Consider the following 56653-nt stretch of genomic DNA (forward strand, 5'->3'; position numbering starts at 1 on the left):
GGAGAAGGCTGGCACCAGCGCGCCGGTGAACCCCATGCAGAAGTGCATGCGCTGCGTATGGCGGGTGACCGCGCCCGGGGAGCGACCGCCTATGTGACGCTGGAACCCTGCAGCCATCACGGCCGCACGCCGCCCTGTTGCGACGCGCTTATTGCCGCTGGCGTAACGCGGGTAGTCGCTGCCATGCAGGACCCCAATCCGCAGGTGGCTGGGCGGGGATTGCATCGTCTGCGCCAGGCGGGCATTGAGGTCAGCCACGGACTGATGATGCAGGAAGCGGAAGCCCTGAATCGCGGTTTTCTGAAACGCATGCGCACCGGCTTTCCCTGGATACAGTTAAAACTGGGCGCATCGCTGGACGGCCGCACAGCAATGGCAAACGGTGAAAGCCAGTGGATCACCTCGGCGGCTGCCCGGCGGGATGTACAGCGGTTGCGCGCCCAGAGCTCTGCCATCCTCAGCACGAGCGCAACGGTTCTGGCGGATGACCCTTCGTTAACGGTGCGCTGGTCAGAACTGGACAGCGACAGCCAGCGTTTGGTGGATGAAGCACAGCTGCGTCAGCCGGTCAGAGTGATCGTCGATAGCCAGAATCGCGTAACGCCTCAGCACAAACTTATTGAACAATTGGGCGAAACCTGGCTGATGCGTCAGCAGGCCGACGATCTGCGCTGGCCAGAAACGGTCACGCAAATTCCTGTTCCGCTGCGCGACAGCCAGCTGGATTTAGTGGCCCTGATGATGGTGCTGGGCCAGCGGCAAATTAACAGCGTCTGGGTAGAAGCGGGTGCCACGCTGGCGGGTGCGCTACTTCAGGCAGGCCTGGTTGATGAGCTGATTTTATATGTCGCCCCGAAATTACTCGGCAATGACGCGCGTGGTTTGTGCCAGCTGGCGGGCCTGACAGCGTTGGCCGATGCGCCGGTCTTTGCCTTTAGCGATATCCGTCAGGTCGGCAGCGATGTGCGCCTGACCCTGACACCGCAATAACAGAGGCGGAAAAGCGAGAGCACGCCGCCAAAGAGTATGTTAGAATCCGCCCCCCTGCGCGGGGCCAAACAAACCCCTGAAAGGATATGTATGAAAGTTATCGAAGCTGCCGTTGCAACGCCTGAGGCAAACATTGCCATCGTTATCGCGCGTTTTAACAACTTCATCAATGACAGCCTGTTAGACGGCGCAGTCGATGCCCTGAAGCGCATCGGCCAGGTCAGCGATGACAATATCACCGTTGTCTGGGTGCCTGGTGCTTATGAACTGCCGCTGGCAGCGCGTGCGCTGGCAAAAACCGGCAAATACGATGCCGTTATTGCTCTGGGTACCGTGATTCGTGGTGGCACTGCGCACTTCGAATATGTCGCAGGCGAAGCCAGCTCCGGTATTGCCAGCGTTGCCATGGACTGTGATATTCCTGTGGCATTTGGCGTACTGACGACCGAAAATATCGAGCAGGCCATTGAGCGTGCTGGAACCAAAGCGGGTAATAAAGGTGCCGAAGCGGCCCTGACCGCGCTTGAAATGATCAACGTATTGAAAGCCATTAAAGCCTGATTTTTGTAAGGGGAATTTTGTGAAACCTGCTGCTCGTCGTCGCGCCCGTGAGTGCGCTGTCCAGGCGCTTTACTCCTGGCAGTTGTCCAACAACGACATTGCCGATGTGGAATACCAGTTTCTGGCGGAACAAGACGTCAAAGACGTCGACATTACCTATTTCCGCGAACTGCTGACCGGTGTGGCGACCAACAGCGCGTACCTGGATGGCTTAATGAAGCCCTATCTGTCGCGTCAGCTTGAAGAGCTGGGGCAGGTGGAAAAAGCCATTCTGCGTATTTCGCTGTATGAATTGAGCAAGCGTTCTGATGTGCCCTACAAAGTGGCCATCAACGAAGGTATCGAACTGGCGAAAGTATTTGGTGCCGAAGACAGCCATAAATTTGTCAACGGCGTACTGGATAAAGCTGGTCCACAGATTAGACCCCAACGCAAATAATCAATAAGGCCGGCTTGCCGGCCTTTTTCATTAATGGTTAAGCGGAACGCAATTATGTCATGTGGTGAATTTGAACTCATCGCACGCTACTTCAACCGCAGAACGCGGAGCCGCCGTGATGTCGAACTCGGCATCGGCGACGATTGCGCGTTGCTTAGCGTGCCCGAAAAACAGACGCTGGCGGTCAGCACCGATACGCTGGTTTCAGGCGTCCACTTCCTGCCTTCCATCCATCCTGCCGATTTAGCCTATAAATCTCTGGCGGTTAACCTGAGCGATTTGGCTGCAATGGGGGCCGATCCTGCCTGGCTGACGCTGGCGATGACCTTGCCTGAGGTCAATGAAGCCTGGTTAAGCAGCTTTAGCGAAAGCCTGTTCGACCTGCTGGAATATTACGACATGCAACTGGTCGGTGGCGACACGACGCGCGGGCCGCTCAGCCTGACGCTGGGTATTCATGGTTTGATCCCGCACGGCAAAGCATTGAAACGATCGGGCGCTAAACCGGGCGACTGGATCTACGTGACCGGCACGCTGGGTGACAGTGCCGCCGGACTGGCGTTATTACAACATCACTGTCGCATTGACGATCCGGCGATACATGAAGCCCTGATCAAGCGCCATTTGCGCCCGATGCCGCGCATTCTGCAGGGGCAGTCGTTGCGTTCCCTGGCGTCATCGGCCATTGATTTATCCGACGGGCTGATCTCCGATTTGGGTCATGTGCTGAAAGCCAGCGGCTGTGGTGCCAGGATCAATCTTGATGCGCTGCCGCTGTCTTCTGCACTGCGTGAAAACTTTGATGCCGCACAGGTACTGCGCTGGGCGCTGAGCGGCGGAGAGGACTACGAACTGTGCTTTAGCGTACCGGAAGTCAATCGCGGCGCGCTGGACGTGGCACTGGGTCATCTTGGCGTGCCTTACACCTGTATCGGCCAGATGGCACCGGAGTCAGAAGGACTGTCCCTGCTGGACAACGGCAAACCGACAGAATTCCGCCATAAAGGATTCGACCATTTTGACCACAGATAAAACCCTCGCCAAAAGTCGCCTGCGCCTGCGCAATCCCTGGCATTTACTGGCGACCGGCTTCGGCAGCGGACTCAGCCCGTTTATGCCGGGTACGGTGGGATCGCTGGCTGCTATCCCGTTTTGGTGGCTCATGACCTTTCTCCCTCATGACCTGTACTCGCTGGTCGTGTTATTGGGCATTAGCGTGGGCGTTTACCTCTGCCATCGCACCGCCAAAGATATGGGCGTGCATGACCACGGTAGCATTGTCTGGGATGAGTTTATCGGGATGTGGATTACCCTGATGGCGATTCCGGTTAACAGCTGGCAATGGGTGGTCAGCGGCTTTGTCCTGTTCCGGGTGCTGGATATCTGGAAGCCCTGGCCGATTCGCTGGTTTGACCGCAACGTGCACGGCGGTATGGGCATCATGGTGGATGATATTATCGCAGGTATTATCGCGGCGGCGATGCTGTACGGTACAGGCGTTTATCTGGCGGGATAACCTTGCCGGGTGACGCAAAACAACATCGTCTTAACCTGCATATTGCTTTACAGCACAACGACCGTTCCCGTGCAATCGCGGGAACGGTCGTCACTATCAAATCAGTGCTCAGATTAGCGCATATTCAACAGACAATGCCGCTGCCCGGATAGCGCGCCTCCCTGAAAGTTCCTTACTGATAGCCCGTTGCCGGATGCGGTTGATAAGCCTCTTCCAGTTTGGCGATATCATCTGGCGTCAGCTCGACATTTACCGCGTTGACCAGATCGGCAAACTGCTCTGCACGGGAGGCACCGATAATCGGCGCGGTGACGGCAGGCTTGCTAAGCAACCAGGCCAGAGCCACCTGTGCACGCGTCGCGCCTTTATCTGCCGCAACCTGCGCCAGGCGCTCGGCTATCACGGCGTCGTTTTCCTCGGTTGAGGCATAGAGCGATTTGATGACCTCATCCGACACGGAGCGTGCGGTCGTTTCTCCCCACGGACGGGTAAGCTTGCCGCGCGCCAGCGGACTCCAGGGCAGAACCGCAATGTTTTCCCGCTGGCACAAGGGGTGCATTTCACGCTCTTCTTCACGCTGAATCAGATTGTACTGATCCTGCATGGTGACAAAGCGCGCCCAGCCCTCCTGGTCCTGCAATGCCAGGGCCTGAGCAAACTGGTTGGTATGCATTGAGGAGGCACCGATATAACGCGCCTTTCCTGATTTCACCACCTCGTTAAGCGCATCCAGCGTCTCTTCCAGCGGCGTGTCATAGTCCCAGCGGTGAATTTGCAGCAGATCGACATAGTCCATGCCGAGCCGTTGCAGGCTGTCGTCAATGGATTGCAGGATATTTTGACGGGATAAGCCCTGCGACAGATTGCTCATGGGAAAGAAAACTTTGGTGGCGACCACCACCTCATCACGCCGGGCGAAATCGTTAAGCGCCCGGCCTACAATTTCCTCGCTACTGCCATCCGAATAGCTGTTCGCGGTATCGAAAAAATTGATCCCGGCGTCGAGTGCCTGGCGGATGAGCGGACGGCTGCTCTCTTCAGGCAGTGTCCAGGCGTGCTTGCCACGATCGGGTTCGCCGAAGGTCATACAGCCCAGGCAAAGCCGTGAAACCCTTAAGTCGGTATTCGCTAATTGAATGGTTTTCATGATGACTCCTGCTATGTCTTTCCCAGGGGATCAAGCATAGCAGGAATACCGCTCTCCGCAGAGAGCGGGGCAGGGAACTATTGCGCCAGCCAGCGACTGATTTGCTGTTGAATACCGTCAACGTCCAGTTGGTAGACGTGACGCATCTCTTCCTGCGTGCCGGGTGGAATAAACTCATCAGGCAGGCCGATATTCAGCACCGGCACACCCAGGCGCTTAGCCATGACAAACTCATTCACGCCGCTACCGGCGCCGCCTTTAATCGCGCCTTCTTCCAGCGTAATCAAGGAGTCGTGACGGGCCGCCAGCTCAGTGATCAGTGCCGTATCCAGCGGTTTCACAAAGCGCATGTCAACCAGCGTGGCATTGAGCGCTTCCGCCACCTGGCTCGCTTCTGGCAACAGCGTACCAAAGTTGAGGATAGCCAGTTTTTCGCCCTGACGTTTTACCACGCCTTTACCCAGCGGCAGGCTTTGCAGCGGCATTAATGCCGCGCCGGTGCCGGTGCCGCGCGGATAGCGAACCGCAGCCGGGCCATCCTGATAGTGATAGCCGGTATACAGCATCTGGCGACATTCGTCCTCGTCGCTCGGCGTCATAATCACCATGTCCGGAACGCAGCGCAGGTAGGCGAGATCGAACGCGCCCTGGTGCGTTTGACCGTCAGCACCCACGATGCCACCACGATCGATGGCAAACAACACCGGCAGCTTCTGAATCGCCACATCGTGAATCACCTGATCGTAGGCGCGCTGCAGGAAGGTGGAATAGATAGCCACCACCGGTTTATAGCCGCCAATGGCCAGGCCCGCTGCAAAGGTCACCGCATGCTGTTCCGCAATAGCGACATCAAAATATTGATTGGGATACTTGCGAGAGAAACCCACCATGCCGGAACCTTCGCGCATGGCTGGCGTAATGGCCATCAGTTTGGCATCGTCAGCGGCCATCTCGCACAGCCAGTTACCGAAAATTTTGGAATAGCTCGGCAAACCTTCGGCGCTTTTTGGCAGCTCACCGCTGGCGATGTCAAATTTTGGCACCGCATGCCAGGCGATAGGGTCCTGCTCCGCCGGCGCATAACCTTTGCCCTTTTTGGTCATAATATGCAGGAACTGCGGGCCTTTCAGGCTGCGCATGTTGCTCAGCGTATTCACCAGCGTCAGGACATCATGCCCGTCAACCGGGCCGATATAGTTAAATCCCAGCTCTTCGAACAGCGTACCGGGCACGACCATGCCTTTCAGGTGTTCTTCGGTGCGCCGCACTAACTCTTTGATAGGCGGCAGGCCGGTCAGGACGCGCTTACCGCCCTCGCGCAAACGGGCATAGGTTTTGCCGGATAAAATCTGCGCCAGTCGGTTATTCAGGGCACCCACGTTTTCGGAAATCGACATTTCATTGTCATTCAGAATAACGAGCATATCGGACTTGATATCGCCCGCATGGTTCATCGCTTCAAACGCCATGCCGGCAGTGATTGCGCCATCACCGATAACGCAGGCGGTGCGGCGGCCTTTGCCTTCACGTTCGGCAGCCGCAGCCATCCCCAGTCCGGCACTGATGGAGGTGGAGGAGTGGCCCACGCTCAGCACGTCGTATTCACTCTCACCGCGCCAGGGAAACGGATGCACGCCGTTCTTTTGGCGAATAGAGCCAATGCGATCGCGACGACCCGTTAAAATTTTGTGCGGATAAGCCTGATGACCGACGTCCCAGACCAGGTGATCGAACGGTGTGTTATAAACGTAATGCAGCGCCACCGTCAGCTCGACCACGCCCAGGCCCGACGCAAAATGGCCGCTTGAGCGGCTCACGCTGTCTAATAAATACTGGCGCAGCTCGTTGCAAAGCGCAGGCAATTTCTCTTTAGGCAGGGCTCGCAGCGCCTGAACCGTTTCTGCCTGCGCCAGTGTCGGGTATTTTGTAGTATCAAAACTCATCAGTGACTCATCATGGAAGTTATTTATCGCGTTCAATTACGAAGCTCGCCAGCGCCTTCAAGGCTTTAGTGTTATAGGATTTTGCAGAGAGCATATGCAAAGCATCGACGGCTTCCTGATACAAATCCAGTGCCTTAGTGCGGGCATTATCCAGACCCATCAGTGAAGGATAGGTGCTTTTTCCAAGATCTTGATCGGCACCTTGACGTTTTCCGATGACAGCTGTGTCGCCCGTCACATCCAGGATGTCATCCTGCACCTGAAAAGCCAGGCCAATCGCATCGGCATAGCGGTCAAGATGCGGGAGCGCTTCACGACCTTTTTCCCCGGCAGCAAAGGCGCCGAGCCGAACGGCTGCGCGAATTAATGCCCCGGTTTTATGACGATGAATCTGTTCAAGTTGGGTCAGGCCCACTGACTGACCTTCAGCGGCCAAATCTAACGCCTGTCCACCGCACATGCCGGCTACGCCGCTGGCTTTTGCCAGCTCGGACAGCATGGCCAGTCGGTATTCCGCGCTTACGCCAGGCATCGGCTGGTCGGCAAGAATCGAAAAGGCCAGCGTTTGCAGCGCATCCCCGGCAAGGATGGCCGTGTCTTCACCATATTTGATATGGCAAGTCGGTTGACCACGACGCAGGGCGTCATCGTCCATTGCCGGAAGATCGTCATGAATCAGTGAATAGGCATGAATACACTCAACTGCCGCAGCGGGCGCATCCAGGCTGGCGTTGTCGGCGTGAAGCATTTCGCCGGTGGCGTAGACCAGAAACGGGCGCAGGCGTTTTCCGCCTAATAATGCCCCATACTGCATGGCATTCACCAGAGGAGAACTCTGAAAAGGCAAGGCATCTAATAAGCCCGTCAACGCGCGGTTCACCTGCCGGTGATAGGCGTCGAGCAGTTCAGGAAAATCCATTAGCTGTTTTCCGGCGTAAAGGAGGAGAGGTCGGCGTCTTTATCATCGCTGAGTAAAATACGAACGCGCTGCTCAGCCTGTTGCAGCGTCTGTTGGCCGTTGCGTGCTAACTGCACGCCGCGCTCAAATTCATTGAGTGCGTCTTCCAACGGCAGTTCACCACTTTCCAGACGGCTGACAATCTGTTCCAGCTGCTGCAATGACGTTTCAAAGCTGGCTGGCTGTTCGGCTTTTTTCGGCATAGTTAGGATCGACTCACGGTTGGGACGTTATCTTGCAATCGGTCATGGTAGCTGACAGAGAATGATTAGCAAAATAATCAATGCGCATGCTGTTGCAGAAGCAGTCACCGGGTAAAGGTGATATACTCTCGCGCCTCGGATGCGGATGCGCCTGGCACCCCGCAATTTTATGATCTTACCAGCTAAGTGCAGCCTGTTTTAGCACTTATTTGCCCAACGAAGCTGTATCGCCATGAAGTTTATCGTCAAGTTATTTCCCGAAATCACCATCAAGAGTCAGTCGGTGCGCCTGCGCTTTATTAAGATTCTTGCCAGCAATATCCGTAACGTGCTCAAAACGGTCAGCGATGAGATCGCGGTCGTGCGTCACTGGGATCATATTGAAGTGCGCTGTAAAGATGAAGCCATGCGCAGGGTCATTCCTGATGAGCTCATGCGCATCCCCGGTATTCATCATGTCCTTGCGGTTGAAGATCGTGAATATACCGATATCCACCATATTTTTGAGCAGACGCTGGCGCAGTATCGCGATGCTCTTGAAAACAAAACGTTTTGCGTGCGGGTTAAGCGCCGGGGCAAACACAGCTTCAGTTCGCAGGATGTGGAACGCTATGTGGGCGGTGGTCTGAATCAGCACATCGACAGTGCGACGGTACAGCTTAAAAAGCCGCAGGTGACGGTCAATCTGGAAGTGGAAGAAAACCGTTTAACCCTGGTCACCGCACGCTATGAAGGGCTGGGCGGTTTCCCGATCGGCACGCAGGAAGACGTGCTGTCGCTGATCTCGGGCGGCTTTGACTCCGGCGTTTCAAGCTACATGTTGATGCGTCGCGGTTGCCGGGTGCACTACTGCTTCTTTAATCTTGGTGGAGCAGCGCATGAAATCGGCGTGCGTCAGGTGGCGCATTATATCTGGAACCGTTTTGGCCGTTCGCATCGGGTCCGTTTTGTGGCGATTAACTTCGAGCCGGTCGTGGGCGAAATTTTAGAAAAAGTCGACGATGGCCAAATGGGCGTGGTGCTGAAGCGCATGATGGTTCGCGCCGCGTCGATGGTGGCTGAACGTTATGGCGTGCAGGCGCTGGTGACCGGTGAAGCGCTGGGGCAGGTATCCAGCCAGACGCTGACTAACCTGCGTTTGATCGACAATGCTTCTGATACGCTGATTCTGCGCCCGCTGATCTCCCATGATAAAGAACACATCATTAAGGTCGCGCGTGAGATCGGCACCGAAGATTTTGCCAGCACCATGCCGGAATATTGTGGTGTGATTTCCAAAAGCCCGACGGTTAGGGCGGTAAAAGGCAAAATCGAAGCCGAAGAAAGCCATTTTGACTTCTCGATTCTGGAACGCATGGTGGCCGAAGCCACTAACGTTGATATTCGCGACATCGCTGAGCAGACCCAGGAAGACGTTGTCGAGGTAGAAACGGTCGGCTTACTGAACGAAAACGACAGCGTGCTGGATATTCGCTCGGTGGATGAGCAGGAAGACAAACCGCTGCAGCTGGTGGGCACCGAAGTGAAATCGATGCCGTTCTATAAACTCAGCACGCAGTTTGGCGATCTCGATCAGAACAAAACCTGGCTGCTGTATTGCGATCGCGGCGTGATGAGCAAGTTACAGGCGCTGTACCTGCATGAGCAGGGTTTTAAAAACGTCAAAGTTTACCGCCCGTAAGACGATCCGAGACAGTATGACTGTTTCGGCGGTGCCCGCGTCCACCTGAGAGTGATGCGGGCGCCGTGCCCGCTGTATCTGCTGTCTTAACGCCCAATCCTAACTTGCCTGATAATCATAAATGCCGGGTGCCAGTACCAACTGGGCTGCAACCTCACGCGCTTTATCACTGCCTGCTAATAAATCAATTAACTTCAGCGCAAAATCCATCGCCGTGCCCGGCCCCTGGCTGGTTAACAGATTAACCCGTGGGTCCCATACGACGCGACGCTCCATCCATTTATCCTCCGGTATCCTGTCTTTCAACCCGGGAAAGCCCGTCATATTTCCTACCGGAAACAGGTTGTGCGGCACCAGTACCGTGCCGGCTGCCGCGCAGATGGCGGCAACAATGCGTCCTGACTGATGGAACTGGCGGACGGTTTCTACCAGCAGCGGGCTGTCGCGAAACGTCTCGGCTCCTTTCAGGCCACCGGGTAGCACAATGGCGTCATAGTCATTGTCCGCGACCTCAACCAGCGGCACATCGGCCAGCAACCTTACGCCGCGGGAACAGACAATTTCCCGGCTTCCGTCGCTTTCTACGCTGGCGGTGAGGGTTTTTATACCGCCGCGAACCAGGAGATCAAGCGTGGTCACCGCTTCGATTTCTTCACTGCCATGAGCCAGACAGACCAGGACTGAGGCGCTCGCGCCCATAATAAGACTCCTTGCGTTTAATCATGTCATACAGGCGCGTGTTTTCTGTCAACACTAGGCCGTGCGTGCGTGCGCGGCGCAACAGAAAACCGGTAATGTACTCAATTTCCGTTAGCCGCTGCGCGCGAATATCCTGCAACATCGATGAGGTGTTGGCCGCCGTGGTTTCAATCACATCAAAGACGTGATCCTGCAGGCTCTGACTGGCAACGGACTGGCCTTCGCGTTCCATCACCCAACTGATTTCATCGCATAACGTCGTTATTTCACCGCTGTAATGACGCAACGCGCCGTTCTGACAGTCGTGCTCCACGCTCAGGGCGTTAATCACGCAGTTAACCGCCAGTTTGCGCCAGCAGGCGGCGCGGATGTTGTCGTGCCAGGCGACGTCGGGCAGTGCGTCATGCAGGATGTCGGCAATCTCACTTCCGCCCTCGCTTTTACGGTTGCCGGGGCCAATGTGCGTGACGCCGTTGGCGACATGCTTGATCACCGTGCCGTCTCGCATAGCGGCGTGCGTGGTGATACCGCGCAGCAGCGGTTGCCGAAGCCCTTTGAGTTCTCCCAGCGTGCCCATCCCGTTGTGCAGCAGCAGGACGGGGCAGTTTTCTGACATCACGCTTTCCAGATTTTTAACGGCGGTCGACACCTGTGGCGCTTTAAGCGTCACCAACAGCAGTTGGCTCTGGGCCAGAAACAGCGGATCGTTAGCGATAAATGTCCGGTTTGACACGCGGCCTAACGGATCAATCACGTTAGCGGAACAGTAGGGCTGAGGCACGCGCAGCCATCCCTGAACATCGTGTCCGCAATGGGCAAGGGCGGTGAGCCAGACCTGACCTAGCGCACCACATCCTAATACGGTTATTTTCATGCTGCCTCCCGCTCGCGGGCTTATTATTTATGCGCTGTGACAATGAGTTAAGTATAGCGCTGCACAGCGTGATTTTATTTAGTGCCGTAAGACGCGTATTATGCATGCCAGTTTAGCCTCAGGAGAAGAAGAGATGCCATCTTTCGATATCGTTTCAGAAGTCGACATGCAGGAAGTTCGCAATGCGGTAGAGAATGCTAACCGTGAACTGGCAACGCGTTTCGATTTCCGCAACGTCACCGCCAGTTATGAACTCAATGAAAAAAATGAAACCATTAAAGTCATCAGTGAATCTGACTTTCAGGTTAAGCAACTGGTCGATATTCTGCGCGAAAAAATGCTCAAGCGCGGCATTGAAGGCGCGGCACTGGACGTGCCAGAAGAGATTGAACACAGCGGCAAGAGCTGGAGCCTGGATGCCAAAATGAAAAAAGGCATTGAAGCCGATGTGGCGAAAAAGCTGGTGAAGCTGATCAAAGACAGCAAGCTCAAAGTGCAGACGCAGATTCAGGGGGAATCCCTGCGGGTCACCGGTAAGTCACGCGACGATCTGCAGGGCGCGATGGCGCTGGTGCGCGGCGGCAATCTGGGGCAGCCGTTCCAGTTTAAAAACTTCCGCGATTAACCGTATTTATTGCGTGCAGCGCGGCGATACAGCGTGCTGCGCGCAACGCCTAACGCCTGTGCGGTTTTGCTGATATTGCCGTTAAACTGCTGCAGCGTGGCGTTTATCAGCTGATCGTCATGTTGCTGACGCGCAGGTAACGCCGGCGCTTCCTCGTTACGGTACGCTTCCGGCAGGTGCATTATCCCCACGGTCTCCCCATCTTCAGCCAGCGCCAGCAAGACTTTCATCAGGCTACGTAACTGGCGTACGTTGCCCGGCCAGCGGTAACGCGTTAATGTCGTCATGACCTCAGGTGACAGCCCAATCTGGCGCGCATCGCCGCCCAGTTCACCCCAGAGCTGTGTGATAAAGGTCGATAGCGAAGGCCAGTCACGCAGCGGCGGAATGGTTAATGAAAACTCCTGTAAGCGATAAAGAAGATCCTCACGAAATGCGCCCTGGCTGACGCGCTGGGCCAAATCCTGGTGCGTTGCGCTGATCACGGCCAGGTTCACCGGCCAGCTCTGACTGGAACCCAACGGTGCGACCTCTTTTTCCTGAAGCACCCGCAGGAGTCGGGTTTGCAGCGCCAGCGGCATATCGCCAATTTCATCCAGAAACAGGACGCCGCCATCGGCCTCACGAATTTTGCCGATATAGCCATTTTTGCTGGCCCCGGTAAACGCCCCGGGCTGATAGCCAAACAGCTCGGATTCAATCAGCGATTCTGGAATCGCGGCGCAGTTAATCGCCACAAATTTGCCCGCACGCCAGCGGCTCTGCTGATGCAACGCGCGGCTCACGTACTCTTTCCCGCTGCCGGTTTCCCCGCGAATGCACAATGCCACTCCGGCATTCAACAGGCGCACCATTTTGTCGCCCTCATTTTGCAGGGAGAAAGGAAGCGGTGGCGCAGGACGTGCGGCGACGCTGAAGCGCGTCCGGGTCGGTGCCCGCAGACGATAGTAATAAGGCTGATGGCCGGTTATTACCGGCGTCGGCAGGGCCGTGGCCTGCAGGTTACGCTGGGGAAACAACTGCTCAAAGGTCGTGATGCCAAGCTGCTCGGCGTGCAGACCCAGTTCACGCATCGCCAGGCGGTTTGCGGCAGTCAGTACGTTATCCGAAAACACCAGCAGCAACTCATCCAGGCTGTCGAGTTTGTGCACATCGGGGTGCAGGCTCATCAGCCACTGCTGCGGATGCAGGCTTTGCTTAACCCACAGGTACTCAATCTGCCGCGCGGCCTGCTTTACCCAGGCAAAGCTGTGATCGTGCGAGAAATGGGCGGGGCCGGAGATATCCAGCACGCCCGCGATGTGTCCGTTGGGCATTTGCAGCGGCATCGCGGCGCAGTAAAGGCCCTGGTTGCGGGTCAGAAAGTGTTGATTACCGTCAACTTCGCATCCATCGTCTATCGCCAGGGCTGTGCCAATGGCGTTCGTGCCCCGGCCACATTCGCTCCAGATGTTGCCGGGAGCGAGGGCAAAGCGCTGTGCCTTTTGCATCGCCTGCATATCACCAAACGTATGCAGCACCCGGCCCGCAGCGTCAGACAGAATGACCACCGACTGCATCGGTGCCACCTTCTGTGCCAGCTTGCGCATCACCGGCTGAGAAAACTGTTGCAGGTCGGTATTGCTGGCGACCAGTTCTGTCAGCTCTGTCTGGGGCAGGCGAGGAAAATCATCGGCCGAACGCTCCAGCCCGTAGAGTTGGCTGCGTAACCAGGAATCACTCAGCAGTGGGTTATTGTCGATAGCGGGCAGTGTGGCATCGGAAACCTTGTCCTGCATGAATGACCTCGTGCGTTCGAAAAAGTGTTGCGGAATTGTAGCGTCTTGGTTTTTCCAGTGTTGCGATTTGCAACACAAAGCCGGATGAAACCCCTGATTCTGCACTGAACGTTGGTTTGCCTGATGTGCAGGTTCCTGATTATTCTCTGTTTTAATGCGCTTCCCCGCTTCGGTCGGAGTTGGCACAGGCCGTGCAAGCGTCAGGTTACAGCGAGCTGTCCGTTAAAAAAACATCATGCCGCTGCCTGTCTACCCTACAGAAGGAGTTTGCAATGCGTTATGCCCATCCCGGTTCACCAGGTGCGTTAGTCACGTTCCAGTCTGCCTACGGCAACTACATTGATGGCAAATTTATTGAGCCACTGAACGGGCAATATTTCATGAATACTTCGCCCGTCAACGGCAGTGATATTGCTCACTTCCCGCGCTCCGATGCACGCGATATTGATTTGGCCCTGGATGCCGCGCATCGTGCTGCAGAAGCCTGGGGGAAAACCTCGGTACAAACCCGATCCAACCTGCTGCTTCAGGTGGCTGACCGCATTGATGCCAACCTGGAAAAGCTGGCCGTGGCGGAAAGCTGGGATAACGGCAAACCGATTCGGGAAACGCTCAATGCCGATCTGCCCCTGGCCGCCGACCATTTTCGCTACTTCGCGGGATGCCTGCGTGCGCAAGAGGGCAGCACCGGCGAGATCGATGAGAAAACCGTGGCCTATCACTTTCATGAGCCGCTGGGCGTAGTGGGACAGATTATCCCCTGGAACTTTCCCTTGCTGATGGCGGCATGGAAGCTGGCCCCTGCGCTGGCCGCCGGTAACTGTGTGGTGCTGAAGCCTGCTGAGCAAACCCCGTTGGGCATTACGCTGTTGATGGAGCTGATCGGCGATCTGTTTCCTGCCGGGGTGCTCAACGTGGTGCAGGGCTTTGGCCGTGAGGCGGGGGAAGCGTTGGCGACCAGTAAGCGTATAGCCAAAATCGCCTTTACCGGTTCAACGCCGGTGGGGCGTCATATTATGGCCTGTGCCGCAGAAAATATTATCCCCTGTACGGTAGAGTTGGGCGGGAAATCCCCCAACATCTACTTTGCCGACATTATGAACGGCGAGCCAGATTTTATTGAGAAGGCAGTAGAAGGGCTTGTGCTAGGCTTTTTTAATCAGGGCGAAGTCTGTACATGTCCTTCCCGCGCGCTCATTCATGAGTCTGTGTATGCGCCTTTCATGGAGCGGGTGATGGCTAAAGTGGCGACGATTCGGCGCGGCGATCCGCTCGACACCGACACCATGATTGGCGCGCAGGCTTCGCGTCAGCAGTTCGATAAAATTTTGTCGTATATCGAGATTGCCCGCAACGAAGGGGGCGAGATCCTGACCGGGGGTGAGCGGGCCTTGATATCGTCCGACCTGGATAACGGTTTCTATATTCAGCCTACGCTGATTAAAGGCAGCAACAACATGCGCTGCTTTCAGGAGGAAATTTTTGGCCCGGTTATCGGTGTGACTACCTTTAAAGATGAGTCAGAAGCCTTGCGCATCGCCAATGAAACGCAGTTTGGTTTAGGCGCGGGCGTCTGGACGCGGGACAGTAATTTAGCCTACCGCATGGGGCGCGCCATTAAAGCCGGGCGCGTCTGGACCAACTGTTACCACATTTATCCGGCCCACGCCGCCTTTGGCGGTTACAAGCAATCCGGTGTTGGCCGTGAAACCCATAAAATGGCGCTCAGCCAGTATCAGCAAACGAAAAATTTGCTGGTCAGCTATGACACGGCACCGCTGGGGCTGTTTTAAGTCCGTAACCTATCTGGAGCGTAAATCATGACGATGAAAATCAACACGATGATGAAAGCCGCGGTCGTGAAGGCCTTTGGTGAGCCGTTAGTCATTGAGCAGGTTCCCGTGCCACAGCCGGGCGCAGGACAGATTCTGGTGAAAATCGCGGCGACGGGCGTGTGTCACACCGATCTGCATGCGGCAGAGGGCGACTGGCCGGTGAAGCCCGTACCTCCCTTTATCCCGGGACATGAGGGCGTCGGGCAGGTGGTCGCGGTGGGTGATAACGTACATCACCTGAAGGTGGGCGATCGGGTTGGCGTGCCCTGGCTCTACTCCGCCTGCGGTCACTGCGAGCACTGTCTCGATAACTGGGAAACGCTGTGCCATAGCCAGCAAAATACCGGCTATTCGGTTAACGGCAGTTTTGCCGAATACTGCGTGGCGGACGCCAACTATGTCGGCATCATCCCCGAAAACCTCGCATTCAACGAGGTGGCACCGGTGCTCTGTGCGGGCGTGACGGTCTATAAAGGTTTAAAAATGACCGACACCAAACCCGGTGACTGGGTGGTGATTTCCGGCATCGGTGGGTTAGGGCACATGGCTATACAGTATGCCGTCGCGATGGGGCTTAACGTGGCGGCTGTCGATATCGATGACGATAAGCTGGCCTTTGCCCAACGCCTTGGTGCCAGCGTGGTGGCGAATGCCAGAAACGTCGATCCGGCCAAGGTGTTTCATGAGCACTTTGGCGGCGCGCACGGCGTGCTGGTCACGGCGGTGTCGCCTAAAGCCTTTGAGCAGGCGATCGGCACGTTACGTCGCGGGGGCACCATGGTGTTAAATGGCTTGCCGCCTGGCAAATTCGATCTGTCTATTTTCGATATGGTGCTGGACGGCATTACGGTGCGCGGTTCTATCGTCGGAACGCGTAAGGATTTACAGGAGGCGCTGGATTTTGCCAGCCGTCATAAAGTGAAAGCCAGCGTGGCGATTGAACCGCTCAGCAATATTAACGATATCTTTGCCCGGATGCATGCAGGCAAGATTGAAGGCCGTATTGTGGTGGATATGTCATTGTAAACCCGAGGCAGGATGCGATGACTACCTGATGAAAAAAGGTGCCAGCGTTAAACGCGGCACCTTAATGCATCTGGGCTGTTACCGCATATCTGACGGCAACTGAGGCAATCTTCCCCTGCCAACACAGACAGTGCAGCCCCGTTTTAACAACTGCCGATGAGTGCTTCCAGTTCAGGACGACTGGTGACTTTACTGTCTATCTTGATGTAGGCGCTTTTCTCTTCCGGCACAATCAGCACCGATGAGACGCCAGGCTGTGCTTTCAACCGCTTTTCCAGATTAGGCACAGCCAGTGCGGCATCGCTCAACACCAGACGCAGGCTGCTGACATAAGGCGGTTCCTGCATTGTCATACTGACAAACAGCCAGGCCGCGGCCACGATCGCCCCCACCATAAATACGGTTTGCGCATCGAAATGGCCAAACAGCCAACCGCCCAGGCTACCGCCGATGGCAACGCCTAAAAACTGGCTGGTGGAATAAAGCCCCATTGCGGTGCCTTTATAACCGGCAGGTGACTCCTTACTGACCAGCGAAGGCAGAATCGCCTCCATCAGGTTAAACGCCAGGAAGAACAGCTGCACGCCGACCACCAGCGTCCAGAAATGCCCCTGCGCGCCCCATAAGACAATTTCTGCGATAACCATCATGCCGACGCAGCCGACAAAAACCCGCTTCATGCGGCGTTTAACTTCTGCATAAATGATAAAGGGCACGACGCCCGCAAACGCAATCAGCATGGTGGTCAGATACACTTTCCAGTGTTCCGACGGCGGTAAGCCAGCCTGTTCAAACTGGTCGGGCAGGGCGATAAAGCTCGACATCAGCAGAATGTGCAAAAAGAAAATGCCCAGGTTCAGTTTGACCAGCCTTGGGTTGGCCAGCACTTTGCTAAAGCTGCCGCGCACCATGCCCGACTCACGATTAAGTACGTGATGAGAGGAGGAGGGCACGATCCATAAGGTAATCGCAATCCCCATTGTCGCAAGGAGCGCGATCATCCAAAACAAGGCATGTAAGCCCAGCTTGTGGGTCACTATTGGACCTAAGACCATCGCAATGGCAAAGGTGACGCCAAAGCTGATGCCGATAAACGCCATCGCTTTGGTGCGGTTCTGTTCGCGGGTCAAATCAGACAGGAGTGCCATGACGGCGGCGGCAATCGCCCCGGAACCCTGCAGTGCACGTCCCAGTATGATGCCCCAAATGGACGCCGTGCTGGCAGCAATCACGCTGCCGAGTACAAACAGCAGCAGGCCGCCCACAATCAGGGGCTTACGCCCAATGCGATCGGACAGCAGGCCAAAGGGGATCTGGAAAATCGCCTGTGCCAGGCCGTAGATGCCAATGGCCAGGCCAATTAAGGTTTCACTCGCGCCCTGGAGTGCCATGCCATAGGTGGTCAATACCGGCAGGACCATAAACATTCCCAGCATACGCAGGGAAAAGACCGTGCCGAGGCCCCACGTGGCGCGCAGCTCCACCGGAGTCATTTTGTTATCGTTCATTCCAACCTCTGTTGTTGTGCTGCGTTTATTCTAGGGAGGGAGAGCGGGCGGGTAAAACAATAGTTCTTAAGCAGTGGTAACAAAAAGAAAGGGCGCGAAAATCGCGCCCGTTTCATGCTGTTTTAGTACACATTAGCGCACGTAGGTCAGCAGGTCTTTCGAGGCTGGCGTCATAAAATCAACCGACATCATGACGCTCAGGGCCGTAATCGCCACAATCGAGAAGACGAACAGCTTACGTGCCCAAACCCGATCGTTTGAGGTTTTATAGCCTGACAGTGCCATTCCCAGCCACCACACGCTAACAGCAGACGCGACGACCAGATATTTGTAGCCCGCGTAGCCGCCCAGCGTCAGCATCAGCGTGGCAATCATAAACGCCAGGATATAGAGCGTAATGTGATTTTTTGCCACGGAAATGCCTTTTACCACCGGTAACACCGGGATGTTGGCAGCCTGGTAATCTTTAAAGCGGAAGATGGCAATCGCGTAGGAGTGCGGCATCTGCCACAGGCTAAAGATCGCCAGCAGGATTAAGGCACCGGCATCAAACTCATTGGTCACTGCACAGTAGCCAATGACCGGCGGCGCAGCGCCGGACAGGCTACCAATCAGCGTACCGTAGACGGAGTGACGCTTCATATACAGGCTGTAAATGCCAACGTATACCACGAAGCCCATCACCGCCAGCCACATGGCCAGCGGGTTAGCACCGAAATACAGCAGTGCAAAGCCAGCAATACCCAGCACAGTGGCGTAAACCAGGCTAACTTTCGCGGAGATAAGGCCTTTTACCAGCACCCGATTCCTGGTTCTCTCCATCTTGATATCAATGTCACGGTCGATCACGTTGTTAAAAACACAACCTGATGCAACAACCAGCGACACGCCAACCAGTGAGGTGAGAAACAGGGCGTAATCAATGCTGCCCTTAGAGGCCAGCAAAAATCCGCCGATCACAGAAATTAAATTCCCGAAAATAATTCCTGGCTTTGTAACTTGCAGGTATTGCTTAAACATTACACAGACTCTTTAGTGGGGCATCATGTTGTAGTTGAGGTTCCACATGATCCACAGTGAGCCAACGACAACAATCAGAATAATGATTGCTGAGAAGACAATGGCCACCATGTTCCAGCCACCTTCAGATTTGCTGTCCAGATGCAGGAAGTAAACCAGGTGAACCAGCACCTGAACTACTGCACAGACCAGCACAACACCGAGGATGGTTCCATGAGAAGCGCTACCATCCATTACCATCCAGAACGGGATTCCCGTCAGGATGATAGAGAGGATGAAGCCGATCATGTAAGACTTCACGCTACCGTGTGATGCACCATGTTCGTTAACAGAATGACTCATTACATGGCTCCCATCAGATAAACTACGGTAAACACGCAAATCCAAACCACGTCCAGGAAGTGCCAGAACAGGCTCAGACACATGATACGGGTACGGTTAGTGGCGTTCAGACCGCGTTTCGCGATCTGGAACATCAGCACGGCCATCCAGATTAAACCAGAGGTTACGTGCAGACCGTGAGTACCGACCAGCGTAAAGAAGCCAGACAGGAAACCACTGCGATCAGGACCAAAGCCTTCAACAATCAGGTGATGGAACTCATAGATTTCCATCCCGATGAAGCCAGCACCAAACAGGAAGGTCAACGCCAGCCAGCCGATAACGGTGCCTTTGTTTTCCTTGTTCATGGCGATAACCGCCATGCCGTAGGTGATGGAGCTTAATAACAGCAGGGCGGTTTCAACCAGCACGAACGGCAGTTCAAAGATATCTTTGCCTGCCGGACCACCGGCGGTGCTGTTAACCATAACTGCATAGGTCGCAAACAGCGTTGCGAAGATAATGCAGTCACTCATCAGGTAGATCCAGAAGCCAAAGACTTTATTGGCTCCTGCATCGTGATGCCCATGCTCCGCATGGGCGTCGTGGTGGTGTTTTACGGTTTCAGTTGACATTATTTCAGACCTGCTTTGCTGATTTCGTCAAAGTGCTGCTTTTCAATCTTCTCTACTTCGGCAACCGGAACGTAGTAATCCACGTCTTCGTCGAAGCTCTTCACGATCCAGGTTACGATCATGCCGAGGAAAGAAAGACCTGCCAGCCACCAGATATGCCAGATCATCGCAAAACCGAAGATGGTCGCAAACGCGGCAATAACAATCGCAGCACCGCTGTTTTTCGGCATATGAATTTCTTCATAATGAGCCGGTTGCTTGTACGCTTCGCCTTTCTCTTTCATTTCCCAGAAAGCGTCACGCTCATGCACATGCGGGATAACAGCAAAGTTATAGAACGGCGGTGGTGAAGAGGTTGCCCACTCCAGCGTACGCGCGCCCCATGGGTCACCGGTCAGATCGCGGTTCTGGTCGCGGTCACGCACAGAAACGTAGAACATAATGATCTGGCAAAGGATACCGCATGCAATCAGTGCCGCACCGCCTGCCGCTACCACCAACAGAGGGTGGAACTGCGGGTCGATGTCCTGGCTCAGACGACGTGTCATCCCCATAAAGCCCAGAACGTACAGCGGCATAAAGGCGACGAAGAAGCCGATAATCCAGAACCAGAAGGCACGCTTGCCCCAGGTTTCGTTCAGCGTAAAGCCGAACGCTTTCGGGAACCAGTAAGTCACGCCTGCCATACAACCGAATACCACACCACCAATAATCACGTTATGGAAGTGAGCAATCAGGAACAGACTGTTGTGCAGCACGAAGTCCGCACCTGGCACCGCCAGCAGAACACCGGTCATACCACCGACAGAGAAGGTGACCAGGAAGCCTACGGTCCACAACATCGCAGAGTGCATCTGAATGCGGCCCTGGTACATGGTGAACAGCCAGTTAAAGATTTTAACCCCGGTAGGAATGGCGATAATCATCGTCATAATACCGAAGAAGGCGTTTACGTTCGCACCCGCACCCATGGTGAAGAAGTGGTGCAGCCAAACGATGAACGACAACACGGTGATGGCGATAGTTGCCCATACCAGTGAGGTGTAACCAAACAGACGTTTTTTCGAGAAGGTCGCAGTGACTTCAGAGAAGACACCAAAGACCGGCAGAACAAGGATGTACACCTCTGGATGACCCCAAACCCAGATCAGGTTGACGTACATCATCATGTTACCGCCCATATCATTGGTAAAGAAATGGAAGCCGAGGTAACGATCAAGTGTCAACAGTGCCAACGTTACGGTCAGAACCGGGAACGCAGCGATGATCAGGACGTTGGTGCACAGGGAAGCCCAGGTAAATACCGGCATTTTGAACAGGTCCATGCCCGGTGCACGCATCTTCAGAATGGTCACGAAGAAGTTAATACCGGTCAGCGTGGTACCAATACCGGAGAGCTGGAGACTCCAGATCCAGTAGTCTACCCCCACGCCAGGACTGTATTCTGCCCCCGACAGCGGTGGATAGGCCAGCCAGCCAGTTTGTGCGAATTCACCGACACCCAGAGACAGGTTAACCAGGATTACACCAATCGCGGTAAACCAGAAGCTCAGGTTGTTCAGGAACGGGAAGGCAACGTCACGCGCACCAATTTGCAAAGGTACAGCAATGTTCATCAGGCCCACGACGAACGGCATCGCCACGAAGAAGATCATGATCACGCCGTGCGCGGTGAAGATCTGGTCGTAGTGATGCGGCGGCAGTATGCCTGCTTCCCCGGCCGAAGCCAGAACCTGCTGGGTACGCATCATTACCGCATCGGCAAAGCCGCGCAGCAACATGACGAACGCCATGATGATGTACATGATACCCAGTTTTTTGTGGTCGATGGAGGTGAACCATTCTGACCACAGATATTTCCACTTACCGAAATAAGTGATGGCAGCGACAAGCGCCAGACCTGCGATGATGATACCGGCAACCGTGACCATGACAATCGGCTCATGGAACGGTACCGCATCCAGTGTTAATTTTCCGAACATCGTATTATTCCTCGGCTCCCGCGGTAGCGGTGTGACTCATGTCCATGCCTTTATGCTCAGGCATGTCCATCTTCCCGTGGCTATGCATGAACTTGTTGATGACCTGCAAGAACAGTTCAGGATTAGCAGAAGAGAAATATTCCACCGGGTGATTTTCGCTTGGTACGGCTACTTTCTCGAAATCATCCATCGTTGTCAGCGTGTTAGGTGCCGCTTTAACTTTAGCAACCCACTGCTGGAACTCCGCGTCGTCTTTGGTGGCAATGGCTTTAAACTTCATACCAGAGAAACCGCGACCACTGAAGTTGGCGGAAATACCGTCGAAAGTTCCTGGCTCGTTGGCAATCAGATGCAGTTTAGTCTGCATGCCTGCCATCGCGTAGATCTGGCTACCGAGCGTAGGAATAAAGAAGGAGTTCATAACGGAATTAGAGGTGATTTTGAAGTTAACCGGTGTGTTTGCCGGGAAGGCAATCTGGTTAACTGTCGCAATACCTTGTTCTGGATAAATGAACAGCCATTTCCAGTCCAGGGCAATCACATCAATCTCAACCGGTTTCACGTCTGACGCCAGCGGTTTGCTCGGCTCCAGGGCGTGGGTTGATTTCCAGGTCAGCACACCAAGGAAAACGATGATCAGGATCGGAATGGTCCAGACCACGGCTTCCACTTTGTTAGAGTGTGACCAGTTAGGGCTGTATTTGGCATTAGTGTTCGACGCCCGATATTTCCAGGCAAACACCACGGCCATCAAGACTGCAGGTATCACGACGATCATCATCAGACCAAAAGCGGTCAGTATCAGCGAACGTTGCTCCAGCGCAATCTGTCCTTTGGGATTTAACAATGCATTATCGCAGCCACTCATTAATAAAGTGCCTGCGATTAATGACAAAATCCCCAAACTTTTATTGTATTTACTGAGTCTCATTTAACGACCTCAATGACAAAGGGCTCTATTGTCGTTTAAGTGTGCGCGCATTTTACGGGAAGGTTTATGCAGTGTAAACCAGCTTAAGGATGTGTCAGAACCATGTTGACACCTTTTGCTAAGGGTGTCACAGATGTTGTTCTCGGTGACAAATTATTAACGTGGACAAGCAGTTGGCGGCAATATAACAAAAAGAGATGGATATAGGGTTAAACAAAAGTGGTAATGGTATAACCCTGACTTTAATCACCCAATTATTTAACAATATTGCATCATTTATTCGATTAATTTTAACCTAATTAATTGCGCACCGGTTTTAAATATTCTGATCGAATGCACCCACTGACCGAAATATTTTTTTGTAAATTGACACGCAAAGACAAATTAGGCGCGCTTAACCGACTGTGCGAAATTTAACCAAAAACCCACCCTGTTAGCGAATGCCGGGAAGATCACCACGCTGATGCAGCGAGCGATAATCCAGCACCACGCCGCAGAGTACACCACAGAGTGCCAACGTCATGCCGGCTTCAAACAGCGGGACCAGTGCTGTCGACAGACAGGGTAAGCCCGCTGCATTCAGCGCCAGTGCCAGCAGCCATAAAGCCAGCAACCCGCAGCCGCTGGCGAACAGCCGGTTTGTCCAGCGGTAGCCCGCTGCGAAACGGGTACGCGGCAAAAACTGCCCGGTTGTTTGTGTGAAATCCAGCGTGCCACGGCAAAATGCTAACAGCACCAGACCCGGTAAGCCAGCCAGTACCGTAAACGCATAGAAGCTCGGCCAGCCCCACAGTTCAACTAAGAAGCCCGCCGCAGGGCCAACGTAAACCCGACCTACCGCCGACAGGGCCGACAGCAGCGCGAACTGCGTTGCCGAAAAGGACTTGTTGCACAGCGTCATCAGTAGCGCGACAAACGCAGCCGTGCCCATACCGCCACACAAGTTTTCGATAAATACTGCGCCTGCCATGCTCCACAGATGCTTGTCGGTGACTGCCAGCAGCCAGTAGCCAAAATTGGATACCGCCTGTAGCAGGCCAAAAATCATCAGCGCGCGAAACAGGCTCAGGCGCTGCATCAGCACGCCGCCATACAGCGCTCCGATGATAGTCGCCAGCAGGCCGAGCGTCTTATTAACCAACCCGACATCGCCCGGATTAAAGCCCACGCCGCGAATCAAAAAAGTGGTAGTGAGCGAGGCGGCAAACGCATCGCCGAGCTTGTAAAGGATGATCAGCGTTATCAGCAGCCAGGCATTATTACGGTTAAAAAAGTCTCGTAGGGGATCGACCACCGCCTGACGAAGCGACTGAGGCGCGGACTGTCGGTTATCCGGCTCGTTAGCGATAAAGGTTGCGACGATGCAGGGAACCAGCAACAGCGCCATCAGCCAGTAAGTTGCCCGCCAGCCCAGATAGCGATCGGCCAGCCACAGGGCGAGTCCACCCGATATCAACATGGCCAGTCGGTAGCCTAACACCGTGATAGCCGCGCCGCTTCCGCGTTGCTCAGGTGGCAAAACGTCCGTCTTCCAGGCGTCAAACACAATATCCTGAGACGCGGAACAGAACGCAATCAACACCGCCAGTGCCGCCATCAGGGTCAAATCCCGGCTGGGCTGCATAAATCCCATCGCGATGATGCTGGCGACCAGCGCTAGCTGGGTGATCAATAACCACCCTTTACGACGGCCCAGAAACGGCGGTGTGTAGCGATCCATCATCGGTGACCAGAGAAACTTAAACACGTAAGCCTGGCCCACGAGAGAAAAGAAACCGATGGTTTTGAGATCAATATTATCAACGGTCATCCACGCCTGTAAGGTCCCGCTCGTTAATGCCAGGGGCAAACCTGACGCGAATCCCAGAAGGAGCAACACAGCGGCATTTTTTTGACGGAAGACGCGGAAATAGTGATTCATACTGACCTTGAAAAGCGCCCGGCATCAAGCCGGGCGAGGGGCAAAATTAGTGAGAGTTTTGTTTAATAAATTCGTTGACGCTGGTGTCCTGCGCCATATCGGCAATCACATCGCTCAGCGTTGAGTTCACCGCATTGGTGATTTTCTGGTTACTGGCGCTGAAGGCACCTTCTACGCTGTAGGTCTGACGGTAGTTTTTAATCTGCTTGTTGCCGTTTTTCGCGGTGGCAACAATAGAGATATCTGCCTTGGTCGTAATGCTGTAACGCACGTCACCCTGGGTCACGTCGGCATACAGATTATTAACAATGATTTGCAGATCGACTGCGCCGTTGGGGCCAACCATATAGCCGCGTGCCGTCATCTGTTTTTCCAGCACTTCCTGCAGTAAGAAACGCAGGTCGCGGGACGGTGTGAGGCTGACCAGTTGTCCGTCGCGGTTCACTTTTGCCAGCGCCTGATCGCGGCGTTGGTCAGCACCGTTGATACTTACGGTGACGCCCATCAGGCTGGGATCGCGTTGCGGCAGCTGAATTTTAGGTTGAATCGTCAGTGTGTTGTTGCTGGAAGCACAGCCGGCCAGGATAAAAGCAGCCAGCAGTGGGAATAACAGTTTTTTCAACATACGCTTTCTCGTTAATGTAATGGGTTGGTGTGCAAAAACTGCGGCCATCATAGCAAAGCGGTGCAGTGAATAAAGCCCCCAGCGCGAGGTAAAGTCACGCAACGGTGTTTCGTCCGCGTTGTATTGCGTAAAACGACGAGCCGATAAGGCGCGCGCGCAGAAACCGCGGGAATGATAATATTCTGCCCGCCATCGCGTAGTGTGGCAGAAAACCGACTAATATTTAAACAGATGGGGCACCGCGCTCGCCATTGAGGGTAAAACCATGATTCGAGAACAGATAGAAGAAAAGCTGCGGCTGGCTTTTGCGCCGGCTCATCTGGAGGTCCACGATGAAAGCTACCGACACAATGTGCCTGCGGGTTCGGAAAGCCACTTTAAAGTTGTGATCGTCAGTGACAGTTTTACCAGCCAGCGTTTCCTGGCGCGTCATCGGGCGATTTACAGTGAACTCAGTGCAGAACTGGCGGGAAGCGTTCATGCCTTAGCGCTGCATACGTACACGCTTAAAGAGTGGGAAGGATTGCAGGATACGGTCCTGGCGTCACCCAACTGCCGGGGTGCCGGAACGCTAGCCTGAGTGCACCATTTTTAAACGGCCTGCGGGCCGTTTTTGGCGTTTAATTGTGGCTAAACGCGATCTGCGGCTCAAAAAAGCAGCAAACTCCCTAAAAAGTGGTGACTTAGCATCCTCGACTCATCTCAGCGATGCCGCTATAATGCTGCGTCTATTTTTCCGGAATGTCTTCGGGACGCTTCTGGTAACAGGGATCAGGTTCTCTTCACGGAAGCCGTCCCGGTTGTTAGATACGGCGCATTAACCAATGTGTGGTGTCTGAAGTTGACCGAGCACGTGATTTTTTGAGGTAACAAGATGCAAGTTTCTGTAGAAACCACTCAGGGCCTGGGCCGTCGCATTACGATTACTGTCGCTTCTGACAGCATCGAAAGCGCTGTTAAAAAAGAACTGGTGGATGTGGCGAAGAAAGTCCGTATCGATGGTTTCCGTAAAGGCAAAGTGCCAATGAACATCGTGGCACAGCGCTACGGTGCGTCTGTGCGCCAGGACGTGCTGGGCGATCTGATGACGCGTAACTTTGTTGACGCCATCATCAAAGAGAAAATCAATCCGGCTGGCGCACCTAACTACGTGCCAGGCGAATACACTGAAGGTCAGGACTTTACCTATGCGGTAGAATTCGAAGTGTATCCAGAAGTTGAGCTGAAAGGCCTGGAAAACATCGAAGTCGAGAAGCCACAGGTTCAGGTCACTGACGCTGACGTTGATACCATGCTGGAAACCCTGCGTAAGCAGCAGGCTAACTGGATTGAAACCGACGCCGCTGCGGGCGCAGAAGACCGCGCGACTGTCGATTTTACCGGTTCAGTTGACGGCGAAGAGTTTGAAGGCGGTAAAGCCTCAGATTTCGTTCTGGCAATGGGCCAGGGCCGCATGATCCCAGGTTTTGAAGAAGGTGTTGTGGGTCATAAAGCAGGTGAAACCTTCACTATCGATGTGAAATTCCCTGATGACTACCATGCTGAAAACCTGAAAGGGAAAGACGCTAAGTTCGAAATCGTGTTGAAGAAAGTTGAAACGCGCGAACTGCCAGAACTGACTGAAGACTTCATCAAACGTTTCGGCGTAGAAGATGGCTCAGTTGACGGTCTGCGTGCCGAAGTGCGTAAAAACATGGAACGCGAGCTGAAAGGCGCTATTCGTAACCGCGTGAAAACGCAGGCTATCGACGGTCTGGTTGACGCTAACCCAATCGACGTGCCTTCTGCACTGATCGACAGCGAAGTCGACGTTCTGCGTCGTCAGGCTGCACAGCGCTTCGGTGGTGATGAGAAGCAGGCGCTGGAACTGCCACGTGAACTGTTCGAAGAGCAGGCGAAACGTCGCGTTGTTGTCGGCCTGCTGCTGGGCGAAGTGATTCGTACCCACGAGCTGAAAGCTGACGAAGATCGCGTTAAAGTGCTGATCGAAGAGATGGCTTCTGCGTATGAAGATCCGCAGGAAGTGATCGAGTTCTACAGCAAAAATAACGAGCTGATGAACAACATGCGCAATGTCGCGCTGGAAGAGCAGGCTGTTGAAGCCGTGCTGGCAAAAGCCAAAGTCTCTGAGAAAGAAACTAACTTCCAGGAACTGATGAATCAGACCGCTCAGGCCTAATCGTCCGTTTAACCGGTTGTGCTGAAGCCCGCGCCTGAAAAGTCGCGGGCTTTTTTCTGTATCAGGCTCGCTGTCTGCCGGTTTGCCGCTATTTGGTTATTTTTTGGGCAAATTGTTCACGCATCGCTTTTTCCGGGTTAGCGATTGATGAAAAGGTTGTTATGCTTGAAACAACTGAGCAGCATCCCAAGATACAGGGAGTATGCAAAAAACAGTTCGGCTGACTGATTAACCGTCCTTGAGTTGTCGGTAAGAGGCAGAGCATAGTTTTTGACGCTCGTCTTACGTAAAATCGGTACAGAATGTTGCCAATGAAATTTATCCAGGAGACGGTAATGTCATACAGTGGCGATCGTGAGTTTACTGCACCGCACAATGCGTTGGTGCCAATGGTGGTCGAGCAAACCTCGCGCGGCGAGCGTTCATACGACATCTATTCCCGTCTGCTTAAAGAGCGCGTAATCTTCCTTACCGGCCAGGTAGAAGATCACATGGCGAACCTGATTGTGGCCCAGATGCTGTTTCTGGAAGCAGAGAATCCGGAAAAAGATATTTACCTTTATATCAACTCGCCGGGTGGCGTGATTACGGCAGGGATGTCAATTTATGACACCATGAAGTTTATCAAGCCGGACGTCAGTACAATTTGTATGGGCCAGGCCTGTTCAATGGGGGCTTTCCTGTTGACGGCCGGGACTAAGGGCAAGCGTTTTTGTCTGCCAAACTCACGCGTAATGATTCACCAACCGCTGGGTGGCTATCAGGGACAGGCGAGTGACATTGAAATCCATGCGCGCGAAATCCTGAAAGTGAAGCAGCGCATGAATGAACTCATGGCGGAGCACACCGGCAAGTCACTGGAAGAAATTGAGCGTGATACCGAGCGTGACCGTTTCCTCTCCGCCAGCGAAGCGGTAGAGTATGGATTGGTCGATTCAATCCTGACCCATCGCCAATAAGCCCTAACTTCGCCTTGTCTCTGGTCTATAGTTAACAGGACAGGGTTATAATGGGTTGAATGAACATCGGCCGTGTACCCACGGCCAGTGCTGTACCCCTGGTACGGCCTGAGAACAGGAAGAGGTTAACTGATGACAGATAAGCGCAAAGACGGTTCAGGAAAGTTGCTGTACTGCTCTTTTTGCGGCAAAAGCCAGCATGAAGTGCGTAAGCTGATTGCCGGGCCGTCAGTGTATATCTGCGATGAGTGCGTTGATCTGTGTAACGACATTATTCGCGAAGAGATTAAAGAGGTTGCCCCGCATCGCGAACGTAGTGCACTGCCTACGCCGCATGAGATTCGCCATCACCTCGACGATTACGTTATTGGTCAGGAAAGGGCCAAGAAAGTCCTGGCCGTAGCGGTGTATAACCACTACAAACGTCTGCGCAACGGGGATACCAGCAACGGAATCGAACTGGGCAAAAGTAATATCCTGCTCATCGGTCCTACAGGTAGCGGTAAAACGCTGCTGGCTGAAACCCTTGCCCGTTTACTGGATGTGCCTTTCACCATGGCGGATGCCACCACGTTAACCGAAGCCGGTTATGTGGGTGAAGACGTTGAAAACATCATCCAGAAACTGCTGCAAAAATGTGACTACGATGTGCAGAAAGCACAGCGTGGTATTGTCTACATCGATGAAATCGACAAAATTTCACGTAAGTCAGACAATCCTTCTATCACCCGTGATGTGTCGGGCGAAGGGGTACAGCAGGCGTTACTGAAGTTGATTGAAGGGACAGTGGCTGCGGTTCCTCCGCAGGGCGGCCGTAAACATCCGCAGCAGGAGTTTTTGCAGGTCGATACCTCGAAGATTCTGTTTATCTGTGGTGGTGCGTTTGCCGGGCTCGACAAGGTGATTTCCCAGCGTGTTGAAACCGGTTCGGGCATCGGATTTGGTGCAACGGTAAAAGGCAAATCGCAAAAAGCAACGGAAGGCGAGCTGCTGGCGCAGTGTGAGCCGGAAGATTTGATCAAATTTGGTCTGATCCCCGAGTTCATTGGTCGTCTGCCTGTCGTCGCAACGCTCAATGAACTGAGTGAAGAGGCGCTGATTCAGATCCTGCGTGAGCCAAAAAATGCACTGACCAAGCAGTATCAGGCGCTGTTTAACCTGGAAGGCGTGGATCTGGAATTCCGTGATGAAGCCCTGACGGCGATTGCGAAAAAGGCGATGTCACGTAAAACCGGTGCGCGTGGTCTGCGTTCGATAGTGGAAGGTGCGCTACTGGAAACGATGTACGATCTGCCCTCTATGGACGACGTCGAGAAAGTGGTGATTGATGAGTCAGTTATTGAAGGTCAGTCCGAACCTATGCTGATTTATGGCAAGCATGAAGCTCAGGCTTCTGGCGAATAAATAAACAAATCGTCCACATTGTGCCATCTAAAAAGGGGAAAATCTTTCCCCTTTTGCATTTCTCACCGTTGTGACATTGAATGTCTGACAATCATCCCCATATACTCAGACACCTGTGGGTTTGACCGCATACCTGCCTGATGCGGTACCCATCACCTGGCGGACACTAAACTAAGAGAGAGCTCTATGAATCCTGAGCGTTCTGAACGCATTGAAATCCCCGTCTTGCCTTTGCGCGACGTGGTAGTTTATCCGCACATGGTAATTCCGTTGTTTGTTGGCCGGGAAAAATCAATTCGGTGCCTCGAAGCCGCAATGGATCATGATAAAAAGATCATGCTGGTCGCACAGAAAGAGGCTTCAACGGATGAACCTGGCATAAACGATCTTTTTTCAGTGGGTACAATTGCCTCCGTCCTGCAGATGTTAAAACTGCCAGACGGGACGGTGAAAGTGCTGGTTGAAGGCTTGCAGCGTGCCAACATCACTACGCTTGCTGACAACGGCGACCACTTTGTGGCCCAGGCTGAATATCTGGTCTCACCAGAGATCGAAGAGCGCGAGCAGGAAGTGCTGGTGCGCACGGCGATCAATCAGTTTGAAGGCTACATCAAACTGAATAAAAAGATCCCACCTGAGGTCTTAACCTCACTGAATAATATTGACGATGCGGCACGCCTGGCGGATACGGTTGCGGCGCATATGCCATTGAAACTCGCAGATAAACAGTCAGTGCTGGAGATGTCAGACGTGAACGAACGTCTGGAATATTTGATGGCGATGATGGAATCTGAAATCGATCTGCTGCAGGTTGAAAAACGCATTCGCAACCGCGTTAAAAAGCAGATGGAAAAGAGCCAGCGTGAGTACTATCTGAATGAGCAGATGAAGGCCATTCAGAAAGAGTTGGGCGAGATGGATGATACGCCTGATGAGTACGAAGCATTAAAACGCAAAATCGATGCGGCCAAAATGCCGCAGGAAGCGCGTGAAAAAGCGGAAGCTGAACTGCAGAAACTGAAAATGATGTCACCGATGTCTGCGGAAGCGACGGTGGTGCGTGGCTATATCGACTGGATGGTGCAGGTTCCATGGAACGCGCGCAGCAAAGTGAAGAAAGATCTGCGCAAGGCTCAGGAAACCCTGGACATTGACCACTACGGTCTGGAACGCGTTAAAGACCGCATCCTTGAATATCTTGCGGTGCAAAGTCGCGTCAGCAAAATCAAAGGACCTATCCTTTGTCTGGTGGGGCCGCCGGGCGTCGGTAAAACCTCGCTGGGTCAGTCCATTGCGAAAGCCACCGGGCGTAAGTACGTTCGTATGGCATTGGGTGGCGTCCGTGACGAAGCGGAAATCCGTGGTCATCGCCGTACCTATATCGGTTCAATGCCGGGCAAGTTGATTCAGAAAATGGCGAAAGTGGGCGTGAAAAACCCCCTGTTCCTGTTAGATGAAATTGACAAAATGTCATCAGACATGCGCGGTGATCCGGCATCAGCCCTGCTGGAAGTGCTGGACCCGGAGCAGAACATCGCGTTTAACGATCACTATCTGGAAGTGGATTACGATCTCTCCGATGTGATGTTTGTGGCGACCTCTAACTCCATGAACATCCCGGCACCGCTGCTGGACCGTATGGAAGTGATCCGTCTGTCGGGTTATACCGAAGATGAGAAGCTCAACATTGCGAAACAGCATTTGCTGCCTAAGCAGATTGAGCGCAACGCATTGAAAGCGTCAGAGATCAGCGTCGATGACAGCGCGATCGTCGGTATCATTCGTTACTATACGCGTGAAGCCGGTGTGCGTAGCCTGGAACGTGAACTGTCCAAGTTGTGCCGTAAAGCAGTGAAAACGCTGCTGATGGATAAAACCAAAAAGCACATCACCATTAATGGTGAAAACCTGAAGGATTTCCTTGGGGTTCAGCGTTTTGACTATGGCCGCGCCGACAGCGAAAACCGTGTTGGTCAGGTTACCGGTCTGGCCTGGACGGAAGTTGGCGGTGATTTGCTGACTATCGAAACCGCCTGTGTGCCTGGTAAAGGGAAACTGACCTATACCGGATCGCTGGGTGAAGTGATGCAGGAATCCATTCAGGCAGCCTTGACCGTGGTACGCGCACGTGCAGAAAAACTGGGTATCAACGGCGATTTCTATGAAAAACGTGATATCCATGTGCACGTACCGGAAGGGGCAACGCCAAAAGATGGTCCAAGTGCCGGTATTGCGATGTGTACTGCACTGGTGTCCTGTCTGACCGGTAACCCGGTGCGCTCTGATGTGGCGATGACGGGTGAGATCACCTTACGTGGTCAGGTGTTACCTATCGGCGGGCTGAAAGAGAAGCTGCTGGCAGCACACCGTGGTGGCATCAAAGTGGTTCTGATCCCGGATGAGAACAAACGCGATCTGGAAGAAATTCCACAGAACGTGATTGCCGATCTGGAAATTCATCCGGTCAAGCGCATTGAAGAAGTGCTGAATCTGGCACTGGAAAATGCGCCTTACGGCATGCAGGTTGCTACCGCAAAATAGTGATTAATGGCATAAACCGTTAAAAAGCAGAGCTGGCAACACCAATTGGTGCTTGCCAGCTTTTTTTTGTGCCGTTAATTTAGGTTGCTGCTGGACTGACGTTATAAGAGGATTACCGTTGTTTCAGCTAATAAGGCTTGATATAACTTGCTGCGCGTTCGTACCCGACAGGAAGCGTGGGTACGATGTGAAATAATAAAGAGGGGATGAATAGAGTGAATAAGTCACAACTGATCGATAAAATTGCTGCCGATGCCGACATTTCTAAAGCAGCAGCAGGACGTGTGTTAGATGCATTTATGGGCTCTGTTTCTGATGCGCTGAAAGGCGGAGATGAAGTGGCGCTGGTGGGTTTCGGCACTTTCTCAGTACGTGAGCGCGCAGCGCGCACAGGCCGTAATCCGCAAACCGGTAAAGAGATTACTATCCCGGCAGGTAAAGTACCGGGTTTCCGTGCAGGTAAAGCACTGAAAGACGCTGTCAACTAATGACAACGCCACCACTCATTAACACATTTTCTTGAGTGGATTAGAGGACGGTTAACGCGTTCTCATGTAACATACGGGCACATCGATGAGATGTGCCTTTTTTATATCCAGAGAGGCAGTAAAGGTCGCGAGGCTTGTCTCAACAGGATTATTGCTGCCAGCCAGATTTGCAGCTGAGTAATGCGCCGGGAAGATGGCGTTATTGCGACAGGGCTTTACATTCACACTACAGCGGAGTGTTGTCATACCATGATGGACAATTTACGCGCGGCGTCGAACCATGTCGTGCTCAAGATTATTTTGGGGTTGATCATTCTCTCCTTTGTGCTGACCGGCGTTGGCAACTATCTGATTGGCGGCAACAATGATTATGCGGCCAAAGTTAACGGTCAGGAGATCAGCCGGGCGCAGTTAGATCGGGCATTTAACAGCGAACGGAACCGTCAGCAGCAGATGTTGGGCGATCAGTTCTCACAACTGGCAGGTAACGACGGTTACATGCAGCAGATGCGCCAGCAGGCACTGTCTCAGCTGATCGATCAGGCTTTACTGGACACCTACATTAAAGATCTGCACATCGCTATCAGTGACGATCAGGTCAAGCAGGCTATTTTCAATCAGGCCGCTTTCCAGACCAACGGTAAGTTTGATAACGCCAAATATAACGCGATGATTACCGATATGGGCTTCAACGCTGACCAGTACGCGGAAGCGCTGCGTAAACAACTGGCCACCCAGCAGTTGATTAACGCCATCGCGAACACCGACTTTATGCTTAAAAATGAAACCAGCAAGCTGGTGGATTTGGTGGCACAGAAGCGTGATATTCAGACCGCGACGATCGACGTGAATGCGCTGGCGGCAAAGCAAACCGTCAACGATGACGAAACCAGCCAGTACTATCAGCAGCATAAAAACAGCTTTATGGCCCCTGAGCAGTTCCGGGTCAGCTATATCAAACTGGATGCCGCCGGTATGCAGGAAAATGCCAGCGATGCGGATATTCAGGCCTGGTATGATAAAAATAAAGCGGACTACACGCAGCCACAGCGCGATCGTTACAGCGTGATTCAGACCAAAACGGAAGCCGATGCCAATGCGATTTTGGCTCAGCTGAAGAGCGGTGCTGATTTTGCCGGGCTGGCGAAGACCAAATCCATCGACCCGATTTCTGCCCGTAAAGGTGGGGACATGGGCTGGCTGGAGCCGTCAACCACGCCGGATGAGCTGAAAAATGCAGGGCTGAAAGAGAAAGGCCAGCTGTCAGGTGTGATTAAGTCTTCCGTTGGCTTCCTGATTGTGCGCCTTGATGATATCAAGCCTGAGCAGATCAAGCCGCTGGCTGATGTGCGCAGCGAAGTGGCGGATAAAGTTAAGCAGGAAAAAGCGCTGGACGCTTTCTATAAACTGCAGCAGAAGGTGAGCGAAGCAGCCAGCAATGACAATGAGTCGCTGGCCGGTGCTGAGCAGGCGTCAGGTATTAAAGCCACAGAAACAGGCTGGTTTAACCGTGATGACGTGCCGAAAGATCTCGACTTCGACGCGGTGAAGCAGGCTATTTTTAACGGCGGCCTTGTTGGTCAAAATGGCGCGCCGGGGAATAACTCTGACATCATCAGTGTCGATGGCGATCGCGCTTTTGTGTTGCGTATCAGCGAGCATAAACCTGAAGCGGTAGAGCCGCTGGAAAAGGTTAAAGCACAGATTATCGATACGTTGAAACACGATAAAGCGACGCAGCAGGCAAAAGCCCAGGCAGATAAACTGTTAGCCGACCTGAAAGCCGGAAAACAGGATATGCTAAAAGCCGCAGGCCTGACGCTGAGCGCCAGCAAAACGGTTGATCGTAATTCTCAGGACCCGGTGGCGCAGGCGGCGTTTAACCTGCCACAGCCTGCGGATAACAAACCGTCCTGGGGCGTAAGCGAAGATATGCAGGGCAATGTGGTACTGGTGGCGGTTAATAAAGTCAGCACCGGTAGCATGCCTCAGGCTCAGATTGATGAAATGGTCAAAGGTGTCACGCAGAACAATGCGCAACTTGCCTTTGAAGCATTGCTGCAAAATCTGCGCAAAGAGGCCAAAATTAAATACGGTGCTGCTGCCCAGATGCAGTAATCCTCGCAAAATTCAGGTAATCACTGAAACGACTAAAGGCCGCTTATGCGGCCTTTTCCATTTCTGTCGTTTGCGCTTTGAGTCCATTTTACCGACATGACAACCTGAGCCTGCTGTTTAACACAAGGAGAAACACAGCATGGCTAAAACCAACTTACAGGCCTTTTATCTTTCCCTCGCCCTGTGTGGCGCACTGTATCAAATGCCACTGTCAGCGGCAGAAACCCCAAGTGAAACGCAGGCCGCTCAGGTTTCCCTGCCGCATCAGGAGCAGGTCAGTATCAACGACGCGACGGCAGAACAGCTCTCGTCGGTGATGAACGGTGTGGGTCTGAAAAAGGCGCAGTCCATCGTCAGCTATCGCGAAGAATACGGCCCGTTCACGGCCATCGATCAACTTAAAGATGTGCCCGGCTTTGGTAATGCTCTGGTCGAGAGAAATGCGTCGCGTCTGAAATTGTGAGGTAAGGCGCAACTCTGATGCTTAACCTGCTGGCCTGGCCGGACTCTGCTAAAGTGAACAGGTCCAACCAGTTAATCTTTAGCAGCAGGAGAACAGGAATGCAGACCACAATAAAAGTGCGCGGTTATCATCTGGATGTCTATCAGCATGTTAATAATGCTCGTTATCTGGAGTTTTTAGAAGAAGCGCGCTGGCAATGGCTGGAGGAAGCAGACGCTTTTAACTGGCTGCTTGAGCAAAAACTGGCCTTTGTGGTGGTTAACATCAACATCAACTATCGTCGCCCGGCGGTGCTGGGCGATGTTCTGGAGATCAGCAGCGAGATGACGCAGCTCAATGGAAAAAGCGGCATTATGTCTCAACGTATTCTTTTAGCCGGTGGGGATACGGTGGTTGCGGATGCGGCACTGACTTTCGTGTGTATCGATCTTCGTTCACAAAAAGCCGTGCCGCTTGAAGGCGAAGTGCGGCAGCGGCTGGAAAAATTAATAACCTGACTGACAGGATCAACGCGGCGGCAATCGTTAGCCGCCGCTCACGTCTTTACTGTAAACCGGTTTTTGCCTTCATGGCTGACATGATGCCGGGACTATCCTGCAGATAAGCCTTCAGACCTTTTGCGCGCAGATGACAGGCGGCACATTCGCCACAGCCGTCACCTTTCACGCCGTTATAGCAGGTGAGCGTCTCTTCACGGATCAGCGTGAGCTGCTGCCAGTAATCGGCCAGCGCCCAGGTTTCGGCCTTATCGAGCCACATCAGCGGGGTTTCAAAGCGGATATCGCGCGCCATGCCAAGCGTGACGGCGTGGTTAAGCGCTTTAACAAACTCATCGCGACAGTCGGGATAACCGGAGAAGTCCGTTTCGCAAACGCCGGTGATCACCGCCTCAGCCTCAACCTGATAAGCGTAAACGGAGGCCAGAGTCAGGAACAGAATATTGCGGCCCGGTACAAATGTGCTTGGCAGGCCCGTTGCCTGCGGGTCATAAGCAGGAACCGGGATGTTGTCTCGCGTCAGGCTACTGACGGCCAGCTCATTCAGCATGGTCACATCCAGCACTTTATGCGCCCGGGCGCCCAGTTTTAACGCAAGCTCACGCGCTACCTCAATCTCTTCACGGTGACGTTGACCATAATCGAAGGTCACGCAGTGTACTTCATCGTAAAGCTGTAAAGCCTGAACCAGGCAGGTGGTGGAGTCTTGTCCACCGCTAAATACCACAACGGCGCGTTTCATGGCTCGTCCTAATAACAAAAATTGGTGCTTATGGTAATACCTCAGGGCGTTGCTGAACAGCTGCAAGCGGCGGTCACTATCAGGAGAATACCAATGAACGCTGGTCCTCAACGGTTTCCGCAGCGCGGCGGTCCCCGGGTAACGGGTACAGCACGCGCTCAGATTAGTACCGTGGGGCTGGCGAGAAGACTAACCGCGTCAGCGGAAAGGGGCAGGTGAGGGCGTCAGGTGACGTCAGTGGAATGGGCGCTAAACAGATTGAGGCCGGCAGCGTCAACAGGATGGACTCGTCATCGCTGAGCCTGTCAGACAGGACGAGCCGCGAATCCTGGCACCGTGGTTGCTCAGGCCGCTGTTATCCAGCCCGCACGCCAGAAGACAGGCTTGATCGCCACCTCAGGCCAGCTCATGCTGCCATGACGTAATCTCGCCAATATGCTGAGCCACCCATTCGGGTTGATAGTAGGTATCAAGATAACGTTCGCCACTGTCGCACAGGAGCGTCACCAGCGAGCCTTGCTCACTGTTATCGCGTAAGCGTTTTGCTACCTGCATCATGCCCCAAAAATTCGTGCCGGTAGAGGGGCCCGGTTTACGTCCCAACAGGGTTTCCAGCTTCAGCATGGCGGCAATTGTCGCGCCATCGGGCACTTTGATCATTTCATCAATCACATCAGGCATAAAGGAGGGTTCAACGCGTGGGCGACCAATACCTTCAATCATGCTGCCGCGATTGCTGGTCAGAGTGGCATCACGATTTTGCCAGTAGTCATAAAAAACCGAATGCTGCGGATCGACCACCAGTAAGCGCGTATCGCATCCCTGATAGCGGATATAGCGCCCCAATGTGGCTGACGTACCGCCGGTGCCCGCGCTCATAATTAACGTATGAGGAACAGGAAAAGGCTCGTTCGCCATCTGGCGGAAAATACTTTCGGCAATATTGTTGTTGCCGCGCCAGTCGGTTGCCCGTTCAGCATAGGTAAACTGATCCATAAAGTGGCCGTTCAGTTCCCGGGCCAGGCGCTCGGATTCGGCATAGAGCTGACAGGGATCGCTGACAAAATGGCACTGACCGCCGTAGAAGGTAATTTGCTCAATTTTCCGCTTTGCAGTGCTGGCTGGCATCACGGCAATAAAGGGTAAACCCAACAGGCGAGCAAAATAGGCTTCAGAGACGGCGGTACTGCCAGAAGAGGCTTCAATAACAGGCGTGCCTTGTTTGATCCAACCATTGGCAAGCGCATAAAGAAACAGGGAACGCGCCAGGCGATGTTTCAGGCTTCCGCTGGGATGCGTACTTTCATCTTTCAGATAGAACCCAATGCCCGGAAAATCCGGCAAACTGAAGCGAATTAAGTGCGTGTCCGCTGAGCGTTGAAAGTCAGCGTTTATTTCGTTAATCGCGTGGCGTATCCAGCATGTTGACATAGGGTTCATTTCCGCTCGGGTGAAAGTCACTATCTTAAGGCACGTGCAGGAAAAAGAGCTTGCAGGTTGCGCGTTAAAATGGCGGTAATGGAGAAAATAATTCTACCGGAGGCCCATATGCCAGATAAAATTGACCTTAAATTGCTGGCTATGTTGCAGCAGGACTGCACTACCTCGCTCCAGGTGCTGGCGGACGCGGTGAATCTCACTACCACGCCCTGCTGGAAGCGCCTGAAAAAGCTGGAAGAAGATGGCATTATTCGCGGGCGGGTTGCATTACTGGACAATGAAAAACTTGGCCTTTCCCTGACGGCGTTTATGTTTGTCAAAACCACCCAGCACAGTAAAGCCTGGTATCAGGAGTTCGTCTCGGTGGTGCAGAGCATGCCGGAAGTGATGGGCTTTTACCGTATGGCCGGTGAGTACGATTATTTACTGCGTATTCAGGTTGCCGACATGAAAAGTTATGATGCCTTTTATAAGCGTTTAGTTAATGGTGTAACAGGCCTGATCGATGTGACCTCCAGCTTTGCGATGGAAGAGATTAAATACACGACAGCCCTGCCTGTTGGCCCTTGAGTACCAGAGATTGAGAGCAGCCTTGTGCGATTATTTAGCCAGTTAAGTTGGTATTTTATTCGTGAGTGGCGACGCTACCTTGGCGCCGTGACCTTACTGATCGTTATTGCCGTACTGCAATTACTGCCGCCCTGGGTCGTGGGCGTGATTGTTGACGGTGTCACCCATCAGAACATGAGCGCCCGCCACATTATGATGTGGATTGGCATTATGTTGCTGACGGCCGTGGTGGTTTATCTGCTGCGCTATGTCTGGCGCGTGCTGTTATTTGGGGCATCCTACCAGCTGGCCGTTGAGCTGCGTGAAGATTTTTATCGTCAGCTCAGCCGTCAGCAGCCAGCCTTTTATTTGCGTCACCGCACCGGCGATCTTATTGCCCGCGCCACCAACGATGTCGATCGTGTGGTCTTTGCCGCCGGTGAAGGCGTGCTGACGCTGGTGGATTCCCTGGTGATGGGATGCGTGGTGTTGATTGCCATGAGTACCCAAATCAGCTGGCAGTTGACGCTGGTGTCGCTGATACCCATGCCGTTTATGGCGCTGGTCATTCACCGCTATGGCGAGCAGTTGCATAACCGTTTCAAACTGGCGCAGGCAGCCTTTTCCAGCCTGAACGACCAGACGCAAGAGAGCCTGACCAGCATCCGAATGATCAAGGCGTTTGGCCTGGAGCAGCATCAGTCGGAGCAGTTTGCCGATATTGCCCGCGACACCGGCGAGAAAAACCTGCGTGTAGCGCGGGTAGATGCGCGTTTTGATCCCACTATTTATATCGCGATTGGCTTTGCCAACCTGCTGGCGATTGGCGGCGGAAGCTGGCTGGTGTGGCATGAGCAAATGACGCTCGGGCAGCTCACCAGCTTTGTGATGTATCTTGGTTTGATGATCTGGCCGATGCTGGCGCTGGCATGGATGTTCAACATTGTTGAACGTGGCAGTGCTGCCTGGAGCCGGATTCGTGCGTTACTCTCTGAGGCACCGGTGGTTGAAGACGGCGATAAAACGTTGCCCGAGCGGGCAGGAACGCTGCAGGTTGCCATTCATGAGTTTCGCTATCCCGCCAGCTCGGGCGCGATCCTGAGCCACGTTGAGTTTCAGCTTAAGCCTGGCGATATGCTGGGCCTGTGTGGCCCGACCGGCAGTGGTAAAACCACCTTGCTGAGTTTGATTCAGCGCCACTTCGATATTCAGAAAGGGGATATTCGCTATCATGCGATTCCGCTGCCGCAACTGCGTCTGGACAGCTGGCGCAGCCGCCTGGCGGTGGTCAGCCAGACGCCGTTTTTGTTTTCCGACAGCGTGGCCAATAACATCGCGCTGGGCAAGCCCGATGCCCGTCAGGAGGATATCGAGCAGGCGGCAAAAATGGCCTGCGTCCATGACGATATCTTACGCCTGCCGCAAGGGTACGAAACCGAAGTCGGGGAGCGCGGTGTCATGTTGTCGGGCGGCCAAAAGCAGCGTATCTCAATCGCGCGTGCCCTGCTGCTCAATGCAGAGATCCTGGTTCTGGACGATGCGCTGTCGGCGGTTGACGGGCGCACCGAGCATGACATTCTGCATAATCTGCGCCAGTGGGGGAAAGGGAAAACGTTGATCATTAGCGCCCATCGCTTATCTGCACTGACTGAAGCCAGTGAGATTCTGGTGTTACATCAGGGAACCGTAGCGCAACGCGGCGACCATGCCGCCCTGAGCAACAATGCGGGCTGGTATCGGGATATGTACCGCTATCAGCAACTGGAAGCCGCGCTGGATGATGATGAAACTGAAAAAGGAGTGCCACATGACTAAGTCACAACCGATGTGGCCAACACTCAAACGCCTGCTGAGTTACGGTAAACCCTGGCGCAAATCCCTGTCGCTGGCGGTATTAATGCTGTGGGTTGCCGCCGCCGCCGAAGTCACCGGTCCCGTACTGGTGAGTTATTTTATCGATAATCTGGTGGCGAAGCATCACATGCCCTGGGGCATTGTGGCGGGCCTGGTGGTGAGTTTTATTCTGTTGCAACTGCTGGCCGCTGCGCTGCATTACGGCCAGGCGCTGCTGTTTAACCAGGCCGCTATTGGCGTGGTACAGCGTTTACGCACCGATGCCATGGACGCGGCCCTGCGTCAGCCCCTTGCCGCGTTTGATACCCAGCCGGTTGGACAACTGATTTCCCGGGTGACCAACGACACCGAAGTCGTGAGGGATCTGTATGTGACCGTTGTGGCAACCGTTCTGCGCAGTGCGGCACTGGTGGGCGCAATGATGGTGGCCATGTTCAGTCTGGACTGGCGCATGGCGCTGGTGGCCATGTTGATTTTCCCTATGGTGCTTATCGTGATGCTGATTTATCAGCGCTTCAGCACGCCGATAGCCCGGCGCGTTCGCAGCTATCTGGCCGATATCAATAACGGCTTTAACGAAGTGATCAGTGGGATGAGCGTGATACAGCAGTTTCGCCAGCAGGCGCGCTTTGGCGAACGCATGGGTGAGGCCAGCCGCTCTCATTATCTGGCGCGCATGCAAACGCTGCGGCTTGATGGTTTCCTGCTGCGGCCACTCTTAAGCCTGTTTTCGGCACTGGTGCTGTGTGGCTTACTGCTGTTGTTCAGTTTTTCGATGCCGGGTGTTTTCGAAGTCGGCGTACTGTACGCATTTATCACCTATCTGGGACGGCTTAATGAGCCGCTGATCGAACTCACGACGCAGCAGTCCATGTTGCAGCAGGCGGTCGTGGCGGGTGAACGTATTTTTGAACTGATGGATGCACCGCAACAACATTATGGTGACAGTGACCAGCCGATGACGTCCGGGCGGATTACGCTGAATAACCTCAGTTTTGCCTATCGCGATAATCGCGACGTGCTGAGCAATATTAGTCTGGATGTCCCTTCACGCGGTTTTGTTGCCCTGGTCGGTCATACCGGTAGCGGTAAAAGCACGCTGGCGAACCTGTTAATGGGTTACTACCCGGTGACGCGCGGCGAGGTCAGGCTTGACGATCGCCCGCTGGGCGAGTATTCCCACCACGCGCTACGACGCGATATCGCTATGGTGCAGCAGGACCCGGTGGTGCTGGCCGATTCGCTGCTGGCCAATGTGCGTCTGGGCCGGGATATCAGTGAAGACGCGGTGTGGACAGCGTTGGAGCAGGTGCAACTGGCACCGCTGGCCCGCGCCTTGCCCGACGGCATTCACACCCGACTGGGCGAGCAGGGGAATAACCTGTCCGTGGGGCAAAAGCAGTTACTGGCGCTGGCGCGTGTGCTGGTGCAGTTGCCGAAGATTCTTATTCTTGATGAAGCCACTGCCAATATTGACTCCGGTACAGAGCAGGCGATTCAGCATACTCTGCGCACCCTGCGCCAGCATACGACGCTGGTGGTGATCGCTCATCGCCTCTCGACCATCACCGAAGCCGACAACATTCTGGTGCTGCACCGCGGTAACGTGGTGGAGCAGGGCACGCATCAGCAACTCCTGGCATTACAGGGGCGCTATTGGCAAATGTACCAGCTGCAACAGGCAGGTGAGGAGCTGGAACTGGCCGCGCCGTTAGTCAGCGCCGTCTGATTGCACCTTTTTTGCACATATTTTCTCCCTTGATCCGTTTGGATGCACGTCTTTGAGCCTGAGTGCACCAAAGATGTGCATCCGCTTCGCTTATCTGTCCTTCTGACTTTTCCTGTCCACATATTCAGCATTAACTGAGCCTTATTCCGTCGCGGCCTGATAACTGATTTCATCCTTTAATTACATCTGGCACAGGCTTTGCTTAAGTCTCTGCGTGTCCATGAGACTTACTTATTTCAAACCCTTAAGGAGAGGCTATGAAGCTGGTTACCGTCGTAATTAAGCCGTTCAAGCTTGAAGATGTGCGAGAGGCATTATCCTCAATTGGTATTCAGGGACTGACCGTCTCCGAAGTGAAAGGTTTTGGGCGTCAGAAAGGGCACGCCGAACTGTACCGTGGGGCGGAATACAGCGTGAACTTTCTGCCTAAAGTAAAAATTGATATCGCCATTGCCGATGACCAACTGGACGAAGTGGTGGACGTAATCAGTAAATCGGCTTACACCGGAAAAATTGGCGACGGTAAGATTTTCGTTGCTGAACTGCAGCGCGTGATTCGCATACGTACCGGCGAAACCGACGAAGCCGCACTGTAAACAAGACTCAGTAATGTGATGGGATGGAAAAAAAATGAATAAAATGCTGACCAAGTTGGGCCTCACCAGCCTGGCACTGTTACCGTCGCTGGCAATGGCTGCTGCACCTGCCGTTGCAGACAAAGCCGATAACGCCTTTATGATGATTTGCACCGCGCTGGTGCTGTTTATGTCAATTCCTGGGATTGCGCTGTTTTACGGTGGCCTGATCCGCGGTAAAAACGTCCTTTCTATGCTGACCCAGGTGGCTGTGACCTTTTCGCTGGTGTGCGTGCTGTGGGTCATTTATGGCTACTCACTGGCTTTCAGTGAAGGTAACGCCTTCTTTGGTAGCTTTAACTGGGTGATGCTGAAAAACATTGCTCTGACAGCGGTGATGGGCAGCTTTTATCAATATATCCACGTGGCATTCCAGGCCTCGTTTGCCTGTATTACCGTAGGGCTGGTTGTCGGTGCTATTGCTGAACGTATTCGCTTCTCTGCGGTACTGATTTTTGTCCTGGTGTGGCTCACGCTGGCCTATGTGCCTATCGCACATATGGTATGGGCGGGCGGTTTGCTGGCTCAGGATGGCGCACTGGACTTTGCAGGCGGCACGGTGGTGCACATTAACGCTGCGGTTGCAGGCCTGGTCGGTGCTTACCTGGTGGGTAAACGTGCCGGTTTTGGTAAAGAGGCGTTTAAACCGCATAACTTGCCGATGGTGTTCACCGGTACGGCGATTCTGTATGTCGGCTGGTTTGGTTTTAACGCAGGGTCGGCGTCTGCCGCTAACGAAATTGCTGCACTGGCCTTCCTGAATACCGTTGTTGCAACTGCGGGTGCCGTGCTGGCATGGACCTTTGGTGAGTGGGCGATGCGCGGCAAACCTTCGCTGTTAGGTGCCTGTTCTGGCTTTATTGCTGGCCTGGTCGCCATCACTCCAGCCTGTGGTTATGTCGGTGTCGGTGGCGCGTTAATTATCGGTTTAGTGGGTGGTCTGGCTGGCATCTGGGGCGTGACAACGCTGAAAAGATGGCTGCGGGTTGACGACCCTTGCGACGTATTCGGTGTTCACGGCGTCTGTGGCATCATCGGTTGTATCCTGACAGGTGTATTCGCGTCTTCCTCGCTGGGCGGCGTAGGTTATGCTCCAGGCGTCACCATGGGTCATCAGGTTTCGATTCAGTTGCTGAGCGTGGGTGTCACCATTGTCTGGTCCGGTGTGGTGGCCTTCATTGGCTTCAAACTGGCGGATATGATTGTGGGTCTGCGTGTACCAGAAGAGCATGAGCGCGAAGGCCTGGACGTCAACAGCCATGGCGAGAACGCTTACAACCAATAAGTTATCTCTACAGCGATACTGATAAAACAAAGGGGCGATTTCGCCCCTTTTTGCTATTCGTGACGCTGGCGCATCACCCCTTCCTGCACCGTTGACGCCACCAGCTCGCCTTGCCGGTTATAAAATTCGCCACGTACAAAGCCACGCGCACCTGACGCGGAAGTACTCTCCACGCTATACAGTAGCCAGTCATTGAAGTTCAGCGAACGATGAAACCACATAGAGTGATCTATCGTCGCGACCTGCATATCGGCTTCCAGAAAACCTTTACCATGTGGCTGTAGCGCCACCGGTAAAAAGTTGAGATCGGAGGCATAGCCCAGCAGATACTGATGGATGCGCAAATCGTCTGGCAGCGTTCCGTTGGCCCGAATCCATACCTGACGCTGTGGTTTATCAACATGACCTCTCAGCGGGTTGTGGATCTGCACCGGGCGAATTTCCAGCGGCCGTTCGGCAATAAATTTTTCACGCAGTTTTTCTGGCAGCATATGGGCCATTTTTTGCGCCATCTGCTGTTCATTAGGTAAGTTATCGGGCCCTTTTACCTGCGGCATCGGCTTTTGATGTTCAAACCCGCTCTCCGGTGCCTGGAAGGAGGCCGTCATATAAAAAATCGGCTGGCCGTTTTGAATGGCGCTAACCCGACGGGCGCTAAAGCTTTTACCATCGCGCAGGCTTTCCACATCGTAAATAATGGGCTTCTGGCTGTCGCCAGGGCGGAGAAAATAGCTGTGGAAGGAATGGATAATGCGATCGTCGGGGACAGTCTGTTTGGCCGCAAAGAGTGCCTGTCCCACGACCTGACCACCAAAGACCTGACGCAGTCCCAGATCTTCGCTCTGGCCGCGAAACAGACCTTCTTCGATTTTTTCCAGATGGATTAAAGTAAGCAAATTTTCGAGTGCCTGACTCATGGCGCTTTCCTGATTATCAGTATTTACCTCAGTGTGAAAGATCCGACCAGTTTCCGTCAATCAGACTTTCTGTCTTTCATCCAACCAGGCAAACTTCTGATTTTGTGCCAACATTAAGGCATACGGCGAGTGAAACGCTGTAATGAAGATTCACTGCTAAAAATCATTTTGATCAAAAGGAGACGACATCAATGAAATTCTGGCATGTGTTAAGTGGCGTAGCGATGGCAATGGCTCTCGCAGGTTGTGCACACAAAGGCAAACCGGTGCCAACCCCGACGTTGGGTTCGGCGGTTGCAGGACAAACAGCAACGATTGCTCAGCCTAACGTCAGTGGATCGGTCTATATCCGCCAGCGTATCGCGCTTCCGCCGAATGCGGCGCTGACTGTGACGCTGTCCGATGCGTCGGTGTCTGACGCACCGTCAAAAGTGCTGGCACAGCGCGTCGTACGTACGGATGGGAAACAGGCACCGTTCCACTTTGTGCTGCCTTTCAACCCAGCGGATATTCAGCCAAATGCACGTATCCTGTTGAGCGCCGCGATTACCGTTGACGGCAAAATGGCCTTTATCACTGAAGAGGTTAAACCGGTCATTAATCAGGGCGGAACGAAAGCCGATCTGGTGTTAGTGCCGGTACCATCAATGGCGATGGCGACACAACCTGGTGCAGCGACCAGCGTGCCGTCCACCTCACCGACTCAGGTTACCCCGTCAGCCGCCGTGCCTGCGCCGACGACCATGTAATGCCTTAGGGCGATATGTTCAGGGCGACCTCGTTGTCGCCCTGATGCATTAAAACTGCCAACGATATTTTTCTAAATCAATCTCACCGCCGTCACTCACTTCAACGCCTTCTGCTTCCAGCGCGTCTCGCTGACGGAATAAACGGTCACCCTGCAACGAAATCGTGCCATGATGGTTAATCACCCGATGCCAGGGAAGCGTGCTGCCCTCGGGTAAGCGACTAAGTACGCCACCGACCTGACGTGCTGCTCTGGGCGAGCCGGCCAACAATGCGACGTCACCATAGGTGGTGACTTTACCGGGTGGAATCGCGGCGACGATTTGCCAGATTCGCTGTTTGAAGCTGTCAGTGCTGTCCATCGGCTTACCCTGCCCAAAAAAAGACGATGATTTTATCACAATGCAGGTTAATTATCGGCGATCGTACAAGAAACCAACGGTCATCCCCACCAGGCTTGCAATTGCCGGGGGCTTCCCCGATAATGCCTCCGCTCTCGAAATGAGGGCTAGTCAATGGAGGCCCTGTTGGTTCTCCCGCAATGCTAGCTTGTGAACTCGGTCAGGTCCGGAAGGAAGCAGCCGCAGCAGGTGACGTGTGTGCCGGGATGTAGCTGGCAGGGCCTCCACCATTTCATCTCTGTCACATCCCTTTCTTCAGATGATAAACAGCCGAAGCTCGCCTGGGCCGTTCCATTGCCGGCAGGCGAGTTATGCAGATACTGGCTGGTGAAATCAGATTAAACTTAAAGCAAAAATAACTTAGCGTACAAATTTCCAGACTGAGACCGGTACTTTGTCATAAAGCTTGTTCATCGTCAGTTCCGCCAGACGATGGTCGGCTGCTGAGTAGAATACTGCTAATTCGTCATCGGGTAATTCGTACTTATTTTTTTCAATCACTCTTTCCAGCGTGTCAATTGAACGACAGCGCCTCAGTCGCATCAAATAATCAGTTTTAGTTAGGGTTTTGTTCATAAATAAACCGTTCTCACGTCAGTACTATAATGAATGGCTTGGCTGTTGAAGAAAAGCGCACTCTTCAGTAAACAGATTAAATAAACGTTTCGCTGAGCGTTGCCAGCGCTGAAGGTCCTGAGTATTTACACTATAGTTGCTGAACAGCATAAAGGTATCATCAAGATATTCATCGATTTGGGTAATCAGTGCTTCGTCTTCAACATGCTTAATTTTGTAATTCATGGTGAAAGAGGCGATATGCTCAATCAGATCGTTTAGCTGTAAATTGCTTTCGGCAGTAGGATCATTAACCCAGCCATGATGACTGTCAGTTAATGTCGCCATGCTTGCGTCAAACAAACTCTCACACAAGTATTTAAGCTGGGCAATATCATGCCGTTTCGGTGAGTATTCGTCCATCTTTTTCCCCTCCGTAGCAAGCAAAGTTACCGCAATGCGGCAAGATTAGGTGAAGTGGCAAAGAAGTGGTTGTCGGGTTTGTAAATAACGGACTGAGTTAAGAATAGTGTAAAATCATTAGTTCTGCTCACCTCCATTACTAAATATTACAATTCATCGCCAGGTGAGGGGCGCTGATTCTCGATCGGCTCAAACACAAGCGCAGCAGGGCTGATATGAAAGCTGACTTGTTCATTCTGCGTAATGGTTTCATTTAAATCCAGGCAGGGATTAAATACATTCCACTGAAAATCGTAAAGTAACTTAAATCTATTCGACCCCGTCATCTCAACAGCAATAACTTTTAAACTGTCTGGCACTAACATGGCATTAGCTGAATACCATTGTAAATCGCCAACCAGAGAATCTGTTATTTTGAGAATATTCCGCCCAATAATTGTGGCTAATTTTGCGCAATCCGTTTCATCCTGCGCGACATTGCATTCAATTCTTACTGACATGGCCTGCTCATAAATAACGCCTGTAAACCCATCATTGATGTTCTTCTGGCGGTTTGCAAGTAGCAGTGCGCCTGCAATAAGAGATTAGTAGTGCCAGTTTTAAGCAAGTGATTGATTCGTTACTGCTTATCAAACGTGGCTTTACAGGCAATTTGTGCGCTGATTTATTTTTTGAAACACATTGCTGTGTCTCTGGCACCACAACATCGGATATCATAGTTGTTATGTTATAACATTTTTTGGTGCAGTGATGAATCAAAGTGGGCTGTTAATGTCACTCGGTGGGCGGTTAGTCGTAGCACTCATGTTAATCGCTGTTCTGGCAATAGCGATGTGGTGGGGAATGCAGCCGTGATAGCGTTCAGAAATTTGCAGGTGGGCTATCAGGGGCAATCGGTGACGCCCGTTGTGACGACGGAGCTGGCTCAGGGCAGCATGACCGCTCTGATGGGGGCTAACGGGAGCGGAAAATCCACGCTGATTAAAACCATTGCCGGCTTATTGCCGCCGGTGAAAGGACAGTGTGAGCTGCATGTCCCACGTCGCGAAGTCGGGTGGCTACCTCAGCGCAGTGAGCTGGAAACACGTTTCCCGCTGACCGTCTATGAACTGGTTTCGATAGGCTGCTGGCCGCGCTGTGGATGGTTTGGTGGTATCAACCGGGCATTACGCAAAGAGATCAGCGACGCGCTGGATGCGGTGCAGATGAGCGACTATGCCGATGCTCAACCCTCCACCTTATCTGGTGGGCAGCTGCAGCGCGTGCTGTTTGCCCGGCTCATGCTGCAACGCAGTCGCCTGTGGTTGCTTGATGAACCCTTTAACGGCATTGACAGCAAGACGGTGACGTTGCTGATGTCTATTTTGCAGCAGCAGCAGCAGGCCGGTACCACGCTCATGGTGGTGCTGCATGACCATCCCCTGGTGGAGCGCTACTTCACGGATGTTCTGTCTATGGATGATTGTTCTCATCGACGTAGCATGGTCGACACCGCTCCGTTACGGAGCGTCGCGCCGTGACAATTATTCAACCTTTCATTGAGTTCAGCTTTATGCGACGGGCGCTGGTGGCCTGTGTCGCGCTGGCGTTCAGTGCCACGCCGCTGGGCGTCTTCCTGTCTCTGCGCCGGATGAGCTTAATCGGGGATGCTTTATCCCATGCCGTGCTGCCCGGTGCCGCCATCGGTTATTTAATCTCGGGTTTATCCCTGGTGGCGATGGGCGTTGGCGGACTGATTGCAGGCCTGGCGGTGGCGCTGCTGTCGGGGGCCGTCAGTCATTATACGCCGCTTAAAGAAGATGCCAGCTTTGCCGGATTTTACCTCGGCTCGCTGGCGCTGGGCGTCACGCTGGTTTCACTGCGTGGCTCCAGCGTCGATCTGCTGCACGTTCTGTTTGGATCGCTGCTGGCGGTGGATAATCCTGCCCTGGCGGTGGTCGGCGGCATCGCCGCGTTTACGCTGCTGATGCTGGCCGTCATCTACCGTCCTCTGGTCATTGATGCATTCGATTCAGATTTTCTGCGCGCGCAGGGCAAATGGAGTGCGCCGCTGGTGCACGGTATTTTCCTGACGCTGGTGGTGCTTAACCTGGTCGCGGGTTTTCAGGTGCTGGGTACATTGATGTCGGTCGGGCTGATGATGTTGCCCGCCGCCAGCGCACGCTTCTGGAGTCGTCACCTCGTCGTCATGCTGGGCTCAGCCATGTTGATGGCCGTGCTGTCTGCGTTCGCGGGGCTGGTACTTTCCTGGCACTTTTCACTGCCGGCAGGCCCGGCGGTGGTATTGAGTGCCGCGATGCTGTTTTTTCTCTCCATCTTAACAGGGCCGTGCGGTGGCATTCTGCGCCGCCATTAATCAGAGGTAGCTATGAAGATATTACCCATTAGTCTGGCAATCGGGGCGTTAGTCATTAGTCCATTATCAATGGCAAAAACGGTAGATGCGGTAGCCAGTTTTACCGTGCTGGCCGATATCGTGAAACAAATTGGGGGCGATCACGTTCACGTAAAAAGCCTGGTAGGGCCGAATGGTGATCCCCACACGTTTGAACCCACGCCACAAGACAGCGAAGCACTGGCAAAAGCCGACGTTGTCTTTGTCAGTGGTTTGGGGCTGGAAGGCTGGATGAATCGTCTGGTGAGTGCGTCGGGCTATAAAGGGCAACCTGTTGTGGCCTCGACGGGCATTGAAACACGGACGATGGAAGAGGATGGCAAAACCATCACCGATCCCCATGCGTGGAACAGCATGTACAACGGCACGATTTATGCCAAAAACGTGATGGATGCGTTGATTAAGGCTGACCCGCAGGATGCTGATGATATCCGTAAGCGCGGCGAAAATTATATTCAGCAGCTACAGAAACTGGACAGCTGGGCCAAAACGTCTTTCGCGGCAATTCCACAACAAAAACGTAAAGTGCTGACCAGTCATGATGCTTTTGGGTACTTCGGGCAACGCTATGGCGTTACCTTCCTGGCACCTGTCGGTTTCTCAACGGAAGCGGAAGCCAGCGCCAGCGATGTGGGCAGCCTGATCACCCAGCTTAAGCAGCAACATATTAAAACCTACTTTATGGAAAACCAGACCGATCCTCGCCTGGTAAAACAGATTGCCAGCGCCACCGGTGCTAAACCTGGGGGTGAGCTGTATCCTGAAGCGCTGTCAACGGCTTCCGGCCCTGCGCCCACCTATGAAGCGGCTTTTAAACACAATGTTGAGGTCATGCTCAAAAGCATGCACTGAGCATAAAAAAAGCCGGAATGGCGGGTGAGCGACATTCCGGCTAAGGTTCACGACACATCAACGTTTTTTCTTTCTTCCCTGCACGGCTTTAAAGCGCGGATTCGTTTTGCAGATGACATAGATGCGGCCTTTACGGCGTACCACTTTACAATCCCGATGCCGGTTCTTGGCGGAACGCAGCGAACTCAATACCTGCATGATGTCCTCTCTTATCGACGGCCCAGAAAACGGCCGAAGCGCTGGTTAAAGCGCGCGGTACTGCCTTCTTTAGCAAAGTCTTTCTGTTTACCGGTATAAAACACATGGGATGCCGACGAGACGTCGAGTGTAATGTAAGGCAGGGTTTCGCCTTCAAACTCAACGGTGCGGTCAGTCTTAATGGTTGAACCGATTTTGAAATACACGTCAGCAGAGGTGTCATGGAACACCACGGCACGATACGAGGGATGAATACCTGCTTTCATAATTGCCACCAATGTAATGTTATAATATAACAATATTATGCGCTGCACCTGATCGGAATGCAACCCTCGAAAAACCAGGGGCAAACAGCGTCGAGGCAGGGTGAAAACCGCATGCAGGTGACAAGCCAACGCAAGCAAACCGAAAGGCGTAAAGGCAGGTTGATACCAGCGATGTTCCGACGAAGGTCAGAGGCGCAAGCTAAAGCACGTGAAGGCTGGCAGAGATCAATCTGTGGCCAAGGGAAGTCAGCGTGGCGGTAAACAGTGAAGGGATTAAAAAAGGCCGCTGACGCGGCCTTTATGTTTACAGATTAATGCGTGTGGTTATCGACAGGATGATCCTTTTCGATGTCCGCTTTGTTCTTACCGAAGCGACGGCGCACCACAACAAAGAATACCGGTACAAAGAAGATAGCCAGCGCGGTAGCGGTAACCATACCGCCCATTACGCCGGTACCGACCGCATTCTGCGCACCTGAACCTGCACCGGTGCTGATGGCCAGAGGCAGTACGCCAAGAATAAAGGCCAGCGAGGTCATCAGGATAGGACGCAGACGCATACGACAGGCTTCAAGCGTCGCTTCCACCAGACCTTTACCTTCTTTCTCCATCAGATCCTTCGCGAATTCCACGATCAGGATGGCGTTCTTCGCCGAGAGGCCAACGGTTGTCAGTAACCCCACGACAAAGTAAACGTCATTACTCAGGCCACGTAAGGTGGTGAAGAGTAACGCACCGACCACGCCAAGCGGCACGACCAGCATGACGGAGAACGGAATTGACCAGCTCTCATAGAGTGCGGCAAGACACAGGAATACCACAATCAGCGAAATGGCATACAGAGCCGGTGCCTGGTTGCCTGACAGACGTTCCTGATAGGACATTCCCGTCCAGTCATAACCGATGCCCGTTGGCAGCTTAGAGGCCAGCTCTTCCATCATGTTCATGGCTTCACCTGAACTCTTGCCCGGTGTAGGCTGACCCAGAATTTCCATGGCTGGCAAACCGTTATAGCGTTCCAGACGCGGTGAACCATACTGCCAGTGAGCGGAGGAGAAGGCGGAGAAGGGCACCATCTCGCCGTTGCTGTTACGAACGAACCACTTATTAATGTCGTCCGGCAGCATACGTGCGTCGGCTTTACCCATCACGTAGACCTTCTTCACACGACCACGGTCAATAAAGTCATTGACGTAAGAGCCGCCCCAGGACGCGCCGAGCGTGGTGTTAATGTCACTGAGTGACACGCCCAATGCCTGCGCTTTCTCCTGGTCAATATCCAGTTTGAACTGCGGGGTATCTTCCAGACCATTTGGACGGACACCGACCAACGTATCCGGATGCTGGGCAATCATGCCTAACAGCTGGTTACGCGCCTGCGTCAGTTTTTCATGACCAAGGTTTGCCTGATCGATTAGCTCAAAGTCAAAGCCCGTGGCGTTACCTAATTCAATAATCGCTGGCAGGTTAAACGCAAACACCATACCGTCTTTGATTTGGCCCAGAGCCTGCATGGCACGTCCCTGGATAGCCGGAACTTTCATGTTGCTGCTGGTACGCTCATCCCAGGGCTTCAGGCTGACAAAGGCGATACCGGTGTTCTGTCCACGACCCGCAAAACCAAACCCGGCAACGGTAAAGACCGATTTCACCGAGTCCTTTTCTTTTGTCAGGAAGTAGTCAGAAACCTGATCCAGTACCTTCTGCGTACGTTCCTGGGTCGCACCCGCAGGGAGCTGTGCCTGAGCCAGTAACAGGCCCTGATCTTCTTCCGGCAGGAAGGAGGAGGGCAGGCGCAGGAACAGAAACGCCATTCCCACCACAATCAGCAGGTAAAGCAGCAGATAACGACCGGTGCCGCGAACGATATGGCCCACGCTATCGACATAGTGATGCGTGCTCTTGTCGAAAAGACGGTTAAACCAACCAAAGAAACCGGTGGTTTTACCATGGTCGCCTTTTTTCACCGGTTTGAGCATGGTGGCGCACAGTGCCGGCGTCAGAATCAATGCGACCAGCACCGACAGCGCCATCGCGGACACAATGGTGATAGAGAACTGACGGTAAATGACACCGGTTGAGCCACCAAAGAAGGCCATCGGAATAAATACCGCTGACAGCACCAGGGCAATACCGACCAGCGCGCCCTGAATTTGTCCCATCGACCGCTTCGTGGCCTCTTTGGGCGGTAGCCCTTCCTCCACCATGACGCGCTCGACGTTCTCGACCACCACGATGGCATCATCCACCAGCAAGCCGATGGCAAGCACCATCCCGAACATCGTCAGGGTATTTATCGAGTAGCCAAAGGCGCTGATAATCGCAAAGGTACCCAGCAATACAACAGGGACGGCGATTGTCGGAATCAGTGTGGCACGGAAGTTTTGCAGGAACAGATACATCACCAGGAACACTAACAGAATGGCTTCCATCAGCGTCTTCACCACTTCGAAAATAGAGATTTTTACGAAAGGTGTGGTGTCATAAGGATAAACAACCTTCATGCCTGCCGGGAACGTGGGCTGCAGTTTTGCCAGCTCCGCCTTCACCGCATCTGCCGTATTAAGGGCATTTGCGCCGGTGGCCAGTTTGATACCAATACCGGAAGCCGGTTTGCCATTATAACGCGCGATGATCTCGTAGTTTTCACCCCCCAGTTCAATCTGCGCCACATCGCGCAGGCGAACCTGAGAACCATCACTGTTCACTTTCAGTAAAATGTTGCCGAACTCTTTGGTGGAGGTCAGACGGGTTTGCGCAATGATGGAGGCGTTTAACTGCTGTCCCGGTACTGGTGGCGTGCCGCCTAACTGACCGGCAGCCACCTGGGCATTCTGAGTTTTCAGCGCATTAATAACGTCAACAGGGGTTAACTGGTAGTTATTAAGCTTGTTGGGGTCCATCCAGATACGCATCGCATACTGCGCACCAAATACCTGAGTATCACCTACGCCAGGCGTACGGCTGATAGGATCTTTGATATTGGAGGCCACATAGTCAGAAATATCGTTCTGCGTCATGCTGCCGTCATCGCTGATAAAACCGGCGACCATCAGGAAGCTACTGGAGGATTTTTTAACCTGAATCCCCTGTTGTTGCACTTCCTGAGGCAGCAACGGCATGGCCAGCTGCAGTTTGTTCTGCACCTGGACCTGGGCGATATCAGCATCGGTACCTGACTCAAACGAAATCGTCAGTGTCAGTGCACCTGATGAGTCACTGCTTGATGACATATACATCAGGCCATCAATACCATTCATATTTTGTTCGATGACCTGCGTCACCGAGTCTTGCAGCGTTTTGGCGTCAGCACCGGGGTAGTTGGCCTGAATCTCAATTGCCGGTGGCGCAACATTAGGATATTGCTCAATCGGTAATTTGAGAATCGATAACGCGCCCGCTAGCATCACGATAATAGCAAGAACCCACGCAAAGATGGGGCGATCGATAAAGAACTTAGCCATGTATCAACGGCTCCTGTTATGACGATGTTTTAGCGGACTGCGCTTTGGACGGATCACCGCTCGCGGCTTTGGCATCATCTGTGGCTTCTTTAGGCGTAACCTGTGCACCCGGTTTCGCGCGCTGCAGACCGGTAAAGATCACGCGCTCGCCCGCTTTAAGCCCTTCGGTGACCAGCCATTTGTCACCAATAGCCTGGGCAGCTTTGATCTTACGCGCTTCAACCTTGTTATCCGCACCCACGACCATCACGGACGCATCGCCCGTTGGCGTGCGGCTAACCGCCTGCTGTGGCACTAACAAGGCATTCGGATTGGTGCCTTCATCCAGACGGGCACGCACAAACATGCCTGGCAGGAGTGATTTGTCAGGATTCGGGAAAATGGCGCGCAGGGTAATTGAGCCAGTGGTTTGATCAACGGTGACGTCAGAAAACTCCAGCGTACCGGGCTGAGAATAGTCCTTGCCGTTTTGCATCAGCAGGGTGACCTTCGCTTTACCGTCGTTCTGCTTGAGCTGACCCGATTCCAGTTCCGAGCGTAACCGCAGGAAATCTTCACTGGACTGGGTAACATCGACATACATCGGATCAAGCTGCTGTACGGTCGCCAGCGCCGTAGTCTGTCCACTTTGCACCAGTGCGCCCTCTGTAACGGAAGACTTACCGATACGGCCGCTGATTGGCGAGGTCACTTTGGTGTAAGCAAGATTGATGCGTGCTGTTTCCACATTGGCTTTGGCTGACTGAACCGCAGCATTGTTCTGCGCGGCGGTAGCGACAGCCGTATCGTAATCCTGCTGGCTGATATATTTAGTGCCAAGCAGCGGCTTGTAGCGATTCACCGTAAGCTGAGCAATACGTGCATTTGCTTCTGCCTTGGCTAAATCGGCTTTTGCACTGTCATATGACGCCTGATAGGTAGCGGGATCGATCTGATACAGTGATTCACCGGCTTTAATCTCACCGCCTTCAATAAAGTTACGCTTCAGAATAATACCGGAAACCTGCGGGCGGACTTCAGCGATGCGATAAGCAGACGTGCGGCCAGGCAGTTCAGTAGAAATTTTTAACGGTTCGCTTTTAACCGTAACAACACCCACTTCTGGCGGCTGTTGCTGTTGAGCGGCCTGGTCGGATTTATTTCCGTCACATCCTGTTAACACAAAGCTGCCTGATAGCATCAGGACGGCCGCCAGAGGCGTTAACCCTCTGAATTTAGTCATAAATAAACCTCTAGAGTCCGATATCAAATGATCAATGGATCACAAAGCCAGGAACCCATTGCTGCGTATGAGTGTAGGTCGTGCTATGGTACATACATTCACAAATGTATGTAAACTTAATCGATTGTAAAAAAAGTCCCCTATGGCACGAAAAACCAAAGCGCAAGCACTTGAAACCCGGCATCAAATTCTTGACGCTGCACTTGCCCTGTTTTCAAAAGAGGGGGTTTCAGCCACTTCCCTGGCGGATATCGCATCCGCAGCCAGCGTAACCCGGGGAGCAATCTACTGGCATTTCAAAAACAAAGCCGACCTGTTGAACGAAATATGGCTTCGCAGTGATGCAGGGCTGGATGACGTGAAACTTGAGTATCAAACAAAATACCCCGGTGATCCACTCTCCATTTTGCGGGCGATGCTCGTGTATGTCTTCCAGGCAACCGCCCGAGATCCACAGCGCAGGGCGTTGATGGAAATCATCTTCCACAAATGCGAGTTTGTGGGTGAAATGGCGGCGTTAAAAAGCATTCAGCAAAGCCTGTTACTGGAGCTCTACAATGAGATTGAAGATGTTCTGCGCCAGTGCATTGATGCCGGACAACTCCCAGAAACTTTCCAGACACGTCAGGCTGCATTGATTATGCGCAGCTATGTGAATGGCATGATGGAGAGCTGGCTGTTTACGCCCGATAAATTTGATCTGGTTGCCGATGCGCCTGAGCTGGTTGATGCGCTGATTGATATGCTGCGCTTAAGTCCGACGCTGGCAAAAAAAGCTTAATCTTTACGCTGCGCGTCACGCTTCCTTTCATAATCGCGCTGAACGATGGCTAATGCCGACAGCACGGTTTCTACAGAGAGTTGATTCTCTTCAAAAAGCTGAATCAAATCCACTGCCAGCTTGACCTCTTCAGGTGCCGTATCCAGGGACATCTTTCCTCCAGAGCAGTTGTATCATGGGCCAGATAAGCGTGCCATCTGGGAATACCGTCCAGCAAAGATAGCGCATTAACTGCTAAAGGGGCTGTTTGATAACGACATCGCCCATTCCACTGAACGAATAGCCTGTTTACAGCGTGCCATCCGACCTTCCAGCACCTCCAGGTCTTTCT

56 protein-coding genes and 1 other RNA gene (2 of these 57 running past the window's edge) are annotated in these 56653 nt (G+C 53.4%); 29 read left to right on the top strand and 28 right to left on the bottom strand.

What is annotated here, in order from left to right; all coding sequences use genetic code 11:
- The 5 genes from ribD to pgpA all read left to right on the top strand — a co-directional run.
- Positions 1-990, top strand: the 3' portion of a protein-coding gene (gene ribD / locus FBY13_RS05965; protein WP_063878626.1) for a bifunctional diaminohydroxyphosphoribosylaminopyrimidine deaminase/5-amino-6-(5-phosphoribosylamino)uracil reductase RibD. 114 nt of this gene lie to the left of the window's left edge; the window shows 990 of its 1104 coding nt (coding positions 115-1104); its start codon lies beyond the left edge, outside the window; the stop codon is at positions 988-990.
- 90 nt (positions 991-1080) lie between these two features.
- Positions 1081-1551 (top strand): 6,7-dimethyl-8-ribityllumazine synthase, encoded by a 471-nt coding sequence (gene ribE / locus FBY13_RS05970; protein WP_109717098.1) that lies wholly within the window; start codon positions 1081-1083, stop codon positions 1549-1551.
- 19 nt (positions 1552-1570) lie between these two features.
- The gene (nusB, locus tag FBY13_RS05975) at positions 1571-1990 is read left to right on the top strand and encodes a transcription antitermination factor NusB (RefSeq protein WP_063878628.1); all 420 of its coding nucleotides are present in this window, start codon (positions 1571-1573) and stop codon (positions 1988-1990) included.
- A 54-nt stretch (positions 1991-2044) separates the two neighbouring features.
- Positions 2045-3022: a thiamine-phosphate kinase gene (thiL, locus tag FBY13_RS05980; protein ID WP_096012004.1), complete on the top strand. Its 978-nt coding sequence runs from the start codon at positions 2045-2047 to the stop codon at positions 3020-3022.
- Positions 3009-3506 carry a phosphatidylglycerophosphatase A gene (pgpA, locus tag FBY13_RS05985; protein WP_063878630.1) on the top strand — a complete coding sequence of 166 codons (498 nt, stop codon included), beginning with the start codon at positions 3009-3011 and terminating at the stop codon, positions 3504-3506. Before thiL ends, pgpA begins: the two co-directional genes overlap by 14 nt.
- Before the next feature lie 172 nt (positions 3507-3678).
- Here pgpA and FBY13_RS05990 read toward each other — a convergent pair whose 3' ends face one another.
- The 4 genes from FBY13_RS05990 to xseB form a co-directional block, all read right to left on the bottom strand.
- Entirely contained in the window at positions 3679-4653 is a 975-nt protein-coding gene (locus FBY13_RS05990) for an aldo/keto reductase (protein WP_145393730.1), read from the bottom strand.
- 77 nt (positions 4654-4730) lie between these two features.
- Positions 4731-6596, bottom strand: a complete 1866-nt coding sequence (gene dxs / locus FBY13_RS05995; RefSeq protein ID WP_145393731.1) for a 1-deoxy-D-xylulose-5-phosphate synthase — start codon at positions 6594-6596, stop codon at positions 4731-4733.
- 19 nt (positions 6597-6615) lie between these two features.
- A complete protein-coding gene (gene ispA / locus FBY13_RS06000) occupies positions 6616-7515 on the bottom strand; it encodes a (2E,6E)-farnesyl diphosphate synthase (RefSeq protein ID WP_063878633.1) in 900 nt (299 codons plus the stop codon).
- Entirely contained in the window at positions 7515-7757 is a 243-nt protein-coding gene (gene xseB, locus FBY13_RS06005) for an exodeoxyribonuclease VII small subunit (RefSeq protein WP_145393732.1), read from the bottom strand. The genes ispA and xseB overlap by 1 nt, the downstream gene beginning before the upstream one ends.
- A 232-nt stretch (positions 7758-7989) precedes the next feature.
- Here xseB and thiI point away from each other — a divergent pair, with 232 nt between their 5' ends.
- Positions 7990-9438 carry a tRNA uracil 4-sulfurtransferase ThiI gene (thiI, locus tag FBY13_RS06010; RefSeq protein WP_096012000.1) on the top strand — a complete coding sequence of 483 codons (1449 nt, stop codon included), beginning with the start codon at positions 7990-7992 and terminating at the stop codon, positions 9436-9438.
- 99 nt (positions 9439-9537) lie between these two features.
- On the opposite strand, the gene yajL is transcribed toward thiI, so the two are convergent.
- Both yajL and panE read right to left on the bottom strand, forming a co-directional pair.
- Positions 9538-10137: a protein deglycase YajL gene (gene yajL / locus FBY13_RS06015; RefSeq protein WP_145393733.1), complete on the bottom strand. Its 600-nt coding sequence runs from the start codon at positions 10135-10137 to the stop codon at positions 9538-9540.
- The gene (gene panE, locus FBY13_RS06020; RefSeq protein ID WP_145393734.1) at positions 10091-11011 is read right to left on the bottom strand and encodes a 2-dehydropantoate 2-reductase; all 921 of its coding nucleotides are present in this window, start codon (positions 11009-11011) and stop codon (positions 10091-10093) included. Before panE ends, yajL begins: the two co-directional genes overlap by 47 nt.
- A 133-nt stretch (positions 11012-11144) precedes the next feature.
- On the opposite strand from panE, the gene FBY13_RS06025 reads away from it, so the two are divergent.
- Positions 11145-11636: a YajQ family cyclic di-GMP-binding protein gene (locus FBY13_RS06025; RefSeq protein ID WP_063878638.1), complete on the top strand. Its 492-nt coding sequence runs from the start codon at positions 11145-11147 to the stop codon at positions 11634-11636.
- Here the strand turns inward: FBY13_RS06025 and FBY13_RS06030 are convergent.
- Complete coding sequence (locus tag FBY13_RS06030; protein WP_145393735.1) at positions 11633-13414, bottom strand: sigma-54-dependent Fis family transcriptional regulator; 1782 nt, start codon at positions 13412-13414, stop codon at positions 11633-11635. The two genes, FBY13_RS06025 and FBY13_RS06030, sit on opposite strands and share 4 nt — an antisense overlap.
- Before the next feature lie 272 nt (positions 13415-13686).
- Between FBY13_RS06030 and FBY13_RS06035 the strand changes: the two genes are divergently transcribed.
- On the top strand, positions 13687-15207 hold the full coding sequence (locus FBY13_RS06035) for an aldehyde dehydrogenase family protein (protein ID WP_145393736.1): 1521 nt from the start codon (positions 13687-13689) through the stop codon (positions 15205-15207).
- Between the two features lie 27 nt (positions 15208-15234).
- The gene (adhP, locus tag FBY13_RS06040; RefSeq protein WP_063878640.1) at positions 15235-16275 is read left to right on the top strand and encodes an alcohol dehydrogenase AdhP; all 1041 of its coding nucleotides are present in this window, start codon (positions 15235-15237) and stop codon (positions 16273-16275) included.
- A gap of 143 nt (positions 16276-16418) precedes the next feature.
- On the opposite strand, the gene FBY13_RS06045 is transcribed toward adhP, so the two are convergent.
- From FBY13_RS06045 to FBY13_RS06080, 8 genes are all read right to left on the bottom strand, one after another.
- Positions 16419-17783: an MFS transporter gene (locus tag FBY13_RS06045; RefSeq protein ID WP_063878641.1), complete on the bottom strand. Its 1365-nt coding sequence runs from the start codon at positions 17781-17783 to the stop codon at positions 16419-16421.
- Between the two features lie 132 nt (positions 17784-17915).
- A complete protein-coding gene (gene cyoE, locus FBY13_RS06050) occupies positions 17916-18803 on the bottom strand; it encodes a heme o synthase (protein WP_096011998.1) in 888 nt (295 codons plus the stop codon).
- A 12-nt stretch (positions 18804-18815) separates the two neighbouring features.
- A complete protein-coding gene (locus tag FBY13_RS06055) occupies positions 18816-19145 on the bottom strand; it encodes a cytochrome o ubiquinol oxidase subunit IV (protein WP_013024878.1) in 330 nt (109 codons plus the stop codon).
- Positions 19145-19759: a cytochrome o ubiquinol oxidase subunit III gene (locus FBY13_RS06060; protein WP_063878643.1), complete on the bottom strand. Its 615-nt coding sequence runs from the start codon at positions 19757-19759 to the stop codon at positions 19145-19147. The genes FBY13_RS06055 and FBY13_RS06060 overlap by 1 nt, the downstream gene beginning before the upstream one ends.
- Positions 19759-21741, bottom strand: a complete 1983-nt coding sequence (gene cyoB / locus FBY13_RS06065) for a cytochrome o ubiquinol oxidase subunit I (RefSeq protein ID WP_063878644.1) — start codon at positions 21739-21741, stop codon at positions 19759-19761. Before cyoB ends, FBY13_RS06060 begins: the two co-directional genes overlap by 1 nt.
- A 4-nt stretch (positions 21742-21745) precedes the next feature.
- Entirely contained in the window at positions 21746-22672 is a 927-nt protein-coding gene (gene cyoA, locus FBY13_RS06070) for a cytochrome o ubiquinol oxidase subunit II (RefSeq protein ID WP_063878645.1), read from the bottom strand.
- 433 nt (positions 22673-23105) lie between these two features.
- On the bottom strand, positions 23106-24593 hold the full coding sequence (gene ampG, locus FBY13_RS06075) for a muropeptide MFS transporter AmpG (RefSeq protein WP_145393737.1): 1488 nt from the start codon (positions 24591-24593) through the stop codon (positions 23106-23108).
- A gap of 46 nt (positions 24594-24639) precedes the next feature.
- Positions 24640-25218 (bottom strand): lipoprotein, encoded by a 579-nt coding sequence (locus FBY13_RS06080; RefSeq protein ID WP_063878647.1) that lies wholly within the window; start codon positions 25216-25218, stop codon positions 24640-24642.
- 265 nt (positions 25219-25483) lie between these two features.
- Here FBY13_RS06080 and bolA point away from each other — a divergent pair, with 265 nt between their 5' ends.
- The 9 genes from bolA to FBY13_RS06130 all read left to right on the top strand — a co-directional run bounded on the left by bolA (position 25484) and on the right by FBY13_RS06130 (position 35867).
- Positions 25484-25798 carry a transcriptional regulator BolA gene (gene bolA / locus FBY13_RS06085; protein WP_145393738.1) on the top strand — a complete coding sequence of 105 codons (315 nt, stop codon included), beginning with the start codon at positions 25484-25486 and terminating at the stop codon, positions 25796-25798.
- A gap of 294 nt (positions 25799-26092) precedes the next feature.
- Positions 26093-27397, top strand: coding sequence for a trigger factor (tig, locus tag FBY13_RS06095; protein WP_063878649.1), 1305 nt, complete (start codon positions 26093-26095; stop codon positions 27395-27397).
- 335 nt (positions 27398-27732) lie between these two features.
- Positions 27733-28356, top strand: coding sequence for an ATP-dependent Clp endopeptidase proteolytic subunit ClpP (gene clpP, locus FBY13_RS06100; protein WP_096011996.1), 624 nt, complete (start codon positions 27733-27735; stop codon positions 28354-28356).
- A 132-nt stretch (positions 28357-28488) separates the two neighbouring features.
- On the top strand, positions 28489-29760 hold the full coding sequence (clpX, locus tag FBY13_RS06105) for an ATP-dependent protease ATP-binding subunit ClpX (protein ID WP_063878651.1): 1272 nt from the start codon (positions 28489-28491) through the stop codon (positions 29758-29760).
- Positions 29761-29946: 186 nt separating this feature from the next.
- The gene (lon, locus tag FBY13_RS06110; RefSeq protein WP_063878652.1) at positions 29947-32301 is read left to right on the top strand and encodes an endopeptidase La; all 2355 of its coding nucleotides are present in this window, start codon (positions 29947-29949) and stop codon (positions 32299-32301) included.
- Positions 32302-32516: 215 nt separating this feature from the next.
- A complete protein-coding gene (hupB, locus tag FBY13_RS06115) occupies positions 32517-32789 on the top strand; it encodes a nucleoid-associated protein HU-beta (protein ID WP_014606441.1) in 273 nt (90 codons plus the stop codon).
- A gap of 249 nt (positions 32790-33038) precedes the next feature.
- Entirely contained in the window at positions 33039-34907 is a 1869-nt protein-coding gene (gene ppiD / locus FBY13_RS06120) for a peptidylprolyl isomerase (protein ID WP_145393739.1), read from the top strand.
- Positions 34908-35046: 139 nt separating this feature from the next.
- Complete coding sequence (locus FBY13_RS06125) at positions 35047-35370, top strand: helix-hairpin-helix domain-containing protein (RefSeq protein WP_063878654.1); 324 nt, start codon at positions 35047-35049, stop codon at positions 35368-35370.
- 98 nt (positions 35371-35468) lie between these two features.
- Positions 35469-35867, top strand: a complete 399-nt coding sequence (locus tag FBY13_RS06130; RefSeq protein WP_063878655.1) for a thioesterase family protein — start codon at positions 35469-35471, stop codon at positions 35865-35867.
- Between the two features lie 46 nt (positions 35868-35913).
- Here FBY13_RS06130 and queC read toward each other — a convergent pair whose 3' ends face one another.
- Both queC and FBY13_RS06140 read right to left on the bottom strand, forming a co-directional pair.
- Positions 35914-36609 (bottom strand): 7-cyano-7-deazaguanine synthase QueC, encoded by a 696-nt coding sequence (queC, locus tag FBY13_RS06135; RefSeq protein WP_063878656.1) that lies wholly within the window; start codon positions 36607-36609, stop codon positions 35914-35916.
- A 396-nt stretch (positions 36610-37005) separates the two neighbouring features.
- Positions 37006-38040, bottom strand: a complete 1035-nt coding sequence (locus FBY13_RS06140) for a PLP-dependent cysteine synthase family protein (protein ID WP_145393740.1) — start codon at positions 38038-38040, stop codon at positions 37006-37008.
- Between the two features lie 117 nt (positions 38041-38157).
- Here FBY13_RS06140 and FBY13_RS06145 point away from each other — a divergent pair, with 117 nt between their 5' ends.
- The 5 genes from FBY13_RS06145 to amtB all read left to right on the top strand — a co-directional run bounded on the left by FBY13_RS06145 (position 38158) and on the right by amtB (position 44101).
- Complete coding sequence (locus FBY13_RS06145; RefSeq protein WP_015700832.1) at positions 38158-38619, top strand: Lrp/AsnC family transcriptional regulator; 462 nt, start codon at positions 38158-38160, stop codon at positions 38617-38619.
- Between the two features lie 24 nt (positions 38620-38643).
- The gene (locus FBY13_RS06150; RefSeq protein ID WP_145393741.1) at positions 38644-40413 is read left to right on the top strand and encodes a SmdA family multidrug ABC transporter permease/ATP-binding protein; all 1770 of its coding nucleotides are present in this window, start codon (positions 38644-38646) and stop codon (positions 40411-40413) included.
- The gene (locus FBY13_RS06155; protein WP_145393742.1) at positions 40406-42181 is read left to right on the top strand and encodes a SmdB family multidrug efflux ABC transporter permease/ATP-binding protein; all 1776 of its coding nucleotides are present in this window, start codon (positions 40406-40408) and stop codon (positions 42179-42181) included. The genes FBY13_RS06150 and FBY13_RS06155 overlap by 8 nt, the downstream gene beginning before the upstream one ends.
- A gap of 257 nt (positions 42182-42438) precedes the next feature.
- Positions 42439-42777, top strand: a complete 339-nt coding sequence (glnK, locus tag FBY13_RS06160) for a P-II family nitrogen regulator (protein ID WP_013024898.1) — start codon at positions 42439-42441, stop codon at positions 42775-42777.
- A gap of 34 nt (positions 42778-42811) precedes the next feature.
- Entirely contained in the window at positions 42812-44101 is a 1290-nt protein-coding gene (gene amtB, locus FBY13_RS06165; RefSeq protein ID WP_063878660.1) for an ammonium transporter AmtB, read from the top strand.
- Positions 44102-44154: 53 nt separating this feature from the next.
- On the opposite strand, the gene tesB is transcribed toward amtB, so the two are convergent.
- Positions 44155-45018 carry an acyl-CoA thioesterase II gene (tesB, locus tag FBY13_RS06170; protein ID WP_063878661.1) on the bottom strand — a complete coding sequence of 288 codons (864 nt, stop codon included), beginning with the start codon at positions 45016-45018 and terminating at the stop codon, positions 44155-44157.
- A 191-nt stretch (positions 45019-45209) separates the two neighbouring features.
- On the opposite strand from tesB, the gene FBY13_RS06175 reads away from it, so the two are divergent.
- On the top strand, positions 45210-45767 hold the full coding sequence (locus tag FBY13_RS06175; protein WP_063878662.1) for a YbaY family lipoprotein: 558 nt from the start codon (positions 45210-45212) through the stop codon (positions 45765-45767).
- Positions 45768-45815: 48 nt separating this feature from the next.
- Here the strand turns inward: FBY13_RS06175 and FBY13_RS06180 are convergent, their stop codons facing one another.
- Entirely contained in the window at positions 45816-46127 is a 312-nt protein-coding gene (locus FBY13_RS06180) for an MGMT family protein (RefSeq protein WP_145393743.1), read from the bottom strand.
- A gap of 163 nt (positions 46128-46290) precedes the next feature.
- Between FBY13_RS06180 and ffs the strand changes: the two genes are divergently transcribed.
- An RNA gene (gene ffs / locus FBY13_RS06185) (signal recognition particle sRNA small type) lies at positions 46291-46387 on the top strand.
- Positions 46388-46526: 139 nt separating this feature from the next.
- Here ffs and FBY13_RS06190 read toward each other — a convergent pair.
- The 3 genes from FBY13_RS06190 to FBY13_RS06200 form a co-directional block, all read right to left on the bottom strand.
- Complete coding sequence (locus FBY13_RS06190) at positions 46527-46742, bottom strand: HHA domain-containing protein (protein ID WP_063878664.1); 216 nt, start codon at positions 46740-46742, stop codon at positions 46527-46529.
- A 24-nt stretch (positions 46743-46766) separates the two neighbouring features.
- Positions 46767-47144: an Hha toxicity modulator TomB gene (tomB, locus tag FBY13_RS06195; protein WP_063878665.1), complete on the bottom strand. Its 378-nt coding sequence runs from the start codon at positions 47142-47144 to the stop codon at positions 46767-46769.
- Between the two features lie 146 nt (positions 47145-47290).
- Positions 47291-47644 carry a hypothetical protein gene (locus FBY13_RS06200; RefSeq protein ID WP_063878666.1) on the bottom strand — a complete coding sequence of 118 codons (354 nt, stop codon included), beginning with the start codon at positions 47642-47644 and terminating at the stop codon, positions 47291-47293.
- A gap of 351 nt (positions 47645-47995) precedes the next feature.
- Between FBY13_RS06200 and FBY13_RS06205 the strand changes: the two genes are divergently transcribed.
- Genes FBY13_RS06205 through FBY13_RS06215 form a run of 3 tightly spaced genes read left to right on the top strand, consistent with a single transcriptional unit; the run spans position 47996 to position 50391 of the window.
- Complete coding sequence (locus FBY13_RS06205; protein WP_145393744.1) at positions 47996-48664, top strand: metal ABC transporter ATP-binding protein; 669 nt, start codon at positions 47996-47998, stop codon at positions 48662-48664.
- Positions 48661-49500 (top strand): metal ABC transporter permease, encoded by an 840-nt coding sequence (locus FBY13_RS06210; protein ID WP_145393745.1) that lies wholly within the window; start codon positions 48661-48663, stop codon positions 49498-49500. The genes FBY13_RS06205 and FBY13_RS06210 overlap by 4 nt, the downstream gene beginning before the upstream one ends.
- Positions 49501-49512: 12 nt before the next feature.
- The gene (locus FBY13_RS06215) at positions 49513-50391 is read left to right on the top strand and encodes a metal ABC transporter substrate-binding protein (protein WP_145393746.1); all 879 of its coding nucleotides are present in this window, start codon (positions 49513-49515) and stop codon (positions 50389-50391) included.
- Positions 50392-50448: 57 nt separating this feature from the next.
- Here the strand turns inward: FBY13_RS06215 and ykgO are convergent, their stop codons facing one another.
- From ykgO to FBY13_RS06235, 4 genes are all read right to left on the bottom strand, one after another.
- A complete protein-coding gene (gene ykgO / locus FBY13_RS06220) occupies positions 50449-50589 on the bottom strand; it encodes a type B 50S ribosomal protein L36 (protein WP_063878669.1) in 141 nt (46 codons plus the stop codon).
- Between the two features lie 11 nt (positions 50590-50600).
- Entirely contained in the window at positions 50601-50855 is a 255-nt protein-coding gene (locus tag FBY13_RS06225; protein ID WP_096012062.1) for a type B 50S ribosomal protein L31, read from the bottom strand.
- Between the two features lie 311 nt (positions 50856-51166).
- The gene (locus FBY13_RS06230; protein ID WP_096011989.1) at positions 51167-54319 is read right to left on the bottom strand and encodes a multidrug efflux RND transporter permease subunit AcrB; all 3153 of its coding nucleotides are present in this window, start codon (positions 54317-54319) and stop codon (positions 51167-51169) included.
- A gap of 16 nt (positions 54320-54335) precedes the next feature.
- Complete coding sequence (locus FBY13_RS06235; RefSeq protein WP_145393747.1) at positions 54336-55541, bottom strand: efflux RND transporter periplasmic adaptor subunit; 1206 nt, start codon at positions 55539-55541, stop codon at positions 54336-54338.
- Between the two features lie 142 nt (positions 55542-55683).
- Here FBY13_RS06235 and acrR point away from each other — a divergent pair, with 142 nt between their 5' ends.
- A complete protein-coding gene (gene acrR / locus FBY13_RS06240; protein WP_063878672.1) occupies positions 55684-56322 on the top strand; it encodes a multidrug efflux transporter transcriptional repressor AcrR in 639 nt (212 codons plus the stop codon).
- On the opposite strand, the gene rsmS is transcribed toward acrR, so the two are convergent.
- Both rsmS and priC read right to left on the bottom strand, forming a co-directional pair.
- Positions 56319-56474, bottom strand: coding sequence for a pleiotropic regulatory protein RsmS (gene rsmS / locus FBY13_RS06245; RefSeq protein ID WP_109717114.1), 156 nt, complete (start codon positions 56472-56474; stop codon positions 56319-56321). The two genes, acrR and rsmS, sit on opposite strands and share 4 nt — an antisense overlap.
- A 75-nt stretch (positions 56475-56549) precedes the next feature.
- Positions 56550-56653, bottom strand: partial view of a primosomal replication protein PriC gene (gene priC, locus FBY13_RS06250; protein ID WP_145393748.1) — the final stretch only. Its footprint extends 427 nt past the window's final position; only the last 104 of its 531 coding nucleotides appear in the window; its start codon lies beyond the right edge, outside the window; it ends in the stop codon at positions 56550-56552.

It is taken from the genome of Pantoea sp. SJZ147 (assembly GCF_007828605.1).
Lineage (GTDB): Bacteria > Pseudomonadota > Gammaproteobacteria > Enterobacterales > Enterobacteriaceae > Pantoea > Pantoea allii.

What these genes read in the sequence shown, in the direction of transcription:
- ribE (WP_109717098.1), top strand. Translation starts at nt 1,081, where the DNA reads ATGAAAGTTATCGAAGCTGCCGTTGCAACGCCTGAGGCAAACATTGCC.
- thiL (WP_096012004.1), top strand. Translation starts at nt 2,045, where the DNA reads ATGTCATGTGGTGAATTTGAACTCATCGCACGCTACTTCAACCGCAGA.
- FBY13_RS05990 (WP_145393730.1), bottom strand. Translation starts at nt 4,653, where the DNA reads ATGAAAACCATTCAATTAGCGAATACCGACTTAAGGGTTTCACGGCTT.
- dxs (WP_145393731.1), bottom strand. Translation starts at nt 6,596, where the DNA reads ATGAGTTTTGATACTACAAAATACCCGACACTGGCGCAGGCAGAAACG.
- ispA (WP_063878633.1), bottom strand. Translation starts at nt 7,515, where the DNA reads ATGGATTTTCCTGAACTGCTCGACGCCTATCACCGGCAGGTGAACCGC.
- xseB (WP_145393732.1), bottom strand. Translation starts at nt 7,757, where the DNA reads ATGCCGAAAAAAGCCGAACAGCCAGCCAGCTTTGAAACGTCATTGCAG.
- thiI (WP_096012000.1), top strand. Translation starts at nt 7,990, where the DNA reads ATGAAGTTTATCGTCAAGTTATTTCCCGAAATCACCATCAAGAGTCAG.
- yajL (WP_145393733.1), bottom strand. Translation starts at nt 10,137, where the DNA reads ATGGGCGCGAGCGCCTCAGTCCTGGTCTGTCTGGCTCATGGCAGTGAA.
- panE (WP_145393734.1), bottom strand. Translation starts at nt 11,011, where the DNA reads ATGAAAATAACCGTATTAGGATGTGGTGCGCTAGGTCAGGTCTGGCTC.
- FBY13_RS06025 (WP_063878638.1), top strand. Translation starts at nt 11,145, where the DNA reads ATGCCATCTTTCGATATCGTTTCAGAAGTCGACATGCAGGAAGTTCGC.
- FBY13_RS06030 (WP_145393735.1), bottom strand. Translation starts at nt 13,414, where the DNA reads ATGCAGGACAAGGTTTCCGATGCCACACTGCCCGCTATCGACAATAAC.
- FBY13_RS06035 (WP_145393736.1), top strand. Translation starts at nt 13,687, where the DNA reads ATGCGTTATGCCCATCCCGGTTCACCAGGTGCGTTAGTCACGTTCCAG.
- adhP (WP_063878640.1), top strand. Translation starts at nt 15,235, where the DNA reads ATGACGATGAAAATCAACACGATGATGAAAGCCGCGGTCGTGAAGGCC.
- FBY13_RS06045 (WP_063878641.1), bottom strand. Translation starts at nt 17,783, where the DNA reads ATGAACGATAACAAAATGACTCCGGTGGAGCTGCGCGCCACGTGGGGC.
- cyoE (WP_096011998.1), bottom strand. Translation starts at nt 18,803, where the DNA reads ATGTTTAAGCAATACCTGCAAGTTACAAAGCCAGGAATTATTTTCGGG.
- FBY13_RS06055 (WP_013024878.1), bottom strand. Translation starts at nt 19,145, where the DNA reads ATGAGTCATTCTGTTAACGAACATGGTGCATCACACGGTAGCGTGAAG.
- FBY13_RS06060 (WP_063878643.1), bottom strand. Translation starts at nt 19,759, where the DNA reads ATGTCAACTGAAACCGTAAAACACCACCACGACGCCCATGCGGAGCAT.
- cyoB (WP_063878644.1), bottom strand. Translation starts at nt 21,741, where the DNA reads ATGTTCGGAAAATTAACACTGGATGCGGTACCGTTCCATGAGCCGATT.
- cyoA (WP_063878645.1), bottom strand. Translation starts at nt 22,672, where the DNA reads ATGAGACTCAGTAAATACAATAAAAGTTTGGGGATTTTGTCATTAATC.
- ampG (WP_145393737.1), bottom strand. Translation starts at nt 24,593, where the DNA reads ATGAATCACTATTTCCGCGTCTTCCGTCAAAAAAATGCCGCTGTGTTG.
- FBY13_RS06080 (WP_063878647.1), bottom strand. Translation starts at nt 25,218, where the DNA reads ATGTTGAAAAAACTGTTATTCCCACTGCTGGCTGCTTTTATCCTGGCC.
- bolA (WP_145393738.1), top strand. Translation starts at nt 25,484, where the DNA reads ATGATTCGAGAACAGATAGAAGAAAAGCTGCGGCTGGCTTTTGCGCCG.
- tig (WP_063878649.1), top strand. Translation starts at nt 26,093, where the DNA reads ATGCAAGTTTCTGTAGAAACCACTCAGGGCCTGGGCCGTCGCATTACG.
- clpP (WP_096011996.1), top strand. Translation starts at nt 27,733, where the DNA reads ATGTCATACAGTGGCGATCGTGAGTTTACTGCACCGCACAATGCGTTG.
- clpX (WP_063878651.1), top strand. Translation starts at nt 28,489, where the DNA reads ATGACAGATAAGCGCAAAGACGGTTCAGGAAAGTTGCTGTACTGCTCT.
- lon (WP_063878652.1), top strand. Translation starts at nt 29,947, where the DNA reads ATGAATCCTGAGCGTTCTGAACGCATTGAAATCCCCGTCTTGCCTTTG.
- ppiD (WP_145393739.1), top strand. Translation starts at nt 33,039, where the DNA reads ATGATGGACAATTTACGCGCGGCGTCGAACCATGTCGTGCTCAAGATT.
- FBY13_RS06125 (WP_063878654.1), top strand. Translation starts at nt 35,047, where the DNA reads ATGGCTAAAACCAACTTACAGGCCTTTTATCTTTCCCTCGCCCTGTGT.
- FBY13_RS06130 (WP_063878655.1), top strand. Translation starts at nt 35,469, where the DNA reads ATGCAGACCACAATAAAAGTGCGCGGTTATCATCTGGATGTCTATCAG.
- queC (WP_063878656.1), bottom strand. Translation starts at nt 36,609, where the DNA reads ATGAAACGCGCCGTTGTGGTATTTAGCGGTGGACAAGACTCCACCACC.
- FBY13_RS06140 (WP_145393740.1), bottom strand. Translation starts at nt 38,040, where the DNA reads ATGTCAACATGCTGGATACGCCACGCGATTAACGAAATAAACGCTGAC.
- FBY13_RS06145 (WP_015700832.1), top strand. Translation starts at nt 38,158, where the DNA reads ATGCCAGATAAAATTGACCTTAAATTGCTGGCTATGTTGCAGCAGGAC.
- FBY13_RS06155 (WP_145393742.1), top strand. Translation starts at nt 40,406, where the DNA reads ATGACTAAGTCACAACCGATGTGGCCAACACTCAAACGCCTGCTGAGT.
- glnK (WP_013024898.1), top strand. Translation starts at nt 42,439, where the DNA reads ATGAAGCTGGTTACCGTCGTAATTAAGCCGTTCAAGCTTGAAGATGTG.
- amtB (WP_063878660.1), top strand. Translation starts at nt 42,812, where the DNA reads ATGAATAAAATGCTGACCAAGTTGGGCCTCACCAGCCTGGCACTGTTA.
- tesB (WP_063878661.1), bottom strand. Translation starts at nt 45,018, where the DNA reads ATGAGTCAGGCACTCGAAAATTTGCTTACTTTAATCCATCTGGAAAAA.
- FBY13_RS06175 (WP_063878662.1), top strand. Translation starts at nt 45,210, where the DNA reads ATGAAATTCTGGCATGTGTTAAGTGGCGTAGCGATGGCAATGGCTCTC.
- FBY13_RS06180 (WP_145393743.1), bottom strand. Translation starts at nt 46,127, where the DNA reads ATGGACAGCACTGACAGCTTCAAACAGCGAATCTGGCAAATCGTCGCC.
- FBY13_RS06190 (WP_063878664.1), bottom strand. Translation starts at nt 46,742, where the DNA reads ATGAACAAAACCCTAACTAAAACTGATTATTTGATGCGACTGAGGCGC.
- tomB (WP_063878665.1), bottom strand. Translation starts at nt 47,144, where the DNA reads ATGGACGAATACTCACCGAAACGGCATGATATTGCCCAGCTTAAATAC.
- FBY13_RS06200 (WP_063878666.1), bottom strand. Translation starts at nt 47,644, where the DNA reads ATGTCAGTAAGAATTGAATGCAATGTCGCGCAGGATGAAACGGATTGC.
- FBY13_RS06215 (WP_145393746.1), top strand. Translation starts at nt 49,513, where the DNA reads ATGAAGATATTACCCATTAGTCTGGCAATCGGGGCGTTAGTCATTAGT.
- ykgO (WP_063878669.1), bottom strand. Translation starts at nt 50,589, where the DNA reads ATGCAGGTATTGAGTTCGCTGCGTTCCGCCAAGAACCGGCATCGGGAT.
- FBY13_RS06225 (WP_096012062.1), bottom strand. Translation starts at nt 50,855, where the DNA reads ATGAAAGCAGGTATTCATCCCTCGTATCGTGCCGTGGTGTTCCATGAC.
- FBY13_RS06230 (WP_096011989.1), bottom strand. Translation starts at nt 54,319, where the DNA reads ATGGCTAAGTTCTTTATCGATCGCCCCATCTTTGCGTGGGTTCTTGCT.
- FBY13_RS06235 (WP_145393747.1), bottom strand. Translation starts at nt 55,541, where the DNA reads ATGACTAAATTCAGAGGGTTAACGCCTCTGGCGGCCGTCCTGATGCTA.
- acrR (WP_063878672.1), top strand. Translation starts at nt 55,684, where the DNA reads ATGGCACGAAAAACCAAAGCGCAAGCACTTGAAACCCGGCATCAAATT.
- rsmS (WP_109717114.1), bottom strand. Translation starts at nt 56,474, where the DNA reads ATGTCCCTGGATACGGCACCTGAAGAGGTCAAGCTGGCAGTGGATTTG.